51 protein-coding genes (1 of these 51 running past the window's edge) are annotated in these 57671 nt (G+C 61.1%); 21 read left to right on the forward strand and 30 right to left on the reverse strand.

Annotated elements, in window-relative coordinates; all coding sequences use genetic code 11:
- Nucleotides 1–381: 381 nt before the first annotated feature.
- Together msrQ and msrP are read right to left on the reverse strand one after the other, a co-directional pair.
- Entirely contained in the window at nucleotides 382–987 is a 606-nt protein-coding gene (gene msrQ / locus CHB75_RS09165) for a protein-methionine-sulfoxide reductase heme-binding subunit MsrQ (protein ID WP_089270252.1), read from the reverse strand.
- A complete protein-coding gene (gene msrP, locus CHB75_RS09170; protein WP_089270253.1) occupies nucleotides 987–1889 on the reverse strand; it encodes a protein-methionine-sulfoxide reductase catalytic subunit MsrP in 903 nt (300 codons plus the stop codon). Before msrP ends, msrQ begins: the two co-directional genes overlap by 1 nt.
- 193 nt (nucleotides 1890–2082) lie before the next feature.
- On the opposite strand from msrP, the gene CHB75_RS09175 reads away from it, so the two are divergent.
- A complete protein-coding gene (locus CHB75_RS09175; protein ID WP_089270409.1) occupies nucleotides 2083–2520 on the forward strand; it encodes a DUF302 domain-containing protein in 438 nt (145 codons plus the stop codon).
- A 98-nt stretch (nucleotides 2521–2618) separates the two neighbouring features.
- On the opposite strand, the gene clpB is transcribed toward CHB75_RS09175, so the two are convergent.
- On the reverse strand, nucleotides 2619–5234 hold the full coding sequence (gene clpB / locus CHB75_RS09180; protein ID WP_089270254.1) for an ATP-dependent chaperone ClpB: 2616 nt from the start codon (nucleotides 5232–5234) through the stop codon (nucleotides 2619–2621).
- Between the two features lie 296 nt (nucleotides 5235–5530).
- Between clpB and pyrF the strand changes: the two genes are divergently transcribed.
- Entirely contained in the window at nucleotides 5531–6253 is a 723-nt protein-coding gene (pyrF, locus tag CHB75_RS09185) for an orotidine-5'-phosphate decarboxylase (protein ID WP_089270255.1), read from the forward strand.
- 114 nt (nucleotides 6254–6367) lie between these two features.
- On the forward strand, nucleotides 6368–6679 hold the full coding sequence (locus CHB75_RS09190) for a hypothetical protein (protein ID WP_089270256.1): 312 nt from the start codon (nucleotides 6368–6370) through the stop codon (nucleotides 6677–6679).
- Between the two features lie 135 nt (nucleotides 6680–6814).
- Here CHB75_RS09190 and CHB75_RS09195 read toward each other — a convergent pair whose 3' ends face one another.
- Nucleotides 6815–7234 (reverse strand): NUDIX domain-containing protein, encoded by a 420-nt coding sequence (locus CHB75_RS09195; protein WP_089270410.1) that lies wholly within the window; start codon nucleotides 7232–7234, stop codon nucleotides 6815–6817.
- Nucleotides 7235–7300: 66 nt separating this feature from the next.
- On the opposite strand from CHB75_RS09195, the gene CHB75_RS09200 reads away from it, so the two are divergent.
- Nucleotides 7301–8554, forward strand: coding sequence for a DNA polymerase IV (locus tag CHB75_RS09200; protein ID WP_089270257.1), 1254 nt, complete (start codon nucleotides 7301–7303; stop codon nucleotides 8552–8554).
- A 58-nt stretch (nucleotides 8555–8612) separates the two neighbouring features.
- On the opposite strand, the gene CHB75_RS09205 is transcribed toward CHB75_RS09200, so the two are convergent.
- From CHB75_RS09205 to CHB75_RS09245, 9 genes are all read right to left on the reverse strand, one after another.
- A complete protein-coding gene (locus CHB75_RS09205) occupies nucleotides 8613–9176 on the reverse strand; it encodes a DUF3833 family protein (RefSeq protein ID WP_245840849.1) in 564 nt (187 codons plus the stop codon).
- Between the two features lie 197 nt (nucleotides 9177–9373).
- Nucleotides 9374–10129, reverse strand: coding sequence for a DUF1365 domain-containing protein (locus CHB75_RS09210; protein WP_089270258.1), 756 nt, complete (start codon nucleotides 10127–10129; stop codon nucleotides 9374–9376).
- On the reverse strand, nucleotides 10126–11421 hold the full coding sequence (locus CHB75_RS09215; RefSeq protein ID WP_089270259.1) for an NAD(P)/FAD-dependent oxidoreductase: 1296 nt from the start codon (nucleotides 11419–11421) through the stop codon (nucleotides 10126–10128). The genes CHB75_RS09210 and CHB75_RS09215 overlap by 4 nt, the downstream gene beginning before the upstream one ends.
- A gap of 293 nt (nucleotides 11422–11714) precedes the next feature.
- The gene (lpdA, locus tag CHB75_RS09220) at nucleotides 11715–13457 is read right to left on the reverse strand and encodes a dihydrolipoyl dehydrogenase (RefSeq protein WP_089270260.1); all 1743 of its coding nucleotides are present in this window, start codon (nucleotides 13455–13457) and stop codon (nucleotides 11715–11717) included.
- Between the two features lie 13 nt (nucleotides 13458–13470).
- Entirely contained in the window at nucleotides 13471–14727 is a 1257-nt protein-coding gene (aceF, locus tag CHB75_RS09225; protein ID WP_245840851.1) for a dihydrolipoyllysine-residue acetyltransferase, read from the reverse strand.
- A 26-nt stretch (nucleotides 14728–14753) separates the two neighbouring features.
- A complete protein-coding gene (aceE, locus tag CHB75_RS09230) occupies nucleotides 14754–17411 on the reverse strand; it encodes a pyruvate dehydrogenase (acetyl-transferring), homodimeric type (protein WP_089270262.1) in 2658 nt (885 codons plus the stop codon).
- A gap of 309 nt (nucleotides 17412–17720) precedes the next feature.
- Entirely contained in the window at nucleotides 17721–18893 is a 1173-nt protein-coding gene (locus CHB75_RS09235; RefSeq protein ID WP_089270263.1) for a DNA recombination protein RmuC, read from the reverse strand.
- Nucleotides 18890–20731 carry a DNA mismatch repair endonuclease MutL gene (gene mutL, locus CHB75_RS09240; protein WP_089270264.1) on the reverse strand — a complete coding sequence of 614 codons (1842 nt, stop codon included), beginning with the start codon at nucleotides 20729–20731 and terminating at the stop codon, nucleotides 18890–18892. The genes CHB75_RS09235 and mutL overlap by 4 nt, the downstream gene beginning before the upstream one ends.
- A gap of 306 nt (nucleotides 20732–21037) precedes the next feature.
- Nucleotides 21038–22261: a urate hydroxylase PuuD gene (locus tag CHB75_RS09245; protein WP_089270265.1), complete on the reverse strand. Its 1224-nt coding sequence runs from the start codon at nucleotides 22259–22261 to the stop codon at nucleotides 21038–21040.
- Nucleotides 22262–22364: 103 nt separating this feature from the next.
- Here CHB75_RS09245 and CHB75_RS09250 point away from each other — a divergent pair, with 103 nt between their 5' ends.
- The 3 genes from CHB75_RS09250 (at nucleotide 22365) to CHB75_RS09260 (ending at nucleotide 24625) form a co-directional block, all read left to right on the forward strand.
- On the forward strand, nucleotides 22365–23273 hold the full coding sequence (locus CHB75_RS09250) for a LysR family transcriptional regulator (RefSeq protein ID WP_089270266.1): 909 nt from the start codon (nucleotides 22365–22367) through the stop codon (nucleotides 23271–23273).
- A 63-nt stretch (nucleotides 23274–23336) separates the two neighbouring features.
- Nucleotides 23337–24248: an MBL fold metallo-hydrolase gene (locus CHB75_RS09255; protein ID WP_089270267.1), complete on the forward strand. Its 912-nt coding sequence runs from the start codon at nucleotides 23337–23339 to the stop codon at nucleotides 24246–24248.
- Nucleotides 24248–24625, forward strand: a complete 378-nt coding sequence (locus tag CHB75_RS09260) for a rhodanese-like domain-containing protein (RefSeq protein ID WP_089270268.1) — start codon at nucleotides 24248–24250, stop codon at nucleotides 24623–24625. The genes CHB75_RS09255 and CHB75_RS09260 overlap by 1 nt, the downstream gene beginning before the upstream one ends.
- Nucleotides 24626–24865: 240 nt before the next feature.
- On the opposite strand, the gene CHB75_RS09265 is transcribed toward CHB75_RS09260, so the two are convergent.
- Nucleotides 24866–26200, reverse strand: coding sequence for an ammonium transporter (locus CHB75_RS09265; protein WP_089270269.1), 1335 nt, complete (start codon nucleotides 26198–26200; stop codon nucleotides 24866–24868).
- A gap of 35 nt (nucleotides 26201–26235) precedes the next feature.
- Nucleotides 26236–26574, reverse strand: coding sequence for a P-II family nitrogen regulator (locus CHB75_RS09270; RefSeq protein ID WP_089270270.1), 339 nt, complete (start codon nucleotides 26572–26574; stop codon nucleotides 26236–26238).
- 252 nt (nucleotides 26575–26826) lie between these two features.
- Between CHB75_RS09270 and CHB75_RS09275 the strand changes: the two genes are divergently transcribed.
- The 7 genes from CHB75_RS09275 (at nucleotide 26827) to CHB75_RS09305 (ending at nucleotide 35140) form a co-directional block, all read left to right on the forward strand.
- Nucleotides 26827–29013: a transglycosylase domain-containing protein gene (locus CHB75_RS09275; protein WP_089270271.1), complete on the forward strand. Its 2187-nt coding sequence runs from the start codon at nucleotides 26827–26829 to the stop codon at nucleotides 29011–29013.
- Between the two features lie 171 nt (nucleotides 29014–29184).
- A complete protein-coding gene (locus CHB75_RS09280; protein WP_089270412.1) occupies nucleotides 29185–30918 on the forward strand; it encodes a type I secretion system permease/ATPase in 1734 nt (577 codons plus the stop codon).
- Nucleotides 30915–32225: an HlyD family type I secretion periplasmic adaptor subunit gene (locus tag CHB75_RS09285; protein ID WP_089270272.1), complete on the forward strand. Its 1311-nt coding sequence runs from the start codon at nucleotides 30915–30917 to the stop codon at nucleotides 32223–32225. Before CHB75_RS09280 ends, CHB75_RS09285 begins: the two co-directional genes overlap by 4 nt.
- 169 nt (nucleotides 32226–32394) lie before the next feature.
- The gene (locus CHB75_RS09290; protein ID WP_089270273.1) at nucleotides 32395–32859 is read left to right on the forward strand and encodes a RidA family protein; all 465 of its coding nucleotides are present in this window, start codon (nucleotides 32395–32397) and stop codon (nucleotides 32857–32859) included.
- Nucleotides 32856–33605 carry a glycerophosphodiester phosphodiesterase family protein gene (locus CHB75_RS09295; RefSeq protein ID WP_089270274.1) on the forward strand — a complete coding sequence of 250 codons (750 nt, stop codon included), beginning with the start codon at nucleotides 32856–32858 and terminating at the stop codon, nucleotides 33603–33605. The genes CHB75_RS09290 and CHB75_RS09295 overlap by 4 nt, the downstream gene beginning before the upstream one ends.
- 48 nt (nucleotides 33606–33653) lie before the next feature.
- Entirely contained in the window at nucleotides 33654–34853 is a 1200-nt protein-coding gene (locus CHB75_RS09300) for a GNAT family N-acetyltransferase (protein ID WP_089270275.1), read from the forward strand.
- A complete protein-coding gene (locus CHB75_RS09305) occupies nucleotides 34850–35140 on the forward strand; it encodes a 4a-hydroxytetrahydrobiopterin dehydratase (protein ID WP_089270276.1) in 291 nt (96 codons plus the stop codon). Before CHB75_RS09300 ends, CHB75_RS09305 begins: the two co-directional genes overlap by 4 nt.
- Nucleotides 35141–35206: 66 nt before the next feature.
- Here CHB75_RS09305 and CHB75_RS09310 read toward each other — a convergent pair whose 3' ends face one another.
- A complete protein-coding gene (locus CHB75_RS09310; RefSeq protein ID WP_089270277.1) occupies nucleotides 35207–35695 on the reverse strand; it encodes a peroxiredoxin in 489 nt (162 codons plus the stop codon).
- A gap of 89 nt (nucleotides 35696–35784) precedes the next feature.
- On the opposite strand from CHB75_RS09310, the gene CHB75_RS09315 reads away from it, so the two are divergent.
- The 3 genes from CHB75_RS09315 (at nucleotide 35785) to CHB75_RS09325 (ending at nucleotide 39341) form a co-directional block, all read left to right on the forward strand.
- The gene (locus CHB75_RS09315; protein WP_089270278.1) at nucleotides 35785–37020 is read left to right on the forward strand and encodes an NAD(P)/FAD-dependent oxidoreductase; all 1236 of its coding nucleotides are present in this window, start codon (nucleotides 35785–35787) and stop codon (nucleotides 37018–37020) included.
- Nucleotides 37017–37592, forward strand: a complete 576-nt coding sequence (rsmD, locus tag CHB75_RS09320) for a 16S rRNA (guanine(966)-N(2))-methyltransferase RsmD (RefSeq protein WP_089270279.1) — start codon at nucleotides 37017–37019, stop codon at nucleotides 37590–37592. The genes CHB75_RS09315 and rsmD overlap by 4 nt, the downstream gene beginning before the upstream one ends.
- Nucleotides 37593–38366: 774 nt before the next feature.
- Complete coding sequence (locus CHB75_RS09325; protein ID WP_089270280.1) at nucleotides 38367–39341, forward strand: MBL fold metallo-hydrolase; 975 nt, start codon at nucleotides 38367–38369, stop codon at nucleotides 39339–39341.
- Nucleotides 39342–39407: 66 nt separating this feature from the next.
- Here the strand turns inward: CHB75_RS09325 and map are convergent, their stop codons facing one another.
- Both map and sfsA read right to left on the reverse strand, forming a co-directional pair.
- Nucleotides 39408–40235, reverse strand: coding sequence for a type I methionyl aminopeptidase (map, locus tag CHB75_RS09330; RefSeq protein ID WP_089270281.1), 828 nt, complete (start codon nucleotides 40233–40235; stop codon nucleotides 39408–39410).
- A gap of 141 nt (nucleotides 40236–40376) precedes the next feature.
- The gene (sfsA, locus tag CHB75_RS09335; RefSeq protein WP_089270282.1) at nucleotides 40377–41096 is read right to left on the reverse strand and encodes a DNA/RNA nuclease SfsA; all 720 of its coding nucleotides are present in this window, start codon (nucleotides 41094–41096) and stop codon (nucleotides 40377–40379) included.
- Nucleotides 41097–41142: 46 nt separating this feature from the next.
- Here sfsA and CHB75_RS09340 point away from each other — a divergent pair, with 46 nt between their 5' ends.
- From CHB75_RS09340 to CHB75_RS09355, 4 genes are read left to right on the forward strand one after another with little or no spacing between them, the layout of a single operon-like run.
- A complete protein-coding gene (locus CHB75_RS09340) occupies nucleotides 41143–41865 on the forward strand; it encodes a competence/damage-inducible protein A (RefSeq protein ID WP_089270283.1) in 723 nt (240 codons plus the stop codon).
- Nucleotides 41862–42596: a GNAT family N-acetyltransferase gene (locus tag CHB75_RS09345; RefSeq protein WP_089270284.1), complete on the forward strand. Its 735-nt coding sequence runs from the start codon at nucleotides 41862–41864 to the stop codon at nucleotides 42594–42596. The genes CHB75_RS09340 and CHB75_RS09345 overlap by 4 nt, the downstream gene beginning before the upstream one ends.
- 32 nt (nucleotides 42597–42628) lie before the next feature.
- Nucleotides 42629–43162 carry a peroxidase-related enzyme gene (locus tag CHB75_RS09350; RefSeq protein ID WP_176439110.1) on the forward strand — a complete coding sequence of 178 codons (534 nt, stop codon included), beginning with the start codon at nucleotides 42629–42631 and terminating at the stop codon, nucleotides 43160–43162.
- Nucleotides 43134–44081 (forward strand): OmpA family protein, encoded by a 948-nt coding sequence (locus CHB75_RS09355; protein WP_089270286.1) that lies wholly within the window; start codon nucleotides 43134–43136, stop codon nucleotides 44079–44081. Before CHB75_RS09350 ends, CHB75_RS09355 begins: the two co-directional genes overlap by 29 nt.
- A 14-nt stretch (nucleotides 44082–44095) precedes the next feature.
- Here CHB75_RS09355 and CHB75_RS09360 read toward each other — a convergent pair whose 3' ends face one another.
- The 12 genes from CHB75_RS09360 to gltB all read right to left on the reverse strand — a co-directional run.
- The gene (locus tag CHB75_RS09360; RefSeq protein ID WP_089270287.1) at nucleotides 44096–44449 is read right to left on the reverse strand and encodes a YigZ family protein; all 354 of its coding nucleotides are present in this window, start codon (nucleotides 44447–44449) and stop codon (nucleotides 44096–44098) included.
- Nucleotides 44450–44598: 149 nt separating this feature from the next.
- The gene (locus CHB75_RS09365; protein ID WP_089270288.1) at nucleotides 44599–45504 is read right to left on the reverse strand and encodes a LysR family transcriptional regulator; all 906 of its coding nucleotides are present in this window, start codon (nucleotides 45502–45504) and stop codon (nucleotides 44599–44601) included.
- A 291-nt stretch (nucleotides 45505–45795) separates the two neighbouring features.
- The gene (locus CHB75_RS09370) at nucleotides 45796–46356 is read right to left on the reverse strand and encodes a type 1 glutamine amidotransferase domain-containing protein (protein WP_089270289.1); all 561 of its coding nucleotides are present in this window, start codon (nucleotides 46354–46356) and stop codon (nucleotides 45796–45798) included.
- 122 nt (nucleotides 46357–46478) lie between these two features.
- Nucleotides 46479–48506: an NADPH-dependent 2,4-dienoyl-CoA reductase gene (locus CHB75_RS09375; RefSeq protein ID WP_089270290.1), complete on the reverse strand. Its 2028-nt coding sequence runs from the start codon at nucleotides 48504–48506 to the stop codon at nucleotides 46479–46481.
- A gap of 314 nt (nucleotides 48507–48820) precedes the next feature.
- On the reverse strand, nucleotides 48821–49165 hold the full coding sequence (locus CHB75_RS09380) for a hypothetical protein (protein WP_089270291.1): 345 nt from the start codon (nucleotides 49163–49165) through the stop codon (nucleotides 48821–48823).
- Between the two features lie 448 nt (nucleotides 49166–49613).
- Nucleotides 49614–50120: a peptide-methionine (S)-S-oxide reductase MsrA gene (msrA, locus tag CHB75_RS09385; RefSeq protein ID WP_089270292.1), complete on the reverse strand. Its 507-nt coding sequence runs from the start codon at nucleotides 50118–50120 to the stop codon at nucleotides 49614–49616.
- A complete protein-coding gene (gene msrB, locus CHB75_RS09390; RefSeq protein ID WP_089270293.1) occupies nucleotides 50117–50566 on the reverse strand; it encodes a peptide-methionine (R)-S-oxide reductase MsrB in 450 nt (149 codons plus the stop codon). The genes msrA and msrB overlap by 4 nt, the downstream gene beginning before the upstream one ends.
- Nucleotides 50567–50726: 160 nt before the next feature.
- Nucleotides 50727–52712, reverse strand: a complete 1986-nt coding sequence (locus CHB75_RS09395) for a hydantoinase/oxoprolinase N-terminal domain-containing protein (RefSeq protein WP_089270294.1) — start codon at nucleotides 52710–52712, stop codon at nucleotides 50727–50729.
- A complete protein-coding gene (gene queG / locus CHB75_RS09400; RefSeq protein ID WP_089270295.1) occupies nucleotides 52709–53737 on the reverse strand; it encodes a tRNA epoxyqueuosine(34) reductase QueG in 1029 nt (342 codons plus the stop codon). The genes CHB75_RS09395 and queG overlap by 4 nt, the downstream gene beginning before the upstream one ends.
- A gap of 78 nt (nucleotides 53738–53815) precedes the next feature.
- On the reverse strand, nucleotides 53816–54481 hold the full coding sequence (gene fzlA, locus CHB75_RS09405) for an FtsZ-binding protein FzlA (RefSeq protein ID WP_089270296.1): 666 nt from the start codon (nucleotides 54479–54481) through the stop codon (nucleotides 53816–53818).
- A gap of 201 nt (nucleotides 54482–54682) precedes the next feature.
- A complete protein-coding gene (gene mtgA / locus CHB75_RS09410) occupies nucleotides 54683–55435 on the reverse strand; it encodes a monofunctional biosynthetic peptidoglycan transglycosylase (protein WP_089270297.1) in 753 nt (250 codons plus the stop codon).
- A 144-nt stretch (nucleotides 55436–55579) separates the two neighbouring features.
- Nucleotides 55580–57671 carry the 3' portion of a glutamate synthase large subunit gene (gene gltB, locus CHB75_RS09415; RefSeq protein WP_089270298.1) on the reverse strand. It continues 2444 nt past the right edge of the window, so the window shows 2092 of its 4536 coding nt (coding positions 2445–4536); its start codon lies beyond the right edge, outside the window; the stop codon is at nucleotides 55580–55582.

Below are 57671 nucleotides of genomic sequence, written 5' to 3' on the forward strand. Positions count from 1 at the left end.
TCCCGTCCGCCCCGTCTGGCGTCCCGTTAGCGCCTCAGCGCCGCCGGTGAGGGGGGTTCTACGGTTACTACACAAAACCCGCAAGCGCTTTTTTCCATAGATGTCATAGTTTTTTCAAAAATCCAGATTTCCACATAAAATCAACAATTTAATTGCCAATAATTCCCAAAACACACCAACACTAAGCAACTTCCTTCCGCACTGCAGCATCCAGCGCTCCTAGATATGGTGTTACACACAGCCTTATCCACACACTACCCCAAGGGCAGCTTTGGCCGTTAGAGGAATCGCAAAGAGGAATCGGTCCATCAGACAGACCCAGAGACGCAAAAATCGCCCCGAAGGGCGATTTTTTATGATTCTGACCGAGGCTGAGGGGAATCAAACAAACTGTCTGCGCCGCGCCGGTTTGAATCGCAGCGCCAGCAGCATCAGAATCGCGCCCATATAAAGCAGCGGCTCGATCTGAAATCCTTTGACCAGCATGACAAAGTGCAAGGCCCCCAGCAGCACTGCCGGGTAAACCAGCTTGTGCAGCTGCCGCCACTTTGGACCCAGCTTGCGGATCGACCATGCGTTCGAGGTGACAGCAAGCGGGAGCAAAAGCACGAAGCCCGCCATGCCCACGGTAATATAGGGCCTCTTTAGTATGTCAGCCCAGATCTGGCCAAGGATCTGCACATCCAGCACCAGCCAGACCAGCAGATGCAGCGCCACATAGTAAAAGGCGGCCAACCCCACCATCCGGCGGAACCGGATCAGGTTCACCCCAAGGTGGCGGCGCAGCGGGGTGATCGCCAGACCCGCCACAAGGAACTGTAGCGCCAACTCTCCCAGACGGTGTTCCAGCGCCTTGATCGGCTCGACCCCAAGCCCCCCGGTCAGCCCCTGATACAGGAACCAGAACGGCGGCAACGCACACAGTATATATAGGGGCCATATGGGGACCCTGCGCGCGGCACTGTTTATGGGGGTCACAAAATCCATCAGAAGTTCTCGGCCAGATCCATGCCGGTATAGAGGTTCGCCACCTCTTCGTAGCCATTGAACATCAGGGTCGGCTCGCGTCCCGCGAACAGCCCGCCACCCACGCGACGCTCCGTCGCCTGGCTCCAGCGCGGGTGATCCACGGTTGGGTTCACGTTGCTGTAAAACCCGTATTCGTTCGGCCCCGCCTTGTTCCAGCTGGTCCCCGGTTGGGTGTCTGTCAGCGTGATCCGCACGATCGACTTGATCGACTTGAAGCCATACTTCCACGGCACCACCAGCCGCAGCGGCGCGCCGTTCTGGTTCGGGATCGGCTTGTCATAGATCCCCGTCGCCATGATCGTCAGCGGATGCATCGCCTCGTCCAGCCGCAGCCCTTCGACATAGGGCCAGTCGAGCACACGATAGGCGACCCCCGGCATTTCGTCCGGCCGCAGCGCCGTTTCAAACGCCACGTATTTGGCAGATGATTGTACACCGGCCATGTTCAGCAGATCCGAGAGTTCAAACCCGTTCCACGGCACCACCATCGACCAGGCCTCGACACAGCGGAACCGGTAGATGCGTTCCTCGATGGTCATCCTGGCCAGAATATCCTCCATCGAAAATTCGCCGGGGTTGTCGACCAGACCGTCGATCGTGACCGACCAGGGCGCGGTGGTCAGCGCATCGGCATAGCGCGCCGGATCGTCCTTGCCGGTGCCGAACTCGTAATAGTTGTTGTAGGTGGTGATCTCTTCATAGCTGTTCGGCTTCAGCGCCTCCTGCGCCATGGCGCGCGTACCGGTGGCGCCAAGGATCGCCCCGGCACCCAGACCAGCGATGATCTGGCGGCGGTTCAGGAACAGCCCCTTCGGGGTCACGTCGGCGTGGGTCAGATCGTTTTTCCAGCGGTATGCCATCGGGCTCTCCTCGTTGCGCCTGACATGACTTATGGGACGCTCTGACATTCTCCAAACCACATCGTCTCACGTTGGCGTGCCGCGACTGAAACGTTTGGGGCACGCGCCCTGCGTTTGATCCGTCACACGCAGGCTTTGCTAGTTGCCCACACCGGTCTACACTGCCCGGCACAGTCACAGGGAGGAAGTGATGATGAAAAAGTTCATTCTGGCGCTGACACTGGTAGCAGCACCCGCATTGGCACAGGACGTCGTGACCTATGATACGGATCAAAGCTTTGATGACGTGACCTTTGGGTTGGAAAGCGCGATCGTGGATCGGGGTCTGGTCATCGACCACGTCAGCCGCGTCGGCGAGATGCTGGAACGTACACGCGGCGATGTCGGCTCGGATGTGGTCCTGTTCCAGGACGCCAATGTCTACAGCTTCTGCTCGGCAGCCCTATCGCGCAAGGTGATGGAGGCGGACCCGATGAACATCCGCTTCTGCCCCTATGATATCTTTGTCATGACGCGCCCCGACACGCCCGACACCACCACCATCGGCTTCCGCAGCTTTCCTGACGGTGAGATGAAAGAGGTCGAAACGCTATTGGACGGCATCGCAAGGGCTGCAATCGGGCTGGAGTAAATCCAGACGGCCAGAGGTATCGGCCAGACGAACGCGGCCACCCCAAATGCAAAAAGGCCCGCCGTATTGGCGGGCCTTTTCATGCCTATCAGACCACCTTAGTGAACCACGGCATCGTCGGGACGCGGGCGGTTTGAAGCCGCTATACGATCCCCGATGATCAACCCGTCGACCCCGGCACTGACCGGTACCAGATCGCCGTCGCTGATATCCCCGGCCAGCAGCATCTCGGCCAGCGGATCCTGCAACGCCCGCTGGATCACCCGCTTGAGCGGCCGTGCACCAAACACCGGATCATAGCCTTCGTCGGCAAGCCACTTCAGCGCCGCCTCGTCCAGTTCAAGCTGCACCTTGCGGGCAGCCAGACGTTTCAGCAGCCGGGCCATCTGGATCGTCACGATGCCGGTCATGTCTTCCCGGTTGAGCCGGTCAAAGATGATCGTCTCGTCAAGACGGTTCAGGAACTCGGGCCGGAAGTGCCCGCGTACTGCGTCCATCACGTCGCGGTGGGCTCCGGCGGAATCCGCGCCCTCGGGCAGTTGGCTCAGCGCCTGGGATCCAAGGTTGCTGGTCAGGATGATCAGCGTCTGCTTGAAATCCACGGTGCGGCCTTGACCATCGGTCAGCACACCGTCGTCCAGCACCTGCAACAGCACGTTGAACACGTCCGGGTGCGCCTTTTCGACCTCGTCGAACAGCACCACCTGATATGGACGCCGCCGCACGGCCTCGGTCAGCACACCGCCTTCGTCATAACCGACATAGCCCGGAGGGGCACCGATCAGACGGGACACAGCGTGCTTCTCCATGAACTCGGACATGTCGATCCGCACCATGGCGTTGTCGTCGTCAAACAGGAACTCGGCCACCGCCTTGGTCAGCTCGGTCTTACCCACACCTGTCGGTCCAAGGAACAGGAACGACCCAAGCGGGCGGTTCTCGTCGTTCAGACCGGCACGGGCACGGCGCACCGCATTTGCCACGGCATGGACCGCACGGTCCTGACCGATGACCCGCTTGTGCAGACCTTCTTCCATCCGGAGCAGCTTTTCCCGTTCGCCTTCCAGCATCCGGCTTGTCGGAATACCGGTCCAGCGTTCGACCACCTGTGCGATCTGATCCGGGCGCACGGCCTCTTCGACCATCAGGTCGCCTTCGGCCTCTTCCGCCTCGCCCAGCTGCTTTTCCAGCTGCGGGATCACGCCATAGGACAGCTCACCGGCACGGGCCAGATTGCTTTCACGCTTTGCGATCTCAAGCTCGGCGCGGGCATGGTCCAGCTGTTCCTTCAGCTCACGGGCCGCGCCCAGCTTGTCACGCTCGGCCTGCCATTTGGCGGTCATCTCCGCGGCGCGCTCCTGCACCTCGGCCAACTCCAACTGAAGCTTCTCAAGCCGGTCCTTGCTGGCCTGATCGTCCTCTTTCTTCAGCGCCTCCTGCTCGATCTGCATTTGCAGGATGTTGCGGTCCAGCTGATCCAGCTCTTCGGGCTTGGAATCCACCTCCATGCGCAGACGGCTTGCCGCCTCGTCCATCAGGTCAATCGCCTTGTCCGGCAGGAACCGGTCGGTGATATAGCGGTGCGACAGCGTCGCCGCCGCAACAAGAGCCGAGTCCGAGATCCGCACACCATGGTGCAACTCGTACTTTTCCTTGATCCCGCGCAGGATGCTGATCGTATCCTCGACCGTCGGTTCATCGACCACCACAGGCTGGAAACGACGGGCCAGGGCCGCGTCCTTTTCCACGTGCTTGCGGTACTCTTCCAGGGTCGTCGCACCGATACAGTGCAATTCGCCCCGCGCCAGCGCCGGTTTCAGCAGGTTGGACGCATCCATCGCGCCATCCGCCTTGCCCGCGCCAACCAGCGTGTGCATCTCGTCAATGAACAGGATGACTTCGCCCGCCGCCGCCGTGACCTCGTTCAGGATCGCCTTCAGACGCTCCTCGAACTCACCACGATACTTGGCACCGGCAATCAGCGACCCCATGTCCAGCGCCATCAGACGCTTGTTGCGCAAGGATTCGGGCACGTCACCACTGATGATCCGCAGGGCAAGGCCCTCGGCAATCGCCGTCTTACCGACGCCCGGCTCACCGATCAGGACAGGGTTGTTCTTGGTCCGGCGTGACAGCACCTGCATGGTGCGGCGGATTTCTTCGTCGCGGCCAATGATAGGGTCGATCTTGCCCTGCTCTGCCGCCTCGGTCAGATCGCGCGCATACTTCTTCAGCGCATCATAACCCTCTTCCGCCGAAGCGGTATCGGCCGTGCGACCCTTGCGAATGTCGTTCACCGCCTCGTTCAGCTTTTGCGGTGTCACCGCACCGGCCTCAAGCGCGTCCTTGGCGGGGGACTTCACCATGCCCAGAGCCATGAGGATACGTTCCACAGGAACGAATGAATCGCCGGCCTGCTTGGCAATCTTTTCTGCCTCGTCCAGAACCTTGCCGGTTGTGGAATCAAGGTACACCTGACCGGTATCGCCGCTGATCTTTGGAATCTTGGTCATGGCAGTATCGACGGCCTGCCTCACACGCTCGGGCGCGCCGCCTGCACGGGTGATAAGGTTGCTCGCCAGCCCCTGATCATCGTCCAGCAGTGCCTTCAAAACGTGTTCCGGGCTCAGCCGCTGATGGCCTTCCCGCATCGCAATGGTCTGGGCAGCCTGAATAAAACCGCGCGACCGCTCCGTGAACTTCTCCAGGTTCATGGGCCTTCTCCTTTGTTAAAGCGCCCCGTTCGCGTGATGCCCGACTGGCGGCACATCCCTCTTGGGGCCTCGATTAAAATATGAGCACCGCACAGGTGATCTACAAGAGTGCAGAGCCGTAAAAAGGACGGGGCGCGTTGCTCGCCTGGCGCGTCCATGGCTCTGACTGTTGGCGACACACCCCAAGTGCACGACGGGTCCAAACCGCTCTGGTCTGGAAACAGCTGATGCTTTCGTTTACCGCATGAACAACTGACCGGCGTTGATCCGTGTCAACCCCAGAGCGGAGCCAGACCATGTCCAATAGCCCAGCCCAGACACCCCAATCCGTTGGCGATGACCGCCTGATCGTTGCACTTGATGTGCCCAACGCGCTGGCGGGTCTGTCGCTTGCCGAACGGCTTGGGCCGTCTGTGTCCTTCTACAAGATCGGTCTTGGCATGCTGACAGGCGGCGGGCTGGCCCTAGCCAATGAACTCAAGCTTGAACACGGAAAACGCATCTTTCTGGACATGAAGCTTTTCGATATCGGCGCGACGGTGGAACGTGCCGTGCGCGGCCTTGCGCAGTTCGATATCGACTTTCTGACCGTGCACGGTGATCCGCATGTGGTACGCGCCGCGATGGAAGGGGCCTCGGGGTCAAACATGAAGATCCTCGCCGTCACCATCCTGACCTCGCTTGACCGCGCGGATCTGGACGAATGCCTGATCCAGCCCGGCGACATTGGCGATCTGGTGATCACCCGCGCCGCACGGGCACTTGAGGCCGGCGCCGACGGTGTCATCTCCTCCCCGAACGAGGCCGCGTTGATCCGCGCGCTGCCCCAAGCTGCGGGCAAGCTGATCGTCACACCCGGCGTGCGCCCCCTTGGTGCCGACAGCGGTGATCAGAAACGCATCGCGACGCCGCATCGCGCCCTGACGGATGGCGCAGACCACATCGTCGTTGGCAGACCGATCGTGCAGGCCGCCGATCCGCGCGCCGCGGCGCAGGCCATCCTGCAATCCCTGCCATAGCCCCGGGGGCACGGCAAAAACCCGGCGCCTGCGTTCGTTCGAACACCAAAGCCTGCGAAACTTTTCCAGATATGGCGCGTTAACGCGTCATGAGGATTGGTGAACAGGTGCAAGATGCAGACGAGCAGAACGCAGATCGGCGACGTGACCTACAATGCCGCCACACAGAGCTTTGAGGCGCTGGTGACGTTCCACACCAAGGCCGGGCGCGTCCGGGTCGCCGCCGAATTTCACGCCCCGCTTTCCGAAGATTTCGAAGTTGTCACCGAAAGCCTGTGGCAGGACGCCCTTGACCGCCGCAGGGATCCCCTTGCCCTTCATGCACGTCTGGAAGCGCACCGCGTGATCACCCGCAGAAATACAGCGCATACCATGCCGCCGTTACAGCGCTGGTTCGAAGCCCTTATCGGACACGACGCCGCCTGAACGATCACTTCACTCCTGTTTTCTGCCGGTCAGTGGTCATCCATCCCCGACCTCATGACCCACTGGGCCCCTGAACCGCCTGTCCCGGTTCAGGGGCCCTTTTTTGTTCGCGCGATTAAAGCCGTCCCTTAAAAATCACCCTTCGCGCGTTGCGACGTACCGCCTGAGCATGAGTTGAAAATGCGGGATCGCGTCCCCCCGATCCAGATACTCATCTGGCGGCATCAGGGACCAGCCGGTCCCTTCCCCGCCGAAACGCACATCCTGCACGACGCTGTCATCCAGATGCGCCGCAAAGAACCAGCTGCGCGGGCCACCACCCGGCTCATGCGGACTGCGCCAGACCAGTTGCACGGGATCAAGGCTCAGACCGACCTCTTCCCAGGTTTCGCGCAGCACGCAATCCTCAGGACCCTCACCGCCTTCGCGCCCGCCACCGGGAAAGTCCAGAAACCCCGGAAACGGGATGCCCGGCGTATGATCACGCCGGATCACCAGCAGACTGGCACCGACATACAGCAGCAATTTGGCGCCGGTGAACGCATCCTGCTGCATGACCATGGTGTCCTTTTCAAAGCTGCTTTATATTACGCTGCATATCCCAACAGATGATTGCGATCCATGCCCGCCCTTTGCCGTGATTGCCTGACCCAGTTCGACGGCGCCACGCGCTGTCCGGCCTGCCGCAGCCCGCGGGTCGTACAGCACGCCGAACTCTGGGATCTGTCCATCGCGCATATGGATTGCGACGCCTTCTATGCCTCGGTCGAAAAACGCGACAATCCTGAACTTGCCGACAAGCCGGTGATCATCGGCGGCGGACGGCGCGGCGTAGTATCAACCGCCTGTTACATCGCCCGCATCCGCGGCGTCCGATCCGCCATGCCGATGTTCAAGGCGCTGGCCCTTTGCCCCGATGCCGTGATCGTCAAACCCCGCATGTCCGCCTATGTCGAAGCCTCGCGCGCCATCCGCGCAATGATGGAGGATCTGACCCCGTCGATCGAACCCCTGTCGCTGGACGAGGCTTTTCTGGACCTTTCCGGCACCCAGCGCCTGCACGGTGCGCCCCCGGCAGTCATGCTGGCCCGGCTGGTCCGGCGCATGCGTGACGAACTTGGCCTGACCGGCTCCATTGGCCTGTCGCACAATAAATTCCTGGCCAAGATCGCCTCGGACCTCGACAAACCGAACGGGTATTCGGTGATCGGCGTGGCCGAGACCGAGGCGTTTCTGCGCCCCAAACCCGTCCGCATGATCTGGGGCGTGGGTGCCTCGGGTCAGGACTCTCTCGACCGCGCGGGCATCCGCACATTCGATGATCTTCTGCGCTGGGACCGCCGCGATCTGGGCGCGCGGTTCGGGTCGATGGGTGACCGGCTCTGGCATCTTGCGCGCGGGATCGACACGCGCCGGGTGTCACGCGATTCCCCGATGAAATCGATCTCGAACGAAACAACCTTCAACGAAGACACCTCTGATCCCGATCTTCTGGACGGACACCTGTGGCGCATGTGCGAAAAGGTGGCCGACCGCGCCAAGGCCAAGGATCTGGCGGGCCGCGTCGTGACGCTGAAACTCAAGCGCGCGAATTTTGCCCTGCTGTCCCGCCGGATCGCGCTGCGGGATGCGACGCAGATGGCCGACCGGATCTATCGCACCGCGCGCGGGCTGTTCGATCAGGTCGGGAATCAGGGGCCTTACCGGCTGATCGGTGCCGGGCTGTCGGACCTCTGCGCGGCGCAGGACGCCGACCGCAGCCCCGACCTGCTTGACCCGGATGCCGCGAAACGCGCCCATGCGGAACGCGCAACAGATGCGATCCGCGCACGTTTCGGCCCCGATGCGATTCTCAAGGGCCGCGCCCTGCGATAAAACAATGGAAACCAGAGGCCTGGCCGGACTCCCCGCAGCGCCACCCGCTCCAGGTGCCTCACCGCTCCTCCAACCGGCGCATCGTTGCGACCAGTTCCGCAACCTTGAAACCATATTTGCGAAACTGAGACCGGTTGATGATGGTGCCGTTCGGGGCAAGATACATCCAATCCGTCGCGCTCAGCACATGGCCCCCCGCGTCCTCGGGCAGCCTGATCCGATACCGCAGCTGCACGCTCGGGCCACTTTGCCATCCGGTCCCTGTCCCGATCACATCCTCTGCCGTCGCATCGATCCTGCCGTCCGCGCCCAGCCTCAGATGCCATTCGCGGTCCTGAGTGTCTCCACTGTCGTATTCAAAGCGTTCGGCCATTACTCCGACGTCGCCATCCCATCGCACATCGAAATGGCCCACAAACCGGGACGTGACGCGCCCCGTCGGGCCATAGATCACACCCTCGCACAGCACCGGCCCGTTCAGATGACGCCGCAGGTCAAAGGTCTGCGACCCATGCGCATAATCCGCCGGTTTCTGCGCGGTAAACCCGAAATAGCGCATTTTCAGCCAGCACAAACACAGCGCCAGCAAGGCACCACACAGAAAATAGGCGAGCAGTTCCACCAGATCAGTCCTCCTACGTCTGGCTACGAACAACAACACCAGCGCAACACGTTACAACACATAGGGCACCAAATCGCAAAGTCGGCAGGGCGTCCACAAGGCGCGTGCGAAATTGCCCGCACCCCGGGCATAAAAGCCGATGGTGCGGCTGGATACGGCGATGATCCGCATCAACCGGCAAGCTCTGAGCGTGCCGTTCATTGTGATACATCCCGCGCCGGGGGTTCGGGACGCCGACGATAGCCCGCCCCCTTCCACCACAGCCTGAGCGCCTGCCAGTGGATCAGCGCCACCACACGTCGCGCCCCCAATGGTCGGCGCACTGCCGACCCCAGGATTCCAAGGTTCGTCAGCGGTCGGCGCGTGCCGGTCAGCGTCGCCACCAGCCCGCCGTTCCCGGCGGTATAGTCGATCCAGATGCCGATGCGGTCGGCACGGATATCAAAGCGAAACACATACGCACCCTCGACCGGCTGAAAGGGTGAAACGTGGAAAACCTTTGTCGCGCCCAGGCGATCCCCGGCCTGAATTCCTGAATGATCGGGCTTGACGCACAGATAGGAATGCCGGTCGCCAAAGGTGTTGGACACCTCTGCGATCACCGCAACCATTTGCCCGCGACTGTCGTGGCACAGCCAGAAACTCACCGGGTTGAACACATGGCCCAGCATGCGGGGCTGCGCCAGCAACAGCAGCTTGCCCGTTGCAGGCACCCCATGTGCCGCCAGTACCTCGCGCGCCCAGGGTGCCCCGCGCCCCTGTTTCGGCGGGCCACCATGATCCACGTCGTGCAGCGATGTCAGACCAGCGGCGTTCCGGCGAAACAGGAACGGCAGGCGCGGCTGGCTTTCAGGATTCAGCAACACGTAATCGATCGAATAGCGAAAGGCGTTTTCAACTGCCCCCTTGCGCCCATGACAGGTCTGCCCTGCGATATGTTCGACCGATGTCATGCCGCTGTCGACACCGCATCCCGCGCGTGGATCGCATCGACCACGTCCACCGCACTGCTCAGTCCGTCTTCGTGAAAACCATTGCGCATCCAGGCCCCGCAGAACCATGTATGCCCGGTTCCGTTCATGTCCCGCACCAGCTCCTGCGCATTCAGCATGTCCAGATCATAGACCGGATGGCGCAGCACACATTCGTCATGGATCAACTCTTCGCGGATCGCCCCCGTCGAATTCAGCGTCACGAACAGCGGATCATCCTCGGGGATCGGTTGCAGCCTGTTCATCCAGTAACTCAGATCGATCTGGTTCATCTCCTTGCCGGTGTCCTCGGTATAATTCCACGACGACCAGCAGGCCCTGCGCCGCGGCATGACCGCCGGGTCGGCATGCAGAACGATCCGGTTCGGCTGAAATTTCACAGCCCCCAGCGCCTTGCGCTCAGGCACCGTCGGATCTGCCAGCAGCCGCAGTGAATCGTCGGCATGGGTGGCAAAGATCACGTCGTCAAACGCCTCCCACTCAGCGCCCTGCGCCCGCACCTCGACACCCTGCACCACACGGCGCACGCCCTCAATCCGCGACCCAAGCCGCAGGCGCGCGCCCTGCCGCACCAGTTCACCGCCCAGACGGTCGACATATTCCACGGACCCACCCCGAACAGTGTACCACTGATGCTGTCCCCTGTGATGCAACAGCGCGTGGTTTTCAAAGAACTGGATCAACGCATGCGCCGGAAAATCGAGGATCTTTTCCAGCGGAGTCGACCAGATCGCCCCCGACAGCGGCAGCAGATAATAGTCGCGAAACCAATCACCCGTGCCCAACCGTTCAAGAAATGCGCCAAGCGTCAGCGACCGGTCCTGTGCAACCTCCAACGCCCGGGCGTTAAAACGGGTAATATCCCGCAGCATACCCAGAAACCGGGGGTTCAGCGCGTTGCCCTTCTGCGCGAAAAGCGCCCCCAGCGACGCCAGCCCGTATTCCAGTGCGCCCCCCCGCAGCGAAGCACCAAAGCTCATGTCGCTTTTCACCACGGGCACATTCAGCCGCGAAAACAGCTGCGCCAAATGCGGGTAATTGGCATAGTTGAACACGATGAAACCTGTATCAACCGGCTGATCGCCCCGCTTTCCGGCCATTTTGGTACGGGCATGTCCGCCCAGCCGCGCTTCGGACTCGAACAACGTGACATGGTGATCGTCTGCCAAAAGATGCGCGGCCCCCATCCCCGAAATTCCGGCGCCAATTATGGCGATCTTTCTTGGCGCGGCGGCACGGGCTTCAAATGGCATGGTCTTGTCGTCTCCCTGACGCAGTCTTACCGGCAGTACGACCGCCGCCTTTGTGCTGATAAAACGCGGACATCACAAATATTGCGATCCGGCCCATGGCCCGTCGCGTACACTGCGCCATTCACATCAACAGGCATGATGTAAGGCGGACAAGGATGCCTTCCAGTCAGAAAACCAGCGCAGATCGCACCACGACCGACCTACCTCAAAAACATGGCCCGCCACCGACGGGTGTCCGCAAAATGAAAACGGGCCCAACCGGGCCCGTTTCTGGTTGCAATGAGCAGAAGAACTCAGTGCTTTTTCTTCTTCGGTGGCATGAGGTCGGTGATCGTGCCCTCATACATCTCGGCGGCAAAGTTCACCGTCTCCGACAGGGTCGGGTGCGGGTGAATCGTATGCCCCAGATCGACGGCATCCGCGCCCATCTCGATCGCCAGCGCCACCTCGGAAATCAGATCGCCGGCATTGGTGCCCACGATGGAACAGCCGATAACGCGCTGGTCTTCGGGGTCGAACAGCACCTTGGTGATACCCTCCGAACGCCCGTTGGCCAGACTTCGGCCCGATGCGGCCCAGGGGAAAACACCCTTTTCATACGCGATACCCTTGGCCTTGGCCTCGGTCTCGGTCAGGCCGACCCAGGCGACCTCGGGATCCGTATAGGCGACCGAGGGGATCACCTGCGCATCAAAGAACCGCTTTTCACCGGCACAGACTTCGGCCGCAACCTTGCCTTCGTGCACGGCCTTGTGTGCCAGCATCGGCTGGCCAACCACGTCACCGATGGCAAAGATATGGTTCACCCCGGTACGCTGCTGCTTGTCCACGGCGATAAACCCGCGATCATCCACCGCAACACCGGCAGCGCCCGCATCGATCAGCTTGCCATTGGGCCTGCGCCCCACTGCCACCAGCACCTTGTCAAAGGTGTCGGTGGTCTCCACGCCCTTATCATCCTCGAACGTCACCTTGAGGCCGTTCTTGAGCGCCTCGACATTCTTGACCTTGGTCTTGAGCAGGATGTTTTCATAGCGCCCGGCGATCCGCGTGTGGAGCGGCTTCACGATGTCCTTGTCCGCGCCCGGCATCAGCTGGTCCATGAACTCGACCACGGTGATCTTGCTGCCCAAAGCGTCGTAAACACAGGCCATTTCCAGACCGATGATACCGCCGCCCAGCACCAGCATCCGCTTGGGGATGTCGGCCAGTTCCAGCGCGCCGGTCGAATCGATCACCCGGTCGTCATCATGCGGGATGAACGGCAGGTTCACCGGCTCGGACCCGGCGGCGATGATGCACTGATCAAAGCTCACCTTGGTGGTCGATCCATCATCCCCTTCAACCGCGATCATGTTCGGCCCGGTAAAGCGGCCATAGCCCTGAACCACCTTGACCTTGCGCGCCTTGGCAAGGCCGCTCAGGCCACCGGTCAGCTGACTGACCACGCCGGATTTGAACCCGCGCAGCTCATCCAGATTGACCTTGGGCTTGGAGAAACTCACCCCGTGGCTCTTCATCTCTTCGGCTTCGGTGATCACCTTGGCCACATGCAGCAGCGCCTTGGACGGGATGCAGCCGACGTTCAGGCAGACACCGCCCAGCACGGGGTACTTTTCGATCAGGACAACGCTCTTGCCCAGATCCGCCGCGCGAAACGCCGCAGTATAACCGCCGGGACCAGAGCCCAGAACGACCACTTCGCCATGCACATCGCCCTTGCCCGTGGCCGATCCTGTGGCCGCGACAGATTTCGGCGCTTCCTTCGGTGCCTCTTCGGCCTTGGCCGCAGGCGCATCGCCGGATTCGGCCCCCTCGAACACCATGATAACGGTGCCCTCGGAAACCTTGTCGCCTTCCTTCACCTTGATCTCGACGACCTTGCCGGCGGCGGGCGATGGAACTTCCAGCGTCGCCTTGTCGGATTCCAGCTCGATCAGCGCGTCTTCCTTGGCGACGGTGTCACCGACCGCCACCAGAATGGTGACGACCGGCACGTCCTTGAAATCACCGATGTCGGGTACTTTGATATCCATATCGCAGGTCCCCTTACAGCATCAGCCGCCGGGCATCGCCCAGCAGATATTTCAGATGCGCCGCAAAGCGTGCCGCCAGCGCGCCATCGACCGCGCGGTGGTCATAAGACAGCGACATCGGCAGCATGTTGCGCGGCTCGAATTCGGTGCCGTTCCAGACCGGCGCGATCTTGGACCGGGTCAGACCCAGAATCGCCACTTCGGGCGCGTTCACGATGGGGGTAAAGGACGTCCCGCCGATCCCGCCAAGCGAAGAGATGGTGAACGTCGCGCCCTGCATGTCGGGGCCCTTTAGAACGCCGTCGCGGGCTTTCTTGGACAATTCCTGCAGGTCCTTGGAAATCTCGACGATCCCCTTGCGGTCCGCATCCTTGATCACCGGCACCATCAGCCCGTTCGGCGTATCCGCCGCAAAGCCGATGTTGTAGAAATCCTTCTTGATCAGCTTGTCGCCATCGGGATGGATCGAGCTGTTGAATTCCCAGTGCTTTTTCAGCGCAGACACAGACGCCTTGACCAGGAAGGACAGCAAGGTAACGCGGTAACCCTCGTCCTTGGCCTGCGTGTCCAGCTCCTTGCGGTACTTGTCGAGGTCGGTGATATCCGCCTCTTCGTTGTGGGTCACATGCGGGATGTTCAGCCACGACCGGTGCAGCGCGGGGCCGGACAGCTTCTTGATCCGCGACATTTCCACGTTTTCGACAGGGCCGAATTTGCTGAAATCCACCACCGGGATAGGCGGAATTCCCATACCACCCGACACGGCACCACCGCTGGCGGCGGCAGGGACGATCTGCGCCTTCAACGCCTTTTCGACGTCTTCGCGCAGGATACGGCCCTTGCGGCCCGATCCGTTCACCTTGTTCAGGTCAACCTCGACCCGACGGGCATAGGCCCGCACGGAAGGCGAGGCATGGACGCGTGAGAACCCGGCATCCATCACCGGCGCGGGGACCGCGGCCGGGGCCGGTGCCGCGGGGGCCTCGGCTTTCGGCGCTTCCTTGGCCTCTTCCTTGGCGGGGGCCGCGCTGGCACCGCTTTCCTCGATCACCATGATCAGCGTGCCCTCGGACACCTTGTCACCTTCGGCGATCTTGATTTCCTTGACCACACCGGCGGCGGGCGACGGCACTTCCAGCGTCGCCTTGTCGGATTCCAGCTCGATCAGGGCGTCTTCCTTGGCGATGGTGTCACCAACCGAAACCAGGATTGTCACCACGGGAACGTCTTTGAAATCGCCGATATCGGGGACTTTTACGTCAGTTGTCATAATCTTTGTCTCCTCGCTTCCGCTGCTCAAACCAGGCGCGGGTTCGGCTTGCCGCCGTCTACATCGTATTTGCTCAGGGCGGTTTGCAGCTCTTTCTCAGAGACTGTGCCTTCGCGGTACAGATCCACCATCGCGGCAGCCGCAATGTGGTTGGCGTCCACCTCAAAGAACCGGCGCAGGTTGACCCGGCTGTCCGACCGGCCAAAGCCGTCGGTGCCCAGAACCGTGAACCGACCGGGCACAAAGGCGCGGATCTGTTCGGCGTAGTTCTTGATATAGTCGGTGGCGCAGATCACCGGACCTTTGACGCCTTCCAGCAGTTGGGTGACATAGGGCACCTTTTGCTCGGTCAGCGGGTTCAGGCGGTTGTGACGTGCACAATCCTGACCGTCGCGCGCCAGCTGGTTCAGCGACGTGGCCGACCAGATATCGGATGTGACACCAAAATCCTCGCGCAGCAGTTCCGCCGCCTTGATCGCCTGCACAAGGATCGTCCCCGACCCCATCAGGTTCACATGCTTCTTGGCCGGCTTGCCGGTCTTGGTCATGCGATACAGGCCCTTGATGATGCCTTCTTCGGCACCCATCGGCATTTCGGGATGCTGATAGTTCTCGTTCATCAGGGTGAGGTAAAAGAACACATCCTCCTGATCGACAAACATCCGCTGCATGCCGTTCTGCACGATCACCGCAACTTCGTAGCTGAAGGTCGGGTCATAGCTGATGCAATTCGGAATGGTGCCCGCAAAGATATGGCTGTGCCCGTCCTCGTGCTGCAACCCTTCGCCGTTCAGCGTGGTCCGGCCGGCCGTACCGCCCAGCATGAAGCCGCGCGCACGGGAATCGCCCGCCGCCCAGGCCAGATCACCGATCCGCTGGAACCCGAACATCGAATAGTAGATGTAGAACGGGATCATCGGCACGCCGTGGGTCGAATAGGATGTCGATGCCGCGATCCAGTCAGCCATGGCACCGGCTTCGTTGATGCCTTCCTGCAGAACCTGACCGTCCTTGCTCTCTTTATAGAACATCATCTGGTCGGCGTCCTGCGGGGTATAGTTCTGACCCAGCGGGTTGTAGATGCCGACGGACCGGAACAGCCCTTCCATCCCAAAGGTGCGGGATTCATCCGGCACGATCGGCACGACGAACTTGCCCACCTTCTTGTCACGCAGCAACGTGGTCAGGATGCGCACAAACGCCATCGTGGTCGAAATCTCGCGATCCCCGGTGGCCTCCAGCTGGCCCTTGAACGCGGTCAGCGCGGGAATTTCCAGCTTGGGCGTATCGCGCCAGTGACGGACCGGGAAAGACCCGCCCAGATCCTTGCGCCGTTCGGTCATATAGGCCTTTTGCGCGTTGTTCAGGCTGATGAACGGCGCCTTGCCCAGATCGGCATCGTCTACCGGCACCTTGAACCGGTCGCGCATGGCGCGCATCTGGTCCTCTTGCATCTTCTTTTGCTGGTGGCTGGTGTTCTGGCCTTCGCCGGCCGTGCCCATGCCATAACCCTTGACCGTCTTGACCAGCAGGCAAACCGGCTGCCCCTTGGTCTTGGTCGCGCGCAAGAAGGCGTTGTAGACCTTGCGCGGATCGTGCCCGCCACGACGCAGCGACCAGATCTGGTCGTCGGTCCAGTCCTCGACCAACGCCGCCGTTTCCGGGTACTTGCCAAAGAAATGTTCGCGGATATAGGCGCCGTCCTTGGATTTGAACGTCTGGTAATCGCCGTCCACCGTCTCGTCCATCAACTGCCGCAGCTTGCCGCTGGAATCCTTTTCCAGCAGACCATCCCAGCCCTTGCCCCAGAGCAGCTTGATCACGTCCCAGCCGGCCCCGCGGAACGCACCCTCAAGCTCTTGCACGATCTTCGAGTTGCCGCGCACCGGCCCGTCAAGACGCTGCAGGTTGCAGTTCACGACAAAGATCAGGTTATCCAGACCTTCGCGTGCGGCCAGTGAAATCGCGCCCAGCGATTCCGGCTCGTCCATCTCGCCATCGCCCAGGAAGCACCAGACCTTGCGGTCGGCGGCGTCAATATGGCCGCGGTTGTGCATGTATTTCATGAACCGCGCCTGATAGATCGCCATCAGCGGCCCCAGACCCATCGAAACGGTCGGGAACTGCCAGTAATCCGGCATCAGCCAGGGGTGGGGATAAGAGCTCAGGCCACCGCCGTTCACTTCCGAACGGAAGTTTTCCATCTGCTCCTGGCTCAGGCGCCCTTCCATGAAGGAGCGGGCGTAGATGCCGGGGACCACATGGCCCTGAAAGAACACAAGGTCGCCGCCGTGGATCGCCGATTTGGCGCGCCAGAAGTGGTTCAGACCGACATCGTACAACGCTGCGGAAGAGGCAAACGACGCGATATGCCCGCCGTATTCGCTGCTTTCCTTGTTGCGCCGCACGACAGTTGCCATGGCGTTCCAACGGTTGATGGCGCGGATCCGCCATTCCATCTCGTTGTCGCCGGGCATGTCGACCTCGTCATCCGGCGAAATCGTGTTCTGGTAGGGCGTCGTGGCCGAAAAGGGCAGCGTGGCCCCGGCCGCACGTGCCTGTTGCACCGCCTTGTCGAGCAGGAAATGCGCCCGGTCCGGACCGTCGCGCAGGATGACGTCTTCGATCGCCTCCTGCCATTCCTGGGATTCGACTGCGTCGATGTCGTTTCGGCTGTCTGTCATATGCCCTCTTCCCTTGGTCATAATACTCGCACGTTCTGGCGCGTTTATTTTGGTTCAAACCTAAACCAATTCCCGACTTCCCTCAAACGGCCTTCTGCCGTTGGCTTTCCGGGTCCGCGCCGGAATATCACAAGAGGTTTCCTAGGGGCAGGCTTGCCATTGCATAACATCGTTGCAACCCGCGCATAACAAATGGTTTAACGTTAAACTACTTATCACCGCCGAACGCCGCGCCCTTGGACTCCTCCCAATCAGGAGCAGACCACGGGGCCAAGCCAAAATGCAAGGGGTTAGCGCTAAACAGCCGCCTCAGACGCCGGATTTGGTCAGGCCGCTGACGGGTACCGGCGCATCGGCGGCCAGCTCCTCGAAATCGAAATTATCCAGACGTCGGGCACGTCTGCCCGCCCTGTCGGCACTGATCTTGATGTCGGCAATATCCTTGGCCGCCTGACCAAAGTGCCGGTCCAGATTTTCGACCCGACTGCCCAGCCGGTCCACATCCGCGTAAAGCATGCCCAGCTCCTTGCGAATCGCGCCGGCCTGCTCCTGCATCCGCGCATCTTTCAGGATCGCGCGCATCGTGTTCAGCGTCGCCATGCAGGTGGTCGGTGAAACGATCCAGACCCGCGCCGCGAACCCTTCGCGCACCAGTTCGGGAAAATTCCCGTGCAACTCGGCATAGACCGCCTCGGACGGCAGGAACATCAGCGCGCCATCGGCGGTCTCATGCTCGATGATGTATTTTTCCGAGATATCCCGGATGTGTTTGCGCACCGCCAGCCGCAGCATCTGTCCAGCCCGCGCCGTACGTTCCTGCGTATCCGCCCGCCGCAGCTGTTCATAGGCTTCCAGCGGGAACTTGCTGTCGATGCAGATCGGCCCCGGCGGGTTGGGCAGATGGATCAGACAATCCGCCCTTTTGCCGTTCGAAAGGGTGGCTTGCAGCGTGTAACTGTCCTTGGGCAGCGCCTTACCGACGATATCGGTCAACTGGATTTCACCAAAGGCACCGCGCGTCTGCTTGTTGCTCAGAATATCCTGCAACGACAGCACGTCGCCCGACAGCTTGGTGATGTTTTCCTGCGCCTTGTCGATGCTTTGCAACCGCTGCTGCAAATCGCCCAGACTCTGCGCCGTACGCCGGGCCGAGCCATGCAAATTCTCGGTCATCTGCAACTGCACCGCCGCCAGCCGCTGCTCCATCAGTTGCAGCATCGCGGTCTGGCTGCTGGCCTGTGCCTCGCTCACATGATGCAGGCCCCCGGCCAGCCTCTCCTGCCCCTCACCCAGCGCCTGAACACGGGCACCCAGAACCCCCATCTGCTGCGCAATCGGCGCGGCAAGACTGGCAGACCGGTTGGCCGCCCGCAGTGACGCAAACAACATCAGGAACACAACCAGCCCCAGCCCGGCCCCGGCAAGCCCCATCAGAACCGCCGGATCATCCAGCGCGAAAACCGTCTCTCCGATGCTGATCATGTGCGCCCGAAAAGCCGTTCGATATCGCTCAGCTTCAGCTCAACATAGGTCGGCCGCCCGTGGTTGCACTGACCGGAATGCGGCGTCGCCTCCATCTCTCGCAGCAGGGCATTCATCTCTTCGGCGCGCATCACGCGGCCTGACCGGATCGACCCGTGGCAGGCAACCCGGCTCAGGATCGCCTCGATCTTTTCCTGAACCAGCGCCGAACTTCCCTGATCCGACAGCTCATCCAGAATGTCGCGCAGCAGCGCCTCGGCATTCACCTCGCCCAGAATGGCCGGCGTTTCACGCACGGCGACAGCGCCACCGCCAAAGGGTTCGATCGACAGCCCCATCCGGTACAGATCCTCGGCAATCTCAAGCAGCCGCCCGGCATCGTCCGGCGACAGGTCCACCACCTCGGGTATCAGCAGCGCCTGCGCCGCGACGCCGTTTTCCGCCATCTGGTTTTTCAGCTTTTCATAGACCAGCCGTTCATGCGCCGCGTGCTGATCAACGATGACAATGCCGGTTTCGGTCTGGGCGATGATATAGTTTTCATGCACCTGCCCACGCGCCGCCCCCAATGGCCGGTCCGCAGACACCGGCGCCTCTTCCGGCGCATCCGGCGCGACAAACGGCTCGACCACCCGGCCGCTATAGGCCCCTGCCATATCGGCAAAACCCGGTGCCTGCGCCGCATAGGATGCCTGCCGCGCCGCCATCGACGGACGGTCCATCTGATAGACCCGCGCACCGCCCGGTTCGGGCCGCATCGCGCCCAGCGTCGCACTCGCCACGGTGGACGACGCCCTGTGCCCGGCCTCGGCCAGCGCGTGGCGCAGGGCCGAAACGATCAGCCCACGCACCACGCCGGGGTCGCGAAACCGCACCTCGGATTTCGCCGGATGCACGTTCACGTCAACCTTGTGCGGATCGCAATCCACGAACAGCGCCACCGCCGGATGCCGGTCCCGGCTCAGGAAATCGGCATAGGCCCCGCGCAACGCGCCGATCAGCAGCTTGTCCCGCACGGGCCGCCCGTTGACGAACAGATGCTGCGCCACGGCGGAGCCGCGCGAATAGGTCGGCAGCGCGGCATAGCCGGTCAGGCGAAAACCGTCGCGCTCGGCATCGATGGCCAGCGCGTTTTCCACAAATTCCGCGCCCATCACCTGCGACAGCCGCCCGCGCAGCGCATCAAACAGATCGCCCGTCACCGGATCGGCGCGGAAACTGACCCGCCCAGCGCCGCCGCCCGACACATCGCGCAGAGTGAAGCCGACCGAAGGTTCCGCCATCGCCAGACGCCGGATCACCTCGCCAACCGCCTGGGATTCCGCCCGGTCGGTGCGCAGGAATTTCAGCCGCGCAGGCGTCGCAAAAAACAGATCCCGCAGCGTGACAACAGTACCACCGTTCAGCGCCGTCGGGCGCACCGGCCCCGGCGTTCCGCCGTTGACGGTGATTTCGGCGGCGTCATGCCCCTCGGCCCGGCTGGCAATGGTCAGCCGCCCGACGGCACCCAGACTGGGCAGCGCTTCGCCACGAAACCCAAAGGACTGGATGTTCAGCAGATCAGAACCGTCAATCTTGGAGGTCGCATGACGGCTCAGCGCCAGCGGCAGCTCATCCGGCGACATCCCACAGCCGTCATCCGTGATCCGGATCAGCGTCTTGCCACCATCCGCCAGATCAATCGAAATCCGTCGCGCGCCCGCATCAATGGCGTTTTCGACCAATTCCTTGACTGCTGACGCCGGGCGCTCAACCACCTCACCCGCCGCAATGCGGTTGATCGCGGTTTCATCCAGCTGACGGATAACAGGGCGGATATGGTGGGGGTGCGTGTTCATGCCACTAGACTTAGCAAGCCTTGGGCGATTCTGAAATGTCCGTTTTCAGTGTGACAGACGCGAACAACCGCCCCTCAGCCCCCTCTGGGCCGACCCGATCCCGCAATATTATTTCAAATTTTTGGCGATATGGAACATTTAGTAACCAATTCCGTTCACGCTACAGATACTCAACACATGGCAGGAGGTTCCTATGCCAATTTCACTGTTCAGCTACGAAATCATCGCCTCCCTCTACGGCGAGGCGTTTGCCAGCACGTGGTTTACCCCGATCGGCCTCTCGACAAAGGCCGGGTAACCACGCAATCAGCCGTCAGTGGCGGCGGCGTACCACGCGCGGATCTGCGCACGTTCTTCTTCGGAAATGAACGACAGATTGGCGGGTGGCATTGCATGGCCCAGCCCGGCCTGCAGGTAAATCTCTTTGGCCTGCCGCGCGATCTGCGCCTCGGTCTCAAGGCGCACTCCCTTGGGCGGCCAAAGCAGACCCTCCCACGCCGGTTCGGCCGCATGACACATTGAACAGCGGCCCATCACGATGTCATGCACCTGTGGGAATCCCTCGGCCTCGGCAAACCGCAGCGCGGCACCTGATGCCACCTCGGGCTCCTCCGCACGGAACATCGGCGCGGTGCTCAGCCACATGATCAGGATGAACAGGACCGCCGTGGCCAGCCAGGTCCAGGTCGGCTCACCCTTCCTTGCATGCATCGAATTGAAATAATGCCGGATCGTCACCCCCATCAGGAACACCAGACTCGCAATCGCCCAGTTATATTCGCTCGCAAAGGCCAGCGGATAGTGATTGCTCAGCATCAGAAAGATCACCGGCAGGGTCAGGTAGTTGTTGTGCGTCGACCGCTGCTTGGCAATCTTGCCGTATTTCGCATCCGGCATGCGGCCATTCATCAGGTCATCTACGACGATCTTCTGGTTCGGGATGATGATCATGAACACGTTCGCCGACATGATCGTCGCGGTGAACGCACCCAGATGCAGCAGCGCCGCACGGCCTGAAAACACCGAAGCGTAGAAATACGCCATGCCCACAAGGATCACATAGAGAAGCACCATCAGCCGCGTGTTGTTGTCGCCAAAGCGGGATTTGCAGATCTGGTCATAGACCACCCAGCCAAACCCCAGCGACGCGAGCGAGATCAGGATCGCCTGCCAGCCCGCCAGATCCATCACCGCCGGGTCGATCAGATAGAACTCCGACCCGAGGTAGTAGACCAGAAACAGCAGCGCAAAGCCCGACAGCCATGTCGAATAGCTTTGCCATTTGTGCCAGATGAGGCCGCCCGGCATGTGGTCCGGCGCGACAAGGTATTTCTGGATGTGGTAGAAACCACCGCCGTGGACCTGCCATTCCTCGCCATCCGCGCCGCTGGGCAGATTGCGATCCCGGTGCAGACCCAGATCCAGCGCGATGAAATAGAACGATGCCCCGATCCAGGCGATGGCCGTGATGACATGCACCCAGCGCACCGCGAACTCCAACCAGGCGCCCATCGCCGCAAGATCATACATGCCCGCCTCCACTACCATTCCAGAGACCACGCTATACGCCGCGGCACTTGTTTGTTAATCCTTCAAATCACGACACAGTTTCAAGCATACCCGAAAAATCGATATGGCTTATGTAAACAACATCCGCATGTTCGTGCGCGTCTATGAATTGGGCAATATGTCGGCGGCGGCGCGGGATCAGCGCACGTCGCCCGCCGTGGCCTCGTCGCGCATTGCCGAACTCGAACGCCACCTTGGCGTGCGGCTGTTCAATCGCACCACCCGCGCGCTGCACGCAACCGAACACGGGCGTCTGTTCTATGACGGCGCGCTGAACATCCTGGAGGCCATCGAAACCGCCGAAGCCACGGTGATGGAGGCGACCCAATCCCCAAAGGGCACGCTGTTCGTTTCCGCCCCCTTGGGTCTGGGCCGCCGGATCATTGCCCCCGCCGTGCCCCGGTTCAAGAAGATGTACCCCGACATCGACATTCGCCTGCGCCTGTCCGACCGGCTGGTCGATGTCACCGCCGAAGGTCTGGACCTTGCCTTTCACCTTGGCACGCTCAGCGACAGCGACCTCAAGGTGCGGATGATTGCCGACTGCCCCCGGCTTCTGGTCGCCGCCCCCGGTTATATCGCCCGGCGCGGCAATCCGGTCGACGGCGCAGCCCTTGTTGCGGACCGTCACGACTGCCTCAACCTGCGCTTTCCCGGTGCCCGCGAATTCCAGTGGACCGTGCAAACCCCCGACGGCCCCCGCCGCTACGAAATCTCCGGCCCCTTCGAATCCGATGATGGCGATGTGCTGACCCAATGGGCCATCGACGGCTGCGGCATCATTCTGAAACCCGAATTCGAAGTCGCGGAACATCTGCGCTCAGGCGCGCTTGTTCCCGTGGCGACCGCAACGCCGCCCTACCCGACGCAACTTGCCTGCCTCAGCCCGTCACGCCGGTTTCGTGACCCCAAAGTACAGCTTTTCGCGGGTTTCATGATTGCCCATTGTCGTGACAAACTTGCCTCGGCCTGAACCTTGACAGTTCAATATATTCACTTACTTGAATACATATAAATTACACTACAGGAGCGTACCATGTTCACACGTACCAGCCCCTCGACCGGCCCAGCGTCACCGCGCGTCGACGGATTTTACGAACCCGATACCGGGTCCGTGCAATTCGTCGTGTCAGACCCGGCAACGAAACAGGCCGCACTGATCGACATCGTGCAGGATTTTGATCCGGCCAGTGGGTCCACCGCCTTCCGCTCGGCCCAGACCGCGCTGGATTTTGTGCGCGACAACGGCCTGACCGTGGCCTGGATCCTCGACACCCACCCCCATGCCGACCACATGATGGCCCAGCACTGGCTCAAGGAACAGACCGGCGCCCCCACGGGCATCGGTGAAAAGGTCCGCGACATCGCCGGGCTCTGGGCCGGGTTCTACCACCTGCCGGACGCCTTTGACCCGGATCGCGACTTTGACCACCTGTTTGCCGATGGCGACACCTTCAAGCTTGGCAATCTTGACGTGCAGGTGATCCTGTCGCCGGGCCATACGCTGGGGTCCATCACCTATGTGATCGGTGACGCGGCCTTTGTGCATGACACCTTCATGCATGTGGACGCCGGCACCACCCGCGCCGATTTCCCCGGCGGTTCCTCTGCCGAACTCTACGCGTCGCTTCAGCGCCTGCTGGAACTGCCCGACAACACCCGCCTGTTCGTCGGCCACGACTATCCCCCGGTCGGTGATCGCAAGGATCCGGCGTGGGAGGCAACAGTGGCCGACCACCGAGCCCACAACAAACACATCGGCGGGGGCGTCTCCGAAGCCGATTTTCGCAAACTGCGTGACGCCCGCGATGCCACACTGAACCTGCCCGACCGGATGCTGCAAGCGCTTCAGGTCAACCTGCGCGGCGGCCGTATGCCTGACCCGGAATCCGACGGGCGCAGCTACTTCAAGATTCCTGCCAATTATTTCCCCGAAAGGAACGCATGATGAAAACTGAAATGCACGGCGGCGTGACCCTCGAATCCTGGAGCCCGGACGAGGTACAGACAGCCCTTGCCGCAAATAAGATCGTCCTGATCGATGTGCGCACACCGCAGGAATACATGTTCGAACATATCGAAGGTGCGCTGCTGATGCCGATGGCCTTCTTTGACGCGACCAAGCTGCCCGGCCAAAGCGAAAAGCGCATCGTGCTGCACTGCGGCTCGGGTCTGCGTTCGGAACGGATGGCCAAGGCGGCGATTGCGGCGGGGCTTCACCAGATCGCACATCTCGACGGTGGCTTTGGTGCCTGGAAGGCAGCCAAGAAACCCTACATCGGCACCAACATGGGCAACGGTGCACCGGAACGCGTCGCCCCCTGACACCGGCCCGTCCCGGCCCCTGACACCGGCCCGACCCGGCCCCGCAAGGCCGACCAGACCAAGCTTTCCGCGCGCGCCAGCCAGACCGGCGCGCGCGGGTCAGCCATACACGAGCCATACGGTTTCCATACGGCTGCCATACGGGTTCCATACGCCCTTTTCCCACAAAATTTCGGCACAAAAAAACCCGGGCGCGAACGCCCGGGCAGTTGGTCACTAAAGACTGATGGAAGGAGGAGATCAGCCTTTGGAGAACTCAGGATAGGCTTCCATGCCCAGCTCAGCCATGTCGAGACCGTTGATCTCGTCTTCTTCGCTGACACGGATACCAACGACTGCCTTAAGGATGAACCACAGCACGGCGGAGGTCACGAAGACAAACAGACCGATCGAGATCACACCCAGCGCCTGCACACCAAATGATGTGCCTTCGGTGTAGAACGGCACAGCCAGTGTACCCCAGATGCCTGCCAGCAGGTGAACCGGGATGGCGCCGACGACGTCATCGATCTTCATCTTGTCCAGCATCGGCACAGCGAAGACGACGATGATACCACCAACGGCACCGATCCAGAGCGCCCCGAACAGGGTCGGATCAAGCGGTCCGGCCGTGATCGAAACGAGGCCAGCCAGCGCGCCGTTCAGTACCATGGTCAGGTCGACCTTCTTGTACAGCACCTGCGTCAGGATCAGCGCAGCAACAGACCCGGCAGCCGCCGCCATGTTCGTGTTGGCAAAAATCCGACTGATATCAGTGACATCGCCCACAGTACCCGCCGCGAGCTGCGAACCACCGTTGAAGCCGAACCACCCCAGCCACAGGATAAACGTACCCAGAGTGGCAAGCGCGAGGTTGGAACCGGGGATCGGAACCGTGCGGCCTTCTTTGTTGTACTTGCCGATACGTGGTCCAAGGATCAGCGCACCTGCGAGGGCTGCAAAACCACCTGCCGCATGCACAAGGGTCGAACCCGCGAAGTCAGAGAAACCAGCTTCCGACAGCCAGCCGCCGCCCCACTGCCAGGATGCTTCGATCGGGTAGATAAACCCAGTCAAAACAACGACAAAGATCAGGAAGGGCCAAAGCTTGATACGCTCAGCAAGCGTTCCCGACACGATCGACGCCGTGGTGGCGCAGAACATCAGCTGAAAGAAAAAGTCCGACGCAACCGAGGCATAATCCAGCGCCGCTGCCGAAGCATCAAGGCCGACCGGTTCAAGCACGGTGGGCGAGAACAGCATGCCGACATAGCCCGCAACCAACCAGCCGTCGCCCGGGTACATCAGGTTGAAGCCGACCAGCCAATACATGATCGCCGCAATGGAAAACAGCGCGATGTTCTTGGTAAGCTGCATCGCCACGTTCTTGGACCGCACGAGGCCCGCTTCGAGCATGGCGAAACCCGCAGCCATCCAGAACACGAGGAAGCCGCCGATAAGAAACAGCAGCGTCGTGAAGATATAGGGGTTGATGTCAGGCACGGCAGCGGCGTCAGCCGTGGCGTCCTGCGCAAACCCCAGAGCGGGCAGCGCGATCAGCGCGGCAGCCGGGGCTAGTGTCTTGAGAAGTTTCATTCGTCCGTTTCCCTTTGTCTCTCGTCGCCGCGTTATCAGAGCGCGTCTGCGTTGGTCTCGCCGGTGCGCACGCGCACGGCTTGCAACACGTCCAGTACAAAAATCTTGCCGTCGCCGATCTTGCCGGTCTGCGCCGTCTTTGCGATGGTCTCGACCACCTGCTCTGCCATTGCGGCGGACACGACGATCTCCAGCTTGATTTTTGGTACGAAATTCACCGCGTACTCAGCCCCGCGGTAGATTTCGGTATGTCCCGATTGCGAGCCGAAGCCCTTGATTTCAGTCACCATCATGCCGCGAACGCCGACGGCGGTCAGCGCCTCGCGAACCTCCTCCAGCTTGAACGGCTTGATCGTTGCAATGATGAGTTTCACCTTGGTCCCTTTCGGTTTGGCAGGTTGGGGCCTGCGTTATGCCCCGAAGAAGGAGGTTTGTAGCCAGCTTTTGAAAGAGCAGAGCGCCAGTTTTACGACCATTGCCGGGGTCAAAATGCACAAATTTTGCACTAATGTGGATTTTTGTATAAAAATTAGTCACAATAAAAACCTTTGATCTGCCACAGTATCGATCCACATCCGGCTTCAAAGCGGGTAAGTTGGCAAAAAGAGCAGCAGTCAGGCAAAAACATGAGTGATTCAGGACGTGGCAAGGGACGTCTCGTGGCCGATCGCCGCTATCCCAAAAAGGCAGCGCCGACCAAGGCCAAGCCTGCGGCAGCCAAACCTGCGAAGACCGCCCGCCCCAAGCGCAAGACCGCGCCGCGCCGCCGGTCTCGCAACCCGATTGTTGCGTTCATCCTGGGGATTTTCGGTTTTGTCTTCGGGCTGATCTGGAGGATCGTCTGGCGTGTCAGCGCCGTCGTCATGATCGTACTCGGGCTCGCCGTCGCCTATACCTACACCACGGTGCCGCCGCTCAACCAATTGCTGGACGGGCGGGCACAGGGGTCGGTCACGCTGCACGACCGCGATGGCAAGGTCTTTGCCTGGCGCGGCGACCAGTTCGGTGGCACGGTGACTGCGGACTCTGTGTCTCCGTACCTGCGCGACGCTGTGATCGCGACCGAGGACCGCCGCTTTTTCCTGCATCCGGGCGTCGACCCCATCGGCATCGCATCCGCGATCCGGATCAACCTGCGCGAAGGCCGCGGCCCGCTACAGGGTCACGGCGGTTCGACCATCTCGCAGCAGACGGCCAAGCTCCTTTGTCTTGGCGTGGAATACGATGCGACCAAGTGGAAGAACGAAGCGGAATTTGTCGGCGACTGCCGTCAGGGATCCTTGGCCCGCAAGGCAAAGGAAGCGCTTTATGCCATAGCGATGGAGATCAAGTTCACCAAGAAGGACATCCTGTCGATCTATCTGAATCGCGCTTATCTGGGCGGTGGTGCCTACGGGGCCGAAGCCGCGGCACAGCGCTATTTCTCAAAACCCGCATCGGCGCTGAACCCTGCGGAATCCGCAATGATCGCCGGCCTGTTGACCGCGCCATCCTCGCTCGCGCCGACGTCGAACATGGATCGGTCGCGTGAACGGGCCGCGACTGTCATCGGGCTGATGCAGGATCAGGGTTACCTGACAACGGCTCAGGCCGATGATGCACGCGCCCACCCCGCAGTCCTGTCCGACGCAGCCGAGGCGCGCGCCGGTGGCTATTTCGCCGACTGGGTGATGGATAACCTTCCCGATTTCGCCTCTGTCGAGTCGCGGCAAGATGTCGAAATTCGCACCACTCTGGATCAACGCCTGCAACGCGCTGCCGAAGATGCCATGAACGCCGTCTTTGACGAAAAGGTGCGCGATGGATCCAAGGCGCAGGCAGCGATCGTCGTCATGTCCGCAGACGGCGCTGTCCGCGCGATGGTGGGCGGGCGAAAAACCGGGGTGTCGGGCGTATTCAACCGCGCAACTCAGGCCAAGCGGCAGACCGGCTCGGCCTTCAAGCCCTTTGTCTATGCCACTGCGCTGGAACTCGGCCACGGGCCTTTCGATACCGTCGTGGACGAACCCTTTTGCATGAACATCCCCGGTTCCGGTCAATGGTGCCCCAAGAACTACACAAAGGAATTCAAGGGTCGTGTCACGCTGACAGACGCGCTCACCAATTCGCTGAACATCCCGGCAGTGAAGATTTCCGAGTCGGTCGGCCGCGACATGGTCCGGCAGGTGGCTGATCAGTTCGGCATCCGTTCGGACATCGACAACACGCCAGCCATGGCTCTCGGCACCTCAGAAGCCTCTCTTCTGGAAATGACCGGGGCCTATGCGGGCATCCTGAACGGCGGGTCCTCTGTCCGCCCATATGGCCTGATGGAACTGCGCATCAAGGGCGACCCCGACCCGATGATCGGCGCGGGCGGTGGTATCGGAGAACGGGTGATCAACGAAAACGCCGCCAAAGAACTGATCTACATGATGGAAAAGGTAATTTCGGAAGGCACCGGACGGCGGGCGCGGCTAGAAGGGCGCGAGGCGGCCGGCAAGACGGGAACGACACAGGCAGCACGCGACGCCTGGTTCGTCGGCTTTACAGCGGATTATGTCGCTGGTGTCTGGATGGGCAACGACGACAATACGCCGCTGACAGGCGTGACCGGTGGCGGTCTGCCCGCCGACATCTGGCGAGAGGTGATGGTGCGCGTCAATGAGGGGATCGAGCCGAAGCCGCTCCCTATGATCGTGCCGGAACGCCCCGCAACGCAGGTGGTTTCCCAACCGCAACAGGCGGAACCCCAATCGCAACCGCAGCGCCAGCCGGATCCGATAGAAAACTTCATGAACAAGCTCCTGCGAGATATCCTTGGCGGCAATTGAGCCGCTGAGGAGAGAGGCCCAGACGCAGCGACGCACGACGCAATAGCACCAGGCACCAGCCTCGCCGTCCCCAACAAAGAGTTTGTGACGCGGCGGAAATATGCACTATCAAAGGTCTGATACTACGGAAAATTCAGAAACTTATCGAATTCGAAGGGCATGAATCTTCAGATGGCACCAAACCGAACAACTCAGGGGCGCGACGAACTGATCGCGATCCGGCGTGAGAGCCGACCTTACTACTGGTTCGTCGGCGTCTTCAGCTTCTTCGTGAACCTTCTGATGCTGACCGGGCCGCTGTACATGCTCCAGGTCTATGACCGCGTGCTCGGCTCTGGGTCAGTGGCCACACTGATTGCCCTGTCGCTGATCGTTGTGTTTCTCTACGGCATGATGGGCCTGCTGGACTATGTGCGCGGCCGCGTCATGGGGCGGGTTGCGGCACGGTTCCAGTCACGGCTTGATCTGCGGGTCTTCGATGCCGTTGTACGGCGTGCGGCAATAAAGCCGGATGAACTGGCTGCAACCGGGTTGCGTGACCTCGAATCGGTGCAGCGCCTGATGGCTTCACCCGTACTGCTGGCCCTTTTCGACCTGCCTTGGACACCTTTCTTCCTTTTTGGGATCATGCTGTTCCACCCTTGGTTGGGCTACCTGGCCATCGTGGGCGGTGCGACTCTGATCGTGATCACGATCATCAACCAGTTCGTCACGCGCAACCCGACTCTGAAATCCAACACAGCTACCTTTCAGGCGGAAAAGATCTCGGACCAGATCCGCGGCGAATCCGAAATGGTCCAAGCCATGGGCATGCGCGGCGATGCCTTCCGCCGCTGGCAGAGTTCGCGGGACGCCTCACTAAAGGGGCAGATCGCATCGGCCGATCTGCTGGGCACCTTTTCGACTCTGACCAAGACGCTGCGCATGCTGCTGCAATCCGCCATGCTGGGTTTGGGCGCCTATCTGGTCCTGCAGAATGAAATGACGGGCGGCGCGATGATTGCCGGTTCCATTCTGATGGGGCGCGCCCTGGCCCCGATCGAAATGGCCATCGGCCAGTGGGCGCTGATCGAACGCGCCCGCAAGGGGTGGGAAAACCTCTCACGTCTGCTAAGCGAGGTACCGCAAGAGGCGCCGCGTACAGATCTGCCGGTGCCTCAAGCCAAACTCGATGTCATGCAGCTGACCGTGGTACCGCCGGGTGAGCAGCAGGCGTCGCTGCGGCTGCTCAGCTTTACAGTGCTGCCCGGGCAGGCTGTCGGCGTCATCGGCGCATCCGGGGCGGGGAAATCCACTCTGGCCCGCGCCTTGACCGGCGTATGGAAGCCCGCAGGCGGCAAGATCCGTCTGGACGGTGCGTCGATCGACCAGTACGGCCCGGATGTTCTGGGCCGCTATATCGGCTACCTGCCACAGCGAGTCACTCTCTTCGACGGTACGATCGCCGAAAATATCGCGCGTTTGTCGTCGACCCCTGATTCTGCCAAAGTTGTCGAAGCGGCCAAAAAGGCGGCAGCGCATGACATGATCCTGAAACTGCCCGATGGCTACGACACCCGCGTTTCAGCGACGGGCGGGCGGTTGTCGGGTGGCCAGATGCAGCGCATTGGTCTGGCCCGCGCGATGTATGGCGACCCGAAGATTCTGGTCCTGGACGAACCGAATTCGAACCTCGACAACGAGGGATCAGAGGCGGTCAATCAGGCCATCCGCATCATGAAATCCCAGGGCAAATCGGTGCTGATCATGGCTCACCGCCCAGCCGCGATCAAGGAATGCGACATGCTCCTGATGCTCGAAGGTGGCAACCGCGCGGCCTTTGGCCCAAAGGATGAAGTGCTGAAACAGATGGTACAGAACCACAAGCAAATCACCAAGGCCGTCAGCCCCGGAGGTGTTCGATGAGTTCCCCGTCAGACAGAGAATTCCCCATGCGCACCCCGGTGGTGATCGGCCTGCTGGGGCTGGCCCTGCTGATCGGCGGGTTTGGGGTCTGGGCCGCCACGACGAACATTTCCGGCGCGATCGTCGCTTCGGGACAGATCGAAGTCGACCAGAACCGGCAGGTGGTCCAGCATCCCGATGGTGGCGTGGTCGCCGAAATCCTTGTGGGCGAAGGCGATACGGTCAAGATCGGCGACCCGCTGATCCGGTTGGATGCCATCCGCGTGCAGTCTGAACTGAACATTGTGGAAGGACAGTACTTCGAACTGGTGGCACGCCGCGCCCGCCTGCAGGCAGAACGCGATGGTTTGGACACAGTGACCTTTGACGAGGACGTTCTGACCCGTGCAGAAGCCGATGACGAAGTCGCTGAGCTGGTGGAAGGGCAACGAAACCTGTTTTCCGCGAGGCGTGATTCAATCGCCCGCGAGATTGAGCAGCTGTCCAAACGGCGCGAACAGATCGCCGATCAGACCGTCGGCATCGAGGCACAGCAGACCGCGCTTATTCGTCAGCTCGAACTGATCGAAGAAGAGCTGGCTGATCAGCGCTCCCTGCTCGACAAGGGTCTCGCTCAGGCGAGCCGGGTGCTGAGCCTTCAGCGCGAAGAGGCCCGGCTGTCGGGCACGGTGGGAGACCTCACTGCGCAGAAGGCACAGGCCGAAGGCCGCAGCACCGAAATCGACATCGAAATCCTCAAGCTGGACACCCAGCGGCGCGAAGAAGCGATCACTACACTGCGTGACTCTCAGTTTCGCGAACGCGAACTGGCCGAGCAACGCCGCGCCTTGCTTGAACGGCTGGATCGCATGTTGATCACCGCACCCGTATCCGGGGTTGTCTATGGTTTGCAGGTCTTTGCCCCGCGGTCGGTCATCCGCCCCGCAGATCCGTTGATGTACCTTGTGCCGCAAGACCGGCCCCTGATCATCGCGGCGCAGGTGCTGCCGATCCACATCGACCAGTTGTTTCTGGAACAGAAAGTCTCGCTGAGATTCCCCGCGCTGAACCAACGCGAAACGCCCGAGCTGTTTGGGAGGGTGGTGCAGATTTCGGCAGATGCGTTTCAGGACGATGGCTCGAAAGTCAGTTACTACCGCGCTGAAATCGTGCTCTCGGAGGGAGAGATCGACCGCCTGCCCAAAGGCAGCACGCTGATCCCCGGCATGCCTGTTCAGGCCTACATTCGCACTGCGGACCGGACACCCCTGGCCTATCTGGTGAAACCCTTCACCGACTATTTCGCCAAGGCCTTTCGCGAAACCTGAGCCGTGTGCAAAGAGGCGGACACGCACTGGATGATCCTCTTGTCCAGCGCTTGCCGCCTTTCCGGGCTGCGGCCCTGAAAATCCGCCGCACAAACTGTTGAGCGTTGGCCTTTTCAATCCGTGCAGGCTCGCCTAGCCTGCCCCCGAACATGACCCGAAAGGCCCGCACATGACCAACCCCATCGAAACCCGCCTGGCTGAACTTGGCCTCACGCTTCCGGCCGCCCCTGCGCCTGCCGCCAATTACGTGCCCTTCGTACGCAGCGGCGCCACGCTCTATGTCTCGGGCCAAATATCCAACGGTCCAGACGGGCTGATCACCGGGAAACTCGGCGACGGCATGGCGGTCGAAGACGGTGCCGCTGCCGCCAAAGCCTGTGCGCTCAGCCTTTTGGCTCAGGTCAAGGCTGCCCTAGACGGCGACCTCACCCGCCTCAAGAGGGTCGTCAAGCTTACCGGCTTCGTCAACTCCACCGCCGATTTCACCGACCAACCCAAGGTGATCAATGGCGCATCGGACACCTTTGTCGAGATCCTCGGCGACGCTGGCCGTCATGCCCGCTCGGCTGTATCCGCAGCCAGCCTTCCGCTGGGTGTCGCCGTCGAAATCGAAGGCATTTTCGAAATCGAATGACCTCCCTGCCAACGGCCTTTCTGTCTCGGCCCATCGCGCACCGCGCCCTTCACGGGCCGGGCGCGCCTGAAAATTCTCGCTCCGCCGTCAGACGCGCGGTTTCAGCAGGCTACGGGATCGAAATCGACCTGCAGCTGTCTGCGGATGGTGTGGCCATGGTCTTTCACGACTATGCCCTGTCGCGCCTGACGCCCGAAACCGGCGCTTTGCAGCAACGTTCTGCGGATGAATTGGCCCGTATTCCCCTGAAAGGGGGCGATGAGACCATTCCGACCTTCAAAGAGATCCTTGCCCTTGTGGCGGGTCAGGTGCCGCTGCTGATCGAAATAAAAGATCAGGACGGCGCGCTTGGCCCCTCTGTCGGACCGTTGGAAGAGGCAGCGGCCCGCGACCTTGCCGGTTATACCGGACCGGCGGCGGTGATGTCCTTCAACCCGCATTCGGTGGCAAGGATGGCCGACCTTGCGCCTGATCTGCCCCGCGGTCTGACCACCTGCGCCTATACGGCTGACGACTGGCCAACCATTCCTGCCGCGATCCGCAAAACTCTTAGGGAAATCCCGGATTTTGATCGCGTGGGTGCATCTTTCATCAGCCATGACGCCGCCGACCTGAGGTATACGCGCGTCGCCGCACTCAAGCATCAGGGCGCAGCTATTCTGTGCTGGACGATCCGGTCCGCCGAGGCCGAGGCAGAGGCGCGCAAAGTCGCGCACAATGTAACCTTTGAGGGCTACACAGCTTGACCCCCGCCCCCCGAGGCACAGATTAGAGTCACAACAAGGGGGGCGCCCATGACCGAGCAGAGCCCGGACCAGACCATAACAATCAACGTGCTGACCTCGCTACGCCAGATCGACGCTGCCGAGTGGGATGCCTGCGCTTGCCCAGAGGCCGCTGACGGCAGCCGCCCCAATGATCCCTTCACCACGCACCGCTTCCTGCTGGCCTTGGAGGAATCGGGCTCTGTCGGTCCGGGCACCGGCTGGGATCCGCGCTATCTTGTGGCCGACATGGATGGCCAGACCATCGCCGCCGCACCGCTTTATGCCAAGGGCCACAGTCAGGGTGAATATATTTTCGACCACAACTGGGCCGAAGCCTTTGAACGCGCGGGCGGGCATTATTACCCAAAGCTTCAGATCGCTGTCCCCTTTACCCCCGCGACGGGTCGGCGTTTTCTGACCAAGCCGGGATTCGAAGCAATCGGCATGTCCGCTCTTGTTCAGGGCGCAGTCCAGTTCGCTTCTGAAAATGAACTGTCCTCGGTGCACGCGACCTTTTGCACCGAAGCCGAAGCCATCGGCGGCGGCAAGATGGGTCTGATGCCCCGCACCACCCAGCAATTCCACTGGGTTAACGACGACTACCACACCTTTTCGGACTTTCTGGCCTCGCTTAGCTCGCGCAAACGCAAGACCATCCGCAAAGAGCGTGAAAAGGCGCAGGCCTTTGGCGGCACAATCGAAATTCTCACCGGCGACCAGATCCAGCCGGAACACTGGGATGCCTTCTGGGTTTTTTACCAGGACACCGGCGCGCGCAAATGGGGTAGCCCGTATCTGACTCGGGCGTTCTTTGACATCGCGCAAGAGACCCTACGGAATGACATTGCGCTGGTGATGGCGGTGCGTGATGGCCAGTACGTGGCCGGCGCGCTGAATTTTATCGGTCGCGAGACGCTTTACGGCCGCTACTGGGGCTGTGTTGAGGATCACCCCTGCCTGCATTTCGAAGCTTGCTACTATCAGGCCATCGACTTTGCCATCGCGCACGGGTTGGCCCGGGTTGAGGCGGGCGCGCAGGGCGAACACAAACTCGCCCGCGGCTACCTGCCGGTGCCCACACATTCGCTACACTGGATCGCCGACAAGGGTTTCGCGAGGGCGGTTGAAAAGTATCTTAAGGCCGAAGCCGCCGCAGTGAGCGAAGATATCGAAATCCTTACGGCCTACGGACCGTTCAGGAAGGACCAAAGAGAGGAACGCCAATGACCGAATTGCTGTCAGACACCGCCCGCGATACCGTCCTGCAACCGCTGCTCGACAGCGGCTGGGCGATGGTCGACGGGCGCGATGCGATCCACAAGACCTACAAATTCGCCAACTTCATCGAAGCCTTCGGCTGGATGACACGCGCCGCGTTATGGGCCGAAAAATGGAATCACCACCCGGAATGGTCCAATGTTTACAGGACGGTCGAGGTGACGCTGACCACCCATGACGTCGGGGGCCTGTCGTCGCTGGACACCAAGATGGCGAGCAAGCTTGATACGTTGTGAAATTCGGCGACGAGGCCAGCAAGTGAAGAGGAACCGGTCCTCGACCCTCGCTGGCCTCTTTTTTAATCAGAGAGCAGCGAGTAACGACTCACCACCGGAAACCTCGCAGGTGCCCGGGCTTTCCTCGGGCATGAACTGCGTCACGACTCCGTCCTCGACCAGCATCGCATAGCGCTTGGAGCGTTTGATCAGGCCTGCGGGCGGCGCATCAAAGGCCATGCCGATCGAATCGGTGAACGCGCTGCTTGCGTCAGCCAGCATGGTGATTCCGGCCGCCGAAGCGCCTGTTGCCTCGCCCCAGGCCTTCATCACGAAGGGATCGTTGACCGAGATGCAGATGATCTCGTCCACACCCTTGGCGGCAAAGTCATCCTTGGTGCGGATGAAGCTTGGCACATGCGCCGAATGGCAGGTCGGGGTGAACGCCCCCGGAACCGCAAAGATGACAACCTTGCGGCCCTTGAGCTTTGCCGCCAGTTCAACGGCCTCTGGCCCGGATTCGCCCATCTGCACCAGTGTCGCGTCGGGCAGCTTCTTCCCTGTCGAAATCGTCATATCTGCATGTCCTCTGAATTGCGTTTCGTCACCTTGCGCATATAGGGTGCGCCCAGCAATGACCAATACGCAGACCAAAGGGGACACAGATGAGCAAAGTCGTGGTGATCGGCGCAGGACAGGCCGGGTCCGCATTGGTGGCCCGTCTGCGCAAGCAGGGCTTTGACGGGAATATCACATTGGTCGGTGACGAACCTGTCCCCCCTTATCAGCGCCCGCCTCTGTCAAAGGCCTACCTCCTTGGCGAAATGGAGCAGGAGCGGCTCTACCTGCGCCCCGCCAGCTATTATAGCGATCAGAACATTGACCTGCGCACCGGTGCCCGGGCCGCCGACATTGACGCCGATGCCAGAACCGTATCGCTGCCTGATGGTGTGGTTCTGCCCTACGACCATCTTGTCCTTGCCACCGGATCGACCCCGCGCCGCCTCCCGGCTGCAATCGGCGGCGACCTCGACGGTGTCTTTACCGTGCGCACCCTTGCCGATGTCGACACCATGGCGCCGCGTTTCACCGCTGGCGCAAAGGTGCTGATCGTTGGCGGCGGCTACATCGGGCTCGAAGCCGCCGCAGTTGCCCGCAAGCTGGGGCTTGAGGTGGTGCTGATCGAAATGGCTGACCGGATCCTGCAACGTGTCGCCGCGCCCGAGACATCGGATTATTTTCGCGTATTGCACCAAAGTCACGGCGTCACCCTGCGTGAAGGCGTCGGCCTGTCGCGGCTTCTGGGTGAAGACCGCGTGACCGGTGCGGAACTGACCAACGGCGAAAGGCTGGAGGCGGATTTCGTCATCGTTGGGGTCGGCATCACGCCCGTCACCGATCTGGCTGAACAGGCAGGGATCGCGCTTGAGAATGGCATCAGGACTGACAGTTTCGGGCGCACTTCTGATCCGGCGATCTGGGCGGCTGGTGATTGTGCCTCCTTTCCATGGAACGGTACGCGTATCCGGCTGGAAAGCGTTGGAAACGCGATCGATCAGGCCGAATGCGTCGCGGATAACATTATGGGGGCAAACGTGCCTTACACGGCCAAACCATGGTTCTGGTCCGATCAGTTCGACGTCAAACTGCAGATCGCGGGACTTAACACCGGATATGACACCATCGTCACCCGCAAGACCCCCGAAGGTGCCAGCGGTTCCCATACCGGGGGTGTCGTGTCCTTCTGGTACTATCGCGGCGAAACCCTGTTGGCATTGGACGCGATGAACGATCCCCGCGCTTACATGGTTGGAAAGCGGCTGATCGAGGCAGGCAAATCGCCCGCGCCGTCCGCCGTCAGCGACCCGGCTACCGACCTCAAAGACTTGCTCAAGGCATGAGGATCATCGCCGGCAGCCTGCGCGGCCGCAACCTGACCCCGGTGGGCAAGGGCGATCCCGGCGCGCACCTGCGTCCGACCACGGATCGCGTTCGCGAAAGTCTGTTCAACATGCTGGCGGGTGGCCGTTTCGACGATCCGTTTACCGGTTCCGTTGTTCTCGACCTCTTTGCAGGCACTGGCGCCCTGGGGTTGGAGGCACTGTCGCGCGGGGCCGAACGCGGTACCTTTGTCGATGATGGACGCAAGGCGAATGCCCTGTTGCGCGACAATATCCGGCTTTTGGGTGTTGCTGGGCAATGCCGCATCCTGAACCGCGATGCCAGCCGACTTCCCGCTACCGACGAATCTCCGGCCAACCTCGTTTTTCTTGACCCACCCTACGGAAAGGGTCTGGGCCAGCGCGCGCTGGAAGCTGCAGTATCCAATGGCTGGATCGCGCCTGGGGCTTTGATTGTCTGGGAGGAAAGCGCGCCGCAGGCCTCTGCGCCCGGTTTTACGCTTCTTGAAACTCGGCGCTACGGTGACACGCATGTGACCCTGCTGCGCGCTTCCGGCGTTCCGAAAGAATAAAATCAGCGTAGCAACGCTGCGATAGGAATATGCGGATTTCAATAGAGAGCGAACGCGAAATATTTCATATTGCCCAATACTCACCCAAATCTTTTTAATTATTGCGTAAACTGCGAGCACAACCCAACGATGAAGCCAATTTGCATATCAATGCCTTGTTAATGACAAATTGTCGTGATACGCTTTACCTAACGGTAACGTGCTCCGCAGGGCAATCCGGTCTCAAAGTTGAGTGTTTTGGTGGCAATACGAAATATCGCGCACCCATAAGCGGTTAGACTGCAAATTACGCAGTATTTTGGGTAGTTTCGACTAGTCGGGGTCTGGCGCTCAATTTCCACATTTGAACGACTGCATGGTCGCTTCTACTTAGAAATACAATCGCCGAGAAATGCAAAAGGCACTTTCTGGCGGGCTGATGGTTTGCGACCACGGCAATAGTTTCTGCGCAAAGGTCAACGAAGAAGATGGCTAGATCATGAGAGAACAAATTTACAGAAAACGGTCCGGGATCAGGTTTTTTTACTGCCCCTATTGCGATCATCATTTACGGTTTGGGCGCAGCCGCTGCGGAGATTGCTATCAGCCAACGCCCATTTATAACCGAATTTGGTTTGTGGTATTGTCAGCGTTGGCAGTTTTGTCCGGCGTGGTCGTTTCTGCTGGCATCAGGCTATTGTGAAACGCTGCCGCATACCACGATAAAACGTCGTGCAATTCGGGCGCAAAGGTCCTAACCTTATATTCGCATACGTGAATTAAAAAGGACCCGAGATGACAATAATCCGTCCTACCCGTCGCGACATCCTAAAGATGTCTTCCGCCTTGCCTGCGGTCACACTGTCAGCCGGGGTGGCAGCCTCTGCCGAACTCGGACCCGTGGGAAATCTGAATCCAGCCCATGTCACCTTTGCCCTCGGGGAAATGAAACTGACCATCGTTTCGGACGGATTTTTCAATCGTCCGGCTTCGACCATCGCGGTCAACGCTGATCCGGTCGCCCGCAACGCATTTCTGGCCGCCCACTTCCTGCCGCTCGACGGTGGCTATTCGCATACAAATCACATCGTGATCGACAGCGGTGATTCCCGGGTCCTGATTGATGTAGGGTCGGGTGACCGTTTCATGCCCACGACCGGGCGGCTTATGGCCAATTTGGCGGCTGCCGGAATCGACCCAGGCTCGATCACCCATGTGATCATAACCCATGCTCATCCGGATCACATCTGGGGCATCCGCGACGGCTTTGACGAAGCGATCCTGCCAGGTATCCCCTATTATATGGGAGAGACCGAGCGCACCTTCTGGATGGACGAAGGCCTGATCAACCGCGTTCCCGCAGAGCTTCAGCAGTTCGTTCTGGGCGCGCAGAATTCGATTGATGTCGATGGCGCCGACTGGACGCTACTGCAACCCGATCAAGAGGTGGTGCCTGGTATCCGGGTGATCGCGACCCCCGGCCACACCCCGGGGCACATGTCCGTCGCCATTGAGAGCGAGGGTGAGCAGCTTTTCGTCCTAGGTGATGCCATGACAAACCCATACCTAGACTTTGCGCATCCGGATTGGGTGAATGAAGCCGACATGGACGGCAATCAGACCATTGCCACCCGTCGCCGGCTGCTGGACATGGCAGCGACCGACCGTATCGCCGTGCTGGGCTACCATTTTCCCTTCCCGGGGATCGGCAACGTGATGCGCGACGGCGACGCCTATCGCTTCATCCCGGCACTTTGGCGCTTTGACTGAGAAAACGCTTTGACCGTCGGCCTCCATCCCAAAGGATCGGAGGTCGGCACGATCTCTGCGAATCGCCTAATAGGTCGGGTGGAAGAGACCGCCCGGCGACAATGTGAAAATCTCCACCCCGTCCGAGGTCACGCCGACAGAATGTTCGAACTGCGCAGACAGTGACTTGTCACGTGTCACCGCAGTCCAGTCGTCGGCCAGTACCTTGGTTTCAGGTCGACCCAAATTCACCATCGGTTCAATGGTGAAGAACATGCCCTCTTCCAGAACCGGTCCGGTTCCAGCCCGGCCATAGTGCAATACATTCGGCGGCGCATGAAACACACGTCCCAGCCCGTGGCCGCAGAAATCGCGCACAACGGACATGCGGTTCGCCTCGACAAAACTCTGGATAGCGTGGCCGATGTCACCAAAAGTGTTGCCCGGCTTTACCGCCTCGATGCCCTTCATCAAGCTGTCGTGGGTGATCTGAATCAGGCGCTCAGCCTTGCGGGCCAGCTTGCCGGCAACATACATCCGGCTCGTATCACCGAACCAGCCATCTACAATCACCGTGACATCGATGTTCAGAATGTCCCCATCCTTGAGCTTTTTGTCGCCCGGAATGCCGTGACAGACCACGTGGTTCACGCTGATGCAGCTGGCGTGCTGATAGCCCTTGTAGCCGATGGTCGCCGAAACAGCATTCGCCGCCTCGACCCGCGCCTGGATAAAAGCGTCGATATCGCCGGTGCTTACACCTACGTCTACCATCGGGGCCACGTCATCCAGAATGCGCGCAGCCAGTTCGCCAGCTTTGTGCATGCCGGCGAAGTCCGATGAATCGTAAATACGTATGCCGTCCCTTGTAAGACGTCCTCGCGTGTCTTCGTTCACGGTCTGCAGCTCCGTCATCAGTGTTTTCTGACACTTAATGCAGCCAGCCGCGAAGTTCCAGTGCCTCGCGGCATCGCAGCATTCCCTTTCAGCCGCTGCGGACCGAAGCACCCTCAATTCCTGGGAAACCCCAATCTTTCTAAAAAGGGCATTGGCATCCTATCGGCGGCCAGCAGGGGCCGTTTCATAGGGTAGTGTCCCCAGGACATCGATCCTTTCAGAGGAAATCGCGCATGAGAGGCAAAGCACCTCGACCCCCGCCTCTTTCGCCGTGGCGAAGGCGGCTGCATAGGCGGGGTCGATATCCGCAGCGACGCTGACCGTCGCGCAGTCCGTCCGTTGCACCAGATAGACAAGGACGGCGCGATGTCCCCGGTCCACCATCGCTGCCAGTTCACCAAGGTGCTTTGTGCCTCGGGCCGTCACACTGTCAGGGAATTCGGCCAGGCCCGGACGGCGCGACAGGGTCACTGACTTGACCTCGACATAGGCATCGCGCCGACCCGCGCCCTGCAACAGGAAATCTATCCGGCTACCTGTGCCATATTTCTGCTCAGGAAGGACGCGATCATAGCCCGTCAGCCCCGGAATCTCGCCGACGTTCAGCGACTCCCGCAGTACCCGGTTCGCCGCCCCGGTATCGACACCCACAAGAGCGTCGTCCACCTCGATCAGCCGCAGCCCGTATTTCAGCTTCTTTTTCGGGTCGTCGTTCGGCTCGAGCCAGACAGGCAGCCCCGGATCAGCCAGCCCCATCATCGAACCGGGGTTGGGACAATGAGCCGTGACCTCTTGCCCGTCCATCAAACGCACATCTGCCAGGAACCGCTTGTAGCGGCGGATCAGCACCGCGGGAATGAGGGGGGTTTGAAACCGCATGGCCCGGCCCTATACCTGAGCCATGGACAGAGGCAAGGAGTCCGCGATGCCAAACCCCACCGCCGCAATGCTGGTGATCGGAGACGAGATCCTGTCCGGGCGCACCCGCGAGGCGAACATGTATTACCTGTCGGGCGAGCTGACCAAGGTGGGCATCGACCTGGAAGAGGTACGCATCGTGTCGGACAAGAGCGCGGCAATCGTCAGCGCCGTGAATGCCCTGCGGGCCACATTCGACACGGTCATCACCTCGGGCGGGATTGGCCCGACACATGACGACATCACCGCCGATGCCATCGCGCAGGCTTTCGGTGTGCCCATCGACGTCCGCGACGACGCCCGCGCCCTGCTGCAGGCGCATTATGACCGGCAGGGGGCGGAATTGAATGCCGCCCGCCTGCGCATGGCGCGTATCCCCAAAGGCGCAACGCTGATCGACAATCCGGTGTCGATCGCGCCCGGTTTCACCATCGGAAATGTCCATGTGATGGCCGGGGTGCCGGCGGTGTTTCAGGCCATGGTCGCCAGCGTCCTTCCCACCCTGATCGGCGGCGCGCCATTGCTGTCCCAGACCCTGCGCATCCAGCGCGGCGAAGGTGATATTGCCGGCCCTCTGGCCGAGCTTGCTCAGGAATTCGACGACCTTCAGATGGGGTCCTATCCCTATCAAAAGGACGGTGCCTATGGTGCCAACATCGTCATTCGCGGCACGGATGCCGCTCGCGTCAACGCAGCCATGACGAAATTGTCCGGGCTGTTCCCCGCATGATTCCCGACCTGGACTTCCTCTATGCGGTGACCGAGGCGACCTGGCCCCCCGCAAGCCGCACCGGATACGGCCCCGTCACCCTGCGTGACGGCGCGGGCGGCGGCAAACGTGTTTCTGCCGCGACCGCTGACGGAAATTGGATCGAGGGCGATCTTGCCAGTGCAGAGGCCGCGATGGAGGCCCGGGGCCAGACCCCGCTGTTCATGATCCGCGCAGGCGAGGGCGCGCTCGACACCGCGCTCGCCGCACGGGGTTATGAAATCATCGATCCAGTCAACGTCTGGCTCTGCCCTCTTGAACAACTGACAGACAAACCCATCCCGCGCGTGACGGCCTTTGCCATCTGGGAACCGCTGGCGATCATGCGCGAAATCTGGGCGAAGGGTGGTATAGGTCCCGAACGGATCGCGGTGATGGAACGGGCGCAGACCCCGAAGACCGGCCTGTTCGGGCGCGAAAACGACAAACCGGCCGGCACGGGCTATTGCGCTTTGCACAAGGGCATCGCCATGGTCCATGCGCTGGAAATCCTGCCCGCGCACCGCGGCAAGGGCCTTGGCAAATGGATGATGCGCTGCGCCGCCTTCTGGGCTCAGGCCAACGGCGGCACGCATATGGCTGTCCTGTGTACAAAGACGAACGCCGGGGCCAACGGGCTCTACGCTTCCCTCGGGATGGCGGTTGTGGGACAGTATCATTACCGCATCAAGCCCGAGGATCCCGCGACGTGACACCTAAACAGCCTACTGCGCTCGACCTGCCGATGATCGACCCACTGCCCAAAGAGACGCAGAAGTACTTTGACATCTGCACGGAAAAGCTGGGAATGATCCCCAACGTTCTGCAGGCCTATGCGTCGGACATCGACAAGCTCAATGCCTTTATCGCGATGTACAACGACCTGATGCTGGCCGATTCGGTCCTTAGCAAGCTTGAGCGCGAGATGATTGCCGTCGTTGTGTCGTCGGTGAACAAGTGCTTTTACTGCCTGACCGCGCATGGTGCCGCCGTCCGCCAACTGTCAGGCAATCCAAAGCTGGGCGAGATGCTGGTGATGAACTGGCGGGCCGCGCGACTGGAACCCAGCCAGGTTGCCATGCTGACCTTTGCCGAAAAAATGACCCGCGCCAGTGCTGAGATCACCGATGCCGACCGTCAGGCCCTGCGCGACGCAGGTTTCAATGATCGTGGCATCTGGGACATCGCGAATGTGGCTGGCTTCTTCAACATGACCAACCGTGTGGCCTCTGCCACGGACATGCGGCCGAATGACGAATATCACGCACAAGCACGCTAAGGCCTTGCGGCTGGCCACTCTGGTTCTGCTGGTTCTCTCGGCACCACCGGCGGCGGCGCTTGATCTGTCGCTGCCACTTGGCGCGCGGCTGACCACAGAAACCGCCACCGTTGCCGGCAGCTACCGCCTGCCCACCGGGCCGTGGGGCGAGGAGGGTTTGCCCACGGTGCGCATCGAAGGTGCCGTCACCCGGCAGGCTTGGCGCCTTGACGGCCAAAGCGCCACAACGCAGCAGATCATGGCCCGCCTGCGCGACCAGATCACAGAGGCCGGATATGACATCGTGCTCGACTGTAACGCACGGATCTGCGGCGGCTTCGATTTCCGTTTCAATACAGAGGTGTTGCGCGGCCCCGATATGTATGTCGACCTGACCGACTTCCGGTTCCTGTCGGCCCGCACGCCCGATGGCGACGGGATCAGTCTGCTGGTCAGCCGCAGTGCTGCCGCCGGTTTCATCCAGATCGTCCGCGCAAGCCCAGTTGCTTCGCCGCCGCTGGCAGTGACGCCCTCGGCGTCGCCCGTCCTGAACGCGGATTCTGGGCCGCTGTCAGACCGTCTGGAAATCTCAGGCCATGTGGTCCTGCGTGATCTGCAATTTCCCAGCGGCGTGTCAGACCTTGGCGACGGGCCCATCGCCTCGCTCGACACTTTGGCCGCATATCTTGAGAAGAATCCTGATGCCCGTATCACTTTCGTTGGCCACACGGATGCCACCGGTTCACTGAGCGCCAATATTGCCCTGTCACGCCGCCGCGCCATGGCCGCCGTGACCTATCTTCGCAACCGGTACGACATCGCGGCCGACCGCCTTGAGGCAGAGGGTGTCGGCTATCTGTCACCCTTGAGCACGAACCTTACCGAAGAGGGACGCCTGCAAAATCGGCGGATCGAGGCCGTGCTGATGCCCGGTGCCTGAAGGGGCTTGACCTGTCAGCCGCGAAGGTCGGCAAGATAGAGCCGAACCGCCTCTTGGACATGGCGGAACATGTCGCCGCCCAGATGCTTGCCGCCATACCATCGGGTCACGATCACCACATGATCCAGAAGCTCTTCGCGTTCGAGCATCCGCAGGATGACCAGACCCGCACCGCTTTCGCCGTCGTCATTCTTGATCTGCATCCCACCGGCGATCAGACTCCAGGAATGATGTGTCGCCTTGGCGAATTTCTTGCGCTTGGTCAGTTCCCGGACAAGGGCCTTCGCCTCCTCCTCGGATCCGCAAGGGACACCCGAAACGGCGTATTTCGACCCCCGGTCGCTGATGATATTTTCGATCACGCGCATGGCCCGGGTCTACGCCCGCAGACCGCCCGAGGCAATCCGACAGGAGCTTTGGCACTTGCGCTCGGATCGAAGACAGCCGCGCCAAGACGAGTCGGCCTGTCAGAACCTCTCTCTCGTAGCCAGACGGCAAGCCCGCCTGATCCAATACCTCACCAATCAACGCTGCCTTTTTCCGAAAAGGTCTCGACCAGAAAATCAACAAAGGCGCGCACTTTAGGCTGGGTGATCTTTCCCGGTGGGTAGACCGCATAGATACCCAACGCCTCGACGGGCAAATCGGGCATTGCATCCTCGACCAGCCCGCGGGCCATCGCATGGGCATAAAGAAAGGACGGAAGGTAGGCGATACCAAGCCCGGCAACGCAAGCGTTCAGCACAGATTGCCCGTCATTTACAGAGAGCGAGCCCACAGTGCGGATCTGACGCATTTCGCCCGATGGCGCGATCACGTTCCAGACATTCCCGCTCGCCTGACTGCGATAGTGCAGCAGTTTGTGTTCGCTCAGATCGTCGATTTTCTGCGGGTGCCCGTATTTTGCGAAATACCCAGGCGAGGCGATCATCCGCATCGTCGTCTCGCTCAGCTTACGGGCGCACAGTGCGTCCTCCTCCGGCGCTCCGATGCGCACAGCCACGTCAAAGCCCCCGGACACCAACATCGCATGCCGGTTGTTCAGGTCCATATCGACAGTGATGTCCGGGAATTTGGCGAGGAAGTCAGGCAGCGCCCGGCTCAGATGATTCACGCCGAAATCCGTGGCCACCGAGATCCGCAACAAACCCGAAGGCACTGCATGCATGCAAGCCACTAGCGCGTCCGCCTCCCCTGCATCATTCAAAACCCGGAGCGCACGGTCGTAGTAGGCAAGGCCGATCTCGGTCGGGCTGACACGGCGCGTGGTGCGGTTCAGCAGCCGCGCACCCAAGCGCGACTCCAGCGAGGAGATGTATTTGGACACTGCCGATTTCGAAATACCCATCTTCTTGGCGGCGTCAGTAAAGCCCCCCTGGTCGACGACCTTGGCAAATGCCTCCATTTCCGTCAGACGATCCATGTGGTCTCCTTGCGTACGGGTTTCTGCAGGCTCTATTGTCCGCAATTCAGGCACAAGAACGGCGCAAGCGCGACAGCAGGGCGAAACCTTCAGCAATTCAGCGGCGCTCAGACCGATATCAGGCTTGTTCCGTGCGCCGACGGACCATATTTACAAACGCTTCTGACAGATTTGGCTCATGTTTACCTTAAACTCGAAAAGACGATGATCACCGTCCGGAGTGACATAGCAAAAGGCCGCCCCCAGATAGGAAGCGGCCCCGATTGTGGTCAAAAACAGCGGCTGGAAAAGTTAAGCGACCTTACGGTCATCTGTGCCTTCTTCCAGCTCTTCGATGATTTTAGAGACGAACGCCTTCAGGTCATTCGGGTTGCGGCTTGTGACAAGCCCATGGTCCGCGACAACCTCTTGGTCATGCCAGTTTGCACCGGCGTTGATCACATCTGTCCTGATCGAGTGATAGGATGTCATGTCACGTCCAAGCACGATATCAGCCTCAACCAAAATCCAGGGCGCGTGGCACACGGCTGCGATCACCTTGCGCTGATTGTAAAAGTTGCGCACCAATGCGATCACATCGTCTTCCACTCGCAACAGGTCAGGATTGATCTGGCCACCGGGCAGGACAAGCGCATCAAATTGCGCGATGTCCACATCTCTAACCGGCAGATCGACCTCTGCCTCTCCGTCCCAGTCGGAACCGCTCCAAGCGCGGATCATTTTCCCGTCAAGGGATGCGACCTTCACAGTAGCCCCGGCGTTGCGAAGATCGTCGCGCGGGACCTCAAGTTCGGATTTCTCGAATCCATGGGTGGCAACGATCAGAATGTTTGCGTCTGAAATGCGTGGCATGACTTGCTCCGTTCAGTTGCGGCGCGGACTTTATGCCCGCAACCTTCACCGAACAAACCGCCCTTCCTCCGCCAACGTTCCGCCTTCCGTTACGAAAGGCGACTTTTGTGCTCATCCCCGAATCAGAGACCGGCAGCCAGCCGAGTCCCTTGATCAATCGCCCGTTTCGCATCCAGTTCGCCCGCCACATGCGCACCGCCGATAACATGACACGCCACTCCGATAGCCTGCAACTCATCGGCCAGACTCCGCTCTGACAATTGTCCAGCGCACAGCACAACCGTGTCACAGGCGATCACCTCTGGCCGCTCGCGCGCTTCGCCATAAGAAATGTGCAACCCGTCGGCATCGATAGCTTCGTAATTCACCCCGGCGACCATCCTGACATGCTTCATCTGCAGGGTTGCCCGGTGAATCCAGCCCGTGCTTTTGCCCAGGCGTTTGCCGGGCTTTTCTGCCTTGCGCTGCAACAGGGTGACCACGCGCGCAGGTGGCTGGGGCTGTGGTCCCTCGGGCGCGAGTCCGGAACGGACAGTTTCCGGGTCCGCCACGCCCCATTCACGCATCCAACAATCCAAATCCTCGGTCGGACTTGCGCCGTCCTCCACCAGATATTCCGCCACATCAAAGCCGATGCCACCCGCCCCAACGATGGCGACCCTTTTGCCAACGGGGGCCTTTGCGCGCAGCACTTCGATATAGCTGAGCACGTTAGGCCCATCCTGCCCGGGGATACCGGGATCGCGCGGCACGACGCCGGTTGCGATGATCACCTCATCAAACCCGACCAGATCCTGCGCCGTGACGTTTGTGTTCAGTCGCAGGTCGATCCCGCGTTCGGCCACCATGGTTTCGTACCATTGGACAAGGCCACGGAACTCTTCCTTGCCCGGAACTTGCTTGGCCATGTTCAGTTGCCCCCCGATGCGGTCGGAACGGTCGAACAGCGACACAGTGTGTCCTCTTTCCGCCGACGTCAGCGCGGCAGACAGCCCGGCAGGACCAGCGCCCACAACCGCAACGGATTTCACCGAATCGACCGGCGTGACGACCAGTTCAGTCTCATAACAGGCGCGCGGATTGACCAGACAGGTGGACACCTTGCCGCTAAAGGTGTGATCCAGACAGGCCTGATTGCAAGCGATGCAGGGTGCAATCTGTGCGCTCCGTCCGCTGGCCGCCTTGCTCACGAACTCCGGGTCGGCAAGGAAGGGCCGTGCCATGCTCACCATGTCGGCACAGCCATCTGCCAGAACCTGTTCGCCCACGTCGGGCGTGTTGATCCGGTTTGACGTGATGATCGGGATGCCGACCTTGCCCATCAGCTTTTGCGTGACCCAGGTAAAGGCCGCCCTTGGTACGCTTGTCGCGATGGTCGGCACGCGTGCTTCGTGCCAGCCGATCCCCGTGTTCAGCATCGTGGCCCCTGCCGCCTCGACCGCTTGCGCCAGTTGCACCACTTCCTCGTGGGTCGATCCATTGGGAATAAGGTCGATCATGCTGAGCCGATAGATCAGGATGAAATCCGCTCCCACCGCTGCGCGCACGCGGCGCACAACCTCGACCGGCAGCCGCATCCGGTTCTCATAGGACCCACCCCAGCGGTCTTCGCGCTTGTTGGTATGGGTCACCAGAAACTGGTTGAGGAAATACCCCTCCGAGCCCATGATCTCGACCCCGTCATACCCCGCCTCACGGGCACGCACCGCCGATGTCACGATGTCGGATATCTGCTTTTCGATCCCAGCCTCGTCCAGCGCCTGGGGTGGAAAGGGCGAAATCGGCGATTTCACTGCCGATGCGCTGACGCATTCCGGCCCATAGGCATAGCGACCGGCATGCAGAATCTGCATCGCGATCTTGCCGCCACCCTCATGCACCCGGTCCGTCACCATCCGGTGATGCGCGATGTCTTCTTGTGTGAACAACCCTGCGGCCCCGGGAAAGACGCCGCCTTCACGATTGGGAGCCATACCCCCGGTCACCATCAGAGCCACATCCGCCCGCGCCCGCGTGGCATAGAATTCCGCCACCCGGTTCCAGTCCTTTGCCTCTTCCAGATTGGTGTGCATGGATCCCATCACCACGCGGTTCTTAAGCGTGGTGAATCCCAGATCCAGCGGTGCCAGAAGATGTGGATACTGTGTCATGCAAAAGCCCTCCCCTTTGAGCCTGCACCACACAGCATCGCGCAGCGCCTGTCACCGCCAAACGTGACGTCATAGCCCCGGTACCGTCGCCGAAGACCGTGCCGCCCCGCCGCAATCGATTTGGAAAGGCAAGAGTTCGGATCCCTCGCCGACTTCTTCTCTTTCCGAATACGCCCGCCAGAGGCAGCCATGCGCGCACTTGCACAGGACCATGCAGAGCCGGTTTACGGTTGTGGCACAAGAAAACCCGCCGCGGGGTGCGCGGCGGGTCATGTCGATCAAAAGGAACTCGCCTCAGGCGAGCCCTTTCCGGGTCAGTTGCTGGCGTATTGCAGGCCGGTATTTTCGGCCGAGACGTGCAGCGAGTCGCCGGTGCGCTCAAAGCTGTAGAGTACGTCCTGAACGCCCGGCATGCCGAAAGCGACCGAATCGCCGTCCTGCATCAGCATCTGGATGCGGGCGGGCGCATAGGCACCAGCGCGCGCGGTGTAGGTGCCGATGACCTCATAGCCTTCTTCGGCTTCAACGAAATAGACGTTCATGTCCAGCCCGCCTTCGTGCAGCGTCTCGGACGCCATTGGCGAGGTCAGGGTCATTTCGTCGGCCAGAACCGGAGTTGCCGTCAGGGCGAGTGTCACTAGGGTAAATGCAAATTTCATTGGGTATCTCACTTTCCGATTGCCGCTCAAAATCTTTGACGGGCGATGCCCATCGTTTCTGCATTGCAGCATATATGATTTCTGCACCGCAGCACCACGCCCGCCTCGACATAGCCGCCATGAACTGGGCGCGGGTAGTCCTGCCCACCCGGTTCGGTATTCGATTGCACACGAAAGATTTGGTTAATCAATACCTTACGTCTTCAAACCCGTCCGCGATCAAGGCGAAGACAGGCCTCTGCCCCCATCAGATGCGGCACGTAGAACGTAAATTTCCGCACATTATTGACGTCGACAGAGCGACCTGAGTGCAACGCGACACCACCCACGATAAGGAGTCGAATACCAAAGCCGACGCAATACCATCAGCCCTGCCTTATCGCCCGCAGGTGTCACCCAAAGCCCCCCAAAAACGCCCCGCCGATTGGGCGGGGCATTTGGAATCACATCACTCTGCTGCGTCACGCTTGGGCAGAACCCAGTCGGGGCGCGGAAAATGGCAGGTATAGCCGTTGGGGAACTTGTCCAGATAGTCCTGATGCTCCTCTTCGGCGACCCAGAAGTCGCCGACGGCCGCGACCTCGGTCACAACCTTGCCGGGCCAGAGACCCGAGGCATCGATATCCGCGATCGTGTCCAGCGCCACGGCCTTCTGGTCCTCATCGACGTAGTAGATCGCCGAACGGTAGCTGAGCCCAAGATCGTTCCCCTGCCGGTTCAGCGTGGTCGGGTCGTGAATCTGGAAGAAAACCTCAAGAATGCGGCGATAGGACGTCTGTTCGGGATCAAAGGTGATCTCGATCCCTTCGGCATGGGTGCCATGGTTGCGATAGGTCGCATTTGGCACATCGCCACCTGTGTAACCAACGCGGGTTCCCAGAACCCCGGGCAGACGCCGGATCAGATCCTGCATCCCCCAGAAACATCCGCCCGCCAGTACTGCGCGCTCGCTCATGCCACATCCTCCACCTGGTCGACGTATGCGCCGTAACCTTCGGCCTCCATGTCGTCACGATGGATGAAACGCAGCGACGCGCCGTTGATGCAATACCGCAGACCACCCCGGTCCTTGGGGCCGTCAGGGAAAACATGCCCCAGATGGCTGTCACCGTGGGTCGAACGAACCTCGGTCCGGATCATGCCATGGGTCATGTCGCGCAGTTCATTGACGTGGGCGGGTTCGATCGGCTTGGTAAAGCTCGGCCAGCCACAGCCGGATTCGAACTTGTCCGCACTGGCGAACAGCGGCTCGCCGCTGACGATATCGACGTAGATGCCGGGATCCTTGTTGTCGAGATAGGCGCCAGTGCCGGGGCGCTCGGTGCCGCTTTGCTGGGTCACGCGGTACTGCTCGGGTGTCAGCGTCGCGATGACGTCCGGGTCTTTGGTATATCGGGTCATGAGAGTCCCCTTGTTTATCTGATGCTCACTAGATGGGGTTTGCAGTTCAAAAGCAAAGCTCTGTTACACCAGCCTCAGAACCATGTGATCGTTTTTCTCGCACCGCTTCGGTTAGGCCTCGAAGCGAAGGGCACACAAGGTCTTATTCAGTTGCCTTGGCCTACCCCGCAATGCGCGGGCGACCGGACGCCTCTGCGGTCACCACCGCCTCGATGAACACTTCGCGTGCCTCTGCCTCGACGACTTTGACATCGCGCCGCAATGTGACCGAGATATCGACCGCGCCCGCCGCCTCAGCTGCGGCGCGCGCCTCTGAACCCAGCACCGACTCCAGCCTTAGCATGGCGTCTTCTGCGGCGCTGAAATCCTGCGGTCCGTCGGTCAGATGCACCCGGTACCGCCCCTCGGCAGGCGCGGTCACGACGCCAGTCCGCCGCATCGCCACCTGCCCGACAACGGCACCGATGGCATTCGCCACATCGCCATGTTCGGGCAGTTCGACCACGCCATTCAGCATTTTTCCTACTGCCGGATAATAACACCGCGCCGAGGCGCCAAGCCCTACCACTGGCAGCGCCACCCGCGCATCAAAGGCAAGAATTCCGCTTTGTCGCCGCAACCCCGCGTCCAGTAGCGGATGCCGTGCCAGTTCTGCGGCAGGCAGATCCCAGCCCTCTTCGGTAAAGGCGGTCTCAAGCAGGGCTCGACCGGTGGCCTGCGTCATCTCATCCACGATCCGTTCGGCCAGCGCCGCTGCACTGCCTGCCAACCGCTCGCCCGATCCGATTCGACGCCGCGCCATCAGCTCCAGCGCCAACCGTGCGGCGTCGGTATCCCAATCCGACAGCCGTCCCAGAACATGCACCGCATCGGTCGGCGTGACCCCGGCAACCTGAACCAGACCGCGCCCGACCAACCGTTGCAACGCCTGCCCCTCCAGCCGGGTCTTCAGCAATGCTCCCAGCGGCATCAAACCCTCGATCCGGGCAAGAACACCCGCCTCGCGGGCACTCAGACCACCGGTGTCCTGCCCTTCGACCAGCCGCACGAACCGTCCGTCATGATCCCCGGGCACCGGATTGCGAAGTTGCCTCTCCAACTCCTGACACACAGATGCGCCATGTTCGAAACCGACCAAAGACACCGGCAAAACCCGGCGCGGGCCCAGTGACACGCCACCGGTCAGCCCCTCGCCGACATGTACCTCGGAATCGCCACCCAGCCCGTAGGTGCGCATCGCAACAGCCTCGACCATGGTCCTGAACCGGCCCACCTGTGCGCCTGCAGGGTCAATCATCGGCACCCCGTCGCGCAACAGCGCGATATCCGTCGTCGTTCCACCAATATCCGACACCAGCGCATCCCGTGCCCCGGTTAGCCAGCGAGCACCCACAAGGCTCGCCGCAGGGCCGCTGAGAATCGTCTCAATCGGCCTCTGCTGTGCCTGAGCCGCTGAAATCAACGCCCCGTCGCCGCGGACAACCATCATCGGCGCGCGGATTCCCAATGCGCGCAACGTCTCTTCGGCCCGCGCTATCAGCCGATGGGTCAACCCGATCAGCCGGGCGTTCAGCACCGCCGTCACTGCGCGCTTCGGGCCACCCAGCCGCGCAGACAATTCGTGCGAACAGGTGACGGGCCGCCCCGTCACACGGCGCAGAAGGTCGCGCGCCGCCAGTTCATGCTCGGGGTTACGCGTGGCGAACTGCGCCGCAACGGCAAAGGCCGACACCTCCTGATCACGCGCCCAACTCTCCAGTGCGGCCACATCCAAGGCTGCCAAAGCACCTCCGGCGTGGCTGTGCCCGCCTGCCAGCACCACGACAGGATCGCCCCCCAGCGCTTCGGACAGGCCCTGAGTCTCGAGGTCCCGCTCGGAAAAGCCGACGTAGACCAGCCCGACGCGGCCTCCCTGCCCCTCGACCAGCGCATTGGTGGCAAGCGTTGTGGACAGCGACGCCATGGCAATATCCGCAGCGGCGACGCCAGCCTCCGCCAACACCGCTGTCACCGCGGCCCCGATTCCGACGGCCAGATCGGCGCGGGTCGTCAGCGCCTTGGCCTTGGCAATCACCACGGTTTCGTCCCGGATCAGAACTGCATCCGTAAAGGTCCCGCCAGTATCGACCCCCAAAACAACACTCATGCCAAACGCTCCACCGCCCAGCGTGCCGCATCGGCGACCACCGGATCTTCATCCTCACACAAACTCTGCGCAACCGGCCGCAAACGGGACGTGGCGGAATTTCCGATCGCATACAGCACATTGCGCACGAACCGACCGTGCCCAATCCGCTTGACCGGAGATCCCGAAAAATGCGCCCGGAAACCGGCGTCATCGAGTCTTGCCAGAACCTCCAGCGGCGGTGCGATCAGGTCCTGACGGGCATGGTACTTCACTTCCTGCGCCGCGACCGCGAACTTGTTCCAGGGACAGACCGCGAGACAATCGTCACAGCCATAGATGCGGTTACCCAAAAGCGGCCGCAACTCCGGGTCCACAGGCCCGTGATGTTCGATGGTCAGGTAGGAAATGCACCGCCGCGCATCCAGTTGATAGGGCGCTGGAAAGGCGTTGGTCGGACAAACATCAAGACAGGCCCGGCAGGATCCGCAGTGATCTACCTCAGCCTTATCGGTCGGCAGCTCCAGCGTCGTGAAGACAGACCCCAGAAAAAACCACGACCCCAGATCGCGCGATACCAGATTGGTGTGTTTGCCTTGCCACCCCAGCCCCGCCGCCTGCCCAAGCGGTTTTTCCGGCACCGGCGCCGTGTCGACAAAGACCTTCACCTCACCGCCAGCTTCCGCGATCAGCCACCGCGCCAGCCGCTTCAGCCGCTTCTTCACCACGTCATGATAGTCGCGGTTCTGCGCATAGACCGACACGGCGCCACACTCTGGCAGCCCCAGTACCTCAAGCGGATCGTGCTGCGGTGTATAGCTTTCCCCCAGCATGATCACCGACCGCGCCTCGGGCCACAGCACCTGCGGCGCACCGCGCCAATGGCTCCGATCAGCCAGCCACGACATCTGACCCTGATACCCGTGCTCCAGAAACGCCGCCAGCCGCCCGGGTACCTCTGGGACGTCCCAGGGACGGCAGATCCGGCACAGATCGAATCCGGCGGTCAGAGCTTCGGAGACCAGTCGGTCCTTCAAGACATCCATGCTTCATCCGCCCGAATTAGTTTTCGGGGGGAGGCCCGCAGGAGCAGGGAGCAGACAGCCGCCCCGCGACGCCGAGGTTCAGAAATCCAGATCAGCATAATGCGGCGGCGGTGGAAACCCGGGAACCTGATCGACAAGGATAGAACGGAACGCCGGGCGCGACTTGATCTTGGCATACCAGTCCTTAACCGTGGCCGACCGGTTCCAGTCCACGTCAGAGATATAGTCCAGCGACGACAGATGCGCAGCCGCAGCAAAATCCGCCAGTGTCATGGAATCGCCCGCCAGCCAGCGCCGGTGATCCAGCAGCCAGGCCATATAATCCAGATGATACTTGATCGCCTTGGCCCCGGCCTTGACGTTCTGGCTGTCGGGATAGCCCTTGCCCATGACCTTTTTGTTTACCCGCTCGTACAGCAGCTTCGAGGTCACCTCGTTATGGAACTTGTCGTCGAACCAGCCCACCAATCGGCGTACTTCGTAACGGTTCTCGGCACTGCGCGGCATCAGCGGGGGTTCCGGATGAATCTCTTCCAGATATTCGCAGATGGCCGAGGATTCAGCCATGATCTTGTTGTCAATTTTCAGGACAGGCACCTTGGCCGCAGGGTTGCGGCGCAGGAAATCGGCATCTTTTTCCCAGTAGCGCTCCTCGACCAGCTCGCATTCGATCTTCTTCTCCGCAAGGCTCAGCCGCACTTTGCGGCAGAACGGGGAAAGTGGCACGTGATAGAGTTTGGCCATGATGGGATGCGTATCCGGGATTTGTGGAGATCCCCTCTACTTGCCGCGAATGCGGCCCCAGTTCAACCGCTGATCGCCGCATCCAGAGCCTCGCGACCTGCGGGACCGGCAGTATCTTGCGTATCCGGAAAGATAAGAAGCAGGGGGAGGGTTAAAATCCTGATGGATCCAGAACACCCGAAAAGGCCGGATCGAGCGGCCTCAGCCGTTCTCAAAACACTTAGCGCGCCCGTCGCGGGCAATGGTCGCCGCGCCATCCTGAATACTGGCCGCACGCCGACGCACATAGCTTGACGGTTTGGAGGCCGAGCGATCCCTGGGATCAGGCAAGATCGCTGCCAGTCGCGCCGCCTGGGTGGCGCTCAGCGCCTCGGGGCCGATGCCGAAGTAATGCCGCGCCGCCGCGTCGATGCCAAAGACACCCTCGTCGAACTCTGCAACGTTGAGATAGACCTCAAGGATCCGCCTCTTGCTCCACAGCGCCTCCATCAGCGGCGTAATAAGCGCCTCAAGCGCCTTGCGGGTGTAGTTGCGCCCGTGCCAGAGAAAGGTGTTCTTGACCACCTGCTGACTGATGGTCGAGGCGCCGCGTTTGCCGCCCTCTTCGATGGCGTCGCGGATAGCCACCATGTCGAATCCCCAGTGATTGCAGAAATTCGCATCCTCGGCCGCCACGACCGAACGCAGCATGACCGGCGCTATATTGTCGGCGCTGACCCAGGTGTGTTCAACGCTTGTCCCAAGGCGGCGCCCCTCGCTGATCATGTAAATCGTCGTCGGCGGGTTCACGACCTTGTAGAGCAGCACCATCAACACGATCACCAAAGCCGCCACAACGATCAGACGCCGGAGCCAGCGCAGCAGCCAGCGAGCGGGCCGGACGCGCCACAAGGCAGCGGTCTTGCCTGACTTTTGGGACGCCTTCGCGGGCGCGGATCTGCGTGTGCTCACCATCTGGACATCCTTACGCAGGGCGTCGCCCTCGTGAAACCCTTTGGCGATGGACGCCGATGATTCGTGTCTCTGCCGCCGCGCATACGGAAAAGGGGCCACGCCGTGGCGCAGCCCCTGTGGTTGTCATGGTCGGACCCAAAGGGATCAAGCCGTTACGGCAGAATCACCTGCGGTCAGGGGATGCGCAATCTTGTTCAGCATCTCCTTCGGACAGATCTGCAGGAATTTCGGCAGCTCCTCAGACCAGTGCTGGAGGATATCCAGCGCCTTGCGGCTGCCCGTCTCCTTGGCGTGACGCTCGATAAGCGCGCGCAACTCGTCCTGCCAAGGCTGCACCGTCACCGGGCAGGTCACGATGCTTTCCATGTTCATCAGCACTGTTGCAATCCCCTCGGGATCATAGAGATAGGCCATCCCCCCGGTCATGCCGGCACCAAAGTTCGCCCCGACCGATCCCAGGATCACCGCGATACCGCCGGTCATATACTCACAACCGTTGGAACCGCAGCCTTCGACAACAACCGAAGCACCGGAGTTGCGCACGGCAAAGCGTTCGCCTGCACGGCCGGCGGCAAAGAGATACCCTTCGGTGGCACCATAAAGCACCGTGTTGCCGATGATCGTATTTTCCGACGCTACCAGCGGGGAATGCATTGGCGGCCGCACCACGATGATGCCCCCCGACAGACCCTTGCCGACATAGTCGTTGGCATCACCCGACACTTCCAGCTTTAGCCCCGGTGCTGCAAATGCGCCGAGCGACTGCCCGGCAGAGCCAGTCAATTTCACCGTCAGGTGATCCGGCTGGAGGCTGTTACGCATGCCGAACTTGCGCACGATGTGCGACGACGTGCGCGTACCCACGGTGCGGTGCGTGTTCTGCACGGCATAGGACAGCTGCATCTTTTCGCCATCCTCCAGGAATCGTGCAGCATCGCGCACGATTTCGGCGTCCAGCGTATCCGGCACTGCGTTGCGCGGACGGTCACGGTTATAGACGATGTCGTCAGACCCATCGACGCGGATCAGCAGCGGGTTGAGGTCGAGGTCATCAAGGTGATCCGACCCACGGCTGACCTGCCGCAGAAGATCCGCCCGCCCGATCACGTCCTCGAGGCTGCGTGCACCGATCGACGCCAGAATTTCGCGCACTTCGGTGGCGTAGAAGGTGATGAGGTTCACCACCTTGTCCGCCGTGCCGGTGAACTTTTTACGCAGTTCTTCGTCTTGGGTGCACACACCCACCGGGCAGGTGTTGGACTGACACTGACGCACCATGATACAGCCCATCGCGATCAGCGCCGCGGTGCCGATGCCGTATTCCTCGGCCCCCAGCATTGCCGCCATCACGATATCGCGCCCTGTGCGCAGCCCGCCGTCGGTGCGCAGTGTCACCCGTTCGCGCAGGTTGTTCATCGACAGAACCTGATGCGCCTCGGTCAGGCCCATTTCCCACGGCAACCCGGCATATTTGATCGAGGTCGCAGGCGACGCCCCCGTCCCGCCATTGTGCCCCGAAATCAGGATGACATCGGCCTTGGCCTTGGCGACACCGGCGGCAATCGTGCCGACGCCGCTTGAAGCCACCAGTTTGACCGTCACCTTGCAGCGTGGGTTGATCTGCTTGAGGTCATAGATCAGCTGGGCAAGATCCTCGATCGAATAGATGTCGTGGTGCGGCGGTGGACTGATCAGCGTCACGCCTTCGGTCGAATGACGCAGACGCGCAATCAGCTTGGTCACTTTCATGCCGGGCAACTGGCCGCCCTCGCCGGGCTTGGCACCCTGCGCGACCTTGATTTCAAGCTCTTCACACTGGTTCAGGTATTCAGCGGTCACGCCGAAACGGCCGGACGCCACCTGCTTGATCTTGGCCGATGGATTGTCGCCGTTGGATTCCGGCACGAAGTGTGCCGGGTCTTCACCGCCCTCACCCGAGTCGGACTTCGCCCCGATGCGGTTCATCGCAACGTTCAGTGTCTTGTGCGCCTCTGGTCCCAAGGCGCCCAGCGACATGCCCGGCGTCACGAAACGCTTGCGGATGCTTGTAATCGATTCCACCTGCTCCAGCGGGATCGCCGGGCCGATAGGCTTCATCGCCAGCAGATCGCGAAGATGGATGGGCGGATTGGCCTGCATTGCCTTCGAATAGGTCTTCCAGAGTTCATAGCTGGCCTTGTCGCAGGCTGCCTGTAGCAGATGCATGTTCTGGGCACCCCAGGCATGCGTCTCGCCG

Source organism: Puniceibacterium sediminis, assembly GCF_900188035.1.
Lineage (GTDB): Bacteria > Pseudomonadota > Alphaproteobacteria > Rhodobacterales > Rhodobacteraceae > Puniceibacterium > Puniceibacterium sediminis.

Coding starts and splice junctions, on each gene's coding strand:
- msrQ (WP_089270252.1), bottom strand. CDS start 987: ATGGATTTTGTGACCCCCATAAACAGTGCCGCGCGCAGGGTCCCCATA.
- msrP (WP_089270253.1), bottom strand. CDS start 1,889: ATGGCATACCGCTGGAAAAACGATCTGACCCACGCCGACGTGACCCCG.
- CHB75_RS09175 (WP_089270409.1), top strand. CDS start 2,083: ATGAAAAAGTTCATTCTGGCGCTGACACTGGTAGCAGCACCCGCATTG.
- clpB (WP_089270254.1), bottom strand. CDS start 5,234: ATGAACCTGGAGAAGTTCACGGAGCGGTCGCGCGGTTTTATTCAGGCT.
- pyrF (WP_089270255.1), top strand. CDS start 5,531: ATGTCCAATAGCCCAGCCCAGACACCCCAATCCGTTGGCGATGACCGC.
- CHB75_RS09190 (WP_089270256.1), top strand. CDS start 6,368: ATGCAGACGAGCAGAACGCAGATCGGCGACGTGACCTACAATGCCGCC.
- CHB75_RS09195 (WP_089270410.1), bottom strand. CDS start 7,234: ATGCAGCAGGATGCGTTCACCGGCGCCAAATTGCTGCTGTATGTCGGT.
- CHB75_RS09200 (WP_089270257.1), top strand. CDS start 7,301: ATGCCCGCCCTTTGCCGTGATTGCCTGACCCAGTTCGACGGCGCCACG.
- CHB75_RS09210 (WP_089270258.1), bottom strand. CDS start 10,129: ATGACATCGGTCGAACATATCGCAGGGCAGACCTGTCATGGGCGCAAG.
- CHB75_RS09215 (WP_089270259.1), bottom strand. CDS start 11,421: ATGCCATTTGAAGCCCGTGCCGCCGCGCCAAGAAAGATCGCCATAATT.
- lpdA (WP_089270260.1), bottom strand. CDS start 13,457: ATGGATATCAAAGTACCCGACATCGGTGATTTCAAGGACGTGCCGGTC.
- aceF (WP_245840851.1), bottom strand. CDS start 14,727: ATGACAACTGACGTAAAAGTCCCCGATATCGGCGATTTCAAAGACGTT.
- aceE (WP_089270262.1), bottom strand. CDS start 17,411: ATGACAGACAGCCGAAACGACATCGACGCAGTCGAATCCCAGGAATGG.
- CHB75_RS09235 (WP_089270263.1), bottom strand. CDS start 18,893: ATGATCAGCATCGGAGAGACGGTTTTCGCGCTGGATGATCCGGCGGTT.
- mutL (WP_089270264.1), bottom strand. CDS start 20,731: ATGAACACGCACCCCCACCATATCCGCCCTGTTATCCGTCAGCTGGAT.
- CHB75_RS09245 (WP_089270265.1), bottom strand. CDS start 22,261: ATGTATGATCTTGCGGCGATGGGCGCCTGGTTGGAGTTCGCGGTGCGC.
- CHB75_RS09250 (WP_089270266.1), top strand. CDS start 22,365: ATGGCTTATGTAAACAACATCCGCATGTTCGTGCGCGTCTATGAATTG.
- CHB75_RS09255 (WP_089270267.1), top strand. CDS start 23,337: ATGTTCACACGTACCAGCCCCTCGACCGGCCCAGCGTCACCGCGCGTC.
- CHB75_RS09260 (WP_089270268.1), top strand. CDS start 24,248: ATGAAAACTGAAATGCACGGCGGCGTGACCCTCGAATCCTGGAGCCCG.
- CHB75_RS09265 (WP_089270269.1), bottom strand. CDS start 26,200: ATGAAACTTCTCAAGACACTAGCCCCGGCTGCCGCGCTGATCGCGCTG.
- CHB75_RS09275 (WP_089270271.1), top strand. CDS start 26,827: ATGAGTGATTCAGGACGTGGCAAGGGACGTCTCGTGGCCGATCGCCGC.
- CHB75_RS09280 (WP_089270412.1), top strand. CDS start 29,185: ATGGCACCAAACCGAACAACTCAGGGGCGCGACGAACTGATCGCGATC.
- CHB75_RS09285 (WP_089270272.1), top strand. CDS start 30,915: ATGAGTTCCCCGTCAGACAGAGAATTCCCCATGCGCACCCCGGTGGTG.
- CHB75_RS09290 (WP_089270273.1), top strand. CDS start 32,395: ATGACCAACCCCATCGAAACCCGCCTGGCTGAACTTGGCCTCACGCTT.
- CHB75_RS09295 (WP_089270274.1), top strand. CDS start 32,856: ATGACCTCCCTGCCAACGGCCTTTCTGTCTCGGCCCATCGCGCACCGC.
- CHB75_RS09300 (WP_089270275.1), top strand. CDS start 33,654: ATGACCGAGCAGAGCCCGGACCAGACCATAACAATCAACGTGCTGACC.
- CHB75_RS09305 (WP_089270276.1), top strand. CDS start 34,850: ATGACCGAATTGCTGTCAGACACCGCCCGCGATACCGTCCTGCAACCG.
- CHB75_RS09310 (WP_089270277.1), bottom strand. CDS start 35,695: ATGACGATTTCGACAGGGAAGAAGCTGCCCGACGCGACACTGGTGCAG.
- CHB75_RS09315 (WP_089270278.1), top strand. CDS start 35,785: ATGAGCAAAGTCGTGGTGATCGGCGCAGGACAGGCCGGGTCCGCATTG.
- rsmD (WP_089270279.1), top strand. CDS start 37,017: ATGAGGATCATCGCCGGCAGCCTGCGCGGCCGCAACCTGACCCCGGTG.
- CHB75_RS09325 (WP_089270280.1), top strand. CDS start 38,367: ATGACAATAATCCGTCCTACCCGTCGCGACATCCTAAAGATGTCTTCC.
- map (WP_089270281.1), bottom strand. CDS start 40,235: ATGACGGAGCTGCAGACCGTGAACGAAGACACGCGAGGACGTCTTACA.
- sfsA (WP_089270282.1), bottom strand. CDS start 41,096: ATGCGGTTTCAAACCCCCCTCATTCCCGCGGTGCTGATCCGCCGCTAC.
- CHB75_RS09340 (WP_089270283.1), top strand. CDS start 41,143: ATGCCAAACCCCACCGCCGCAATGCTGGTGATCGGAGACGAGATCCTG.
- CHB75_RS09345 (WP_089270284.1), top strand. CDS start 41,862: ATGATTCCCGACCTGGACTTCCTCTATGCGGTGACCGAGGCGACCTGG.
- CHB75_RS09350 (WP_176439110.1), top strand. CDS start 42,629: ATGATCGACCCACTGCCCAAAGAGACGCAGAAGTACTTTGACATCTGC.
- CHB75_RS09355 (WP_089270286.1), top strand. CDS start 43,134: ATGACGAATATCACGCACAAGCACGCTAAGGCCTTGCGGCTGGCCACT.
- CHB75_RS09360 (WP_089270287.1), bottom strand. CDS start 44,449: ATGCGCGTGATCGAAAATATCATCAGCGACCGGGGGTCGAAATACGCC.
- CHB75_RS09365 (WP_089270288.1), bottom strand. CDS start 45,504: ATGGATCGTCTGACGGAAATGGAGGCATTTGCCAAGGTCGTCGACCAG.
- CHB75_RS09370 (WP_089270289.1), bottom strand. CDS start 46,356: ATGCCACGCATTTCAGACGCAAACATTCTGATCGTTGCCACCCATGGA.
- CHB75_RS09375 (WP_089270290.1), bottom strand. CDS start 48,506: ATGACACAGTATCCACATCTTCTGGCACCGCTGGATCTGGGATTCACC.
- CHB75_RS09380 (WP_089270291.1), bottom strand. CDS start 49,165: ATGAAATTTGCATTTACCCTAGTGACACTCGCCCTGACGGCAACTCCG.
- msrA (WP_089270292.1), bottom strand. CDS start 50,120: ATGAGCGAGCGCGCAGTACTGGCGGGCGGATGTTTCTGGGGGATGCAG.
- msrB (WP_089270293.1), bottom strand. CDS start 50,566: ATGACCCGATATACCAAAGACCCGGACGTCATCGCGACGCTGACACCC.
- CHB75_RS09395 (WP_089270294.1), bottom strand. CDS start 52,712: ATGAGTGTTGTTTTGGGGGTCGATACTGGCGGGACCTTTACGGATGCA.
- queG (WP_089270295.1), bottom strand. CDS start 53,737: ATGGATGTCTTGAAGGACCGACTGGTCTCCGAAGCTCTGACCGCCGGA.
- fzlA (WP_089270296.1), bottom strand. CDS start 54,481: ATGGCCAAACTCTATCACGTGCCACTTTCCCCGTTCTGCCGCAAAGTG.
- mtgA (WP_089270297.1), bottom strand. CDS start 55,435: ATGGTGAGCACACGCAGATCCGCGCCCGCGAAGGCGTCCCAAAAGTCA.